The sequence below is a fragment of the Kitasatospora sp. NPDC093806 genome (assembly GCF_040683335.1).
Taxonomy (GTDB): domain Bacteria; phylum Actinomycetota; class Actinomycetes; order Streptomycetales; family Streptomycetaceae; genus Kitasatospora.
In genome coordinates this window covers 1-54,896 of record NZ_JBFBDO010000056.1, presented here as the reverse complement: position 1 = coordinate 54,896, position 54,896 = coordinate 1, and the positions used below count along the sequence as shown (strand labels likewise).

Genomic DNA, 54,896 nt, shown 5'->3' with positions numbered 1-54,896 from the left:
CGCCCCGCCCGTTCGGGGCGCCGCCACGGTGGCGGCGCCCCGAACGGGGATCGGGGTGGTCCTGGGGTCGGGGGACGGACCGTCAGAACGACCAATGGACGATCGCGTAGCCCGGTGCTCCCGCCATGCCGGGTCTCGCGGCCGTGAAGCTGCAGTCACCGCCCGGTCCGCCGGTCGCGTAGCCCGGGGCGACAGCGTCGGGGTTCGCGGGCCCACTGCCCGTGCCGGAGCCGGTGGAGTCCGAGGCCCCGCCGACCCTGCCGGGGCGTACGTAGCCGCCGCCACCCTGGACGGTTTCGGCGGGGGCGGTGCCGAGTCCCCCCGCGCCGCCGCTGCCGTGTGTGCCGCCGATGCCCCCGAACGGCGCGTAGCCCCCGCCGCCACCGTCGGCGGTGGCGAGCGTCGTCGACCCGATCGCGATGGCCGTGCCGGTGCCGACGGAGCCGTCGCCGTCGATCGCGCCTCCGGCACCGCCCGTGCCGATGGTGATGGCCACCTCCTGCTGGGGGGACACGGTGATCGCGCCGTGCACGTATCCGCCCCCGCCCCCGCCTCCTCCGCCGCCGCAGGGCACGCGCGATCCGCCGCCGCCTCCGCCGCCGCCTCCCCAGAGGTCGATCAGCAGGCCGGTCACGCCGGCCGGGACGGTGAAGGTGCCGGTCTGCGTGAAGGTGCGGACGCCGGTGGTGGCGTGGGCGGTGGTGGTGCCGGTGACGAGCGTGCTCGTGGCGGCGACCAGTACGGTGGCACAGGCCGCCACCGTGGCCACGGGCCGCCGACGGCGCGTCGGGGTCGGGACGGACGACATCGAGGTTTCCTCCGTAGCTCGGACATTCATGGGATGTGCACGCACCATCCTCGATGTCCATGGTGGACCGCGCACCAGGCGTTGCGCCGGATGGCCCGCCGCCCGAACCTCGGGGCGCCGCGCGGATATCGTCTCCCCCCATGGACATGAACGGCATACATTTCGGCATCACCGACTGGTCGTCAGTTCCGCCCACCGAGCACACGGGTGAGACGGGGACCGCGACCTGGCGCACCCGCGAGTTCGGCAAGGTGCGGGTGCGCATGGTCGAGTACAGCCCCGGCTACCTCGCCGACCACTGGTGCAGCCGGGGGCACGTCCTGCTGGTCCTGGAGGGCACGCTGACCACCGAGCTCTCGACCGGCGAGGTGGTCACCATCGAGGCCGGCAGCAGCTACCAGGTCGGCGACGACATGGAGGCCCACCGCTCCAGCACCACGGGCGGCGCCCGCCTCTTCGTCGTCGACTGAGGCGGCCCGGGACACCGGCCCCACCCGCCCACTCGGCCCACCCGGCCCGCAGCAACTCCCTCTCGCCATCCGGGACGCGCTGGGCGTGCCGGCCCACCGCATCCCCGCATGCGCCCCGGAGTCGCCCCGTCGAGGAGTGCCGCGGCGCCGGCTCCGGCCGGACACAGCGGATCCCGGCGGCGCGGGTGTGACGGGCAGCGGGCGTACCCGGGTGCCGGTGCCGGCGGACGGGCCGGGCCCCGGCGGTACGGGGACGGTGGACGCCCCGTACCGCCTTCGGCCCGGTCCGTGGTCAGGTCGAGCGCAGGGCGTCGGTGGGGGAGGCCCGGGCCGCGCGCAGGGCCGGGTAGATTCCGGCGGCGGCGGCCACCAGGACCGACACCAGCGGTCCGGCGACGAGGACGGGCAGCGGGATGGAGGCGGGCCAGCCCTGGGCGAGGGCGTAGCCGTAGACGGTGAGGCCGCCCAGGAACAGGCCGGCGAGGCCGCCGATGAGGCCCATCAGCACGGCTTCGAGCAGGAACTGGACGGCGATCTGCCCGCCCCGGGCGCCCAGTGCGCGGCGGAGTCCGACCTCGCCGCGGCGTTCCATCACGCTGACCACCATGGTGTTGGCGATGCCGACACCGCCGACCAGCAGGGCGACCGCGGCGAGCGCGAGGACCAGCCCGGTGAGGGCGCTCTTCGCCTCGGCCCGGGCCGCGAGCAGGTCGGAGGGGCGGCTGACGGCCACGGTGTTCGGGCCGGCCGGGTTGGCGGTGGCCGCGGCAACGGCCTGCACGTCGGGGACGCGCTCGGGATGGGAGCGGAGGTACACGGTGGCGGCGGTGCCGTCCGCGCCCAGGTGGGCCGTGGCCTCGGGCCAGCCGACCAGGGCGGCGGTGCCGATCTCGGGCGCGAGTTCGTTCGGGGCCAGGATCCCGGCGACGAGGAACGACTGTCCGCCCAGCCAGACCCGCTCGCCGGCGGCGGTGACGCCGAGCCGCTGGGCGGCCTGGTCGCCGAGCACGGTCACCGGCAGGTTCTCGCTCGCCGCGTCGAGCCACCGTCCGCTGCGCACGGTGGCGCGCAGGACGTCGAGCAGGTTGGGCCGGGCGGCCAGCACGGTGAGGCTGCCGGTCTGCTGCTGCGGGACGAGGTCGTTGCGGTAGACCTGCGCCTGGGTGCCCCCGGTCGCGGTCACCTGCTGGACCGGCGCGATGTCGGCGAGCATCTTCTCCGCCGTGGGCGGCAGCGGGACCAACCGCTGGTCGGCGCCCTTGCCGGGGGAGACGGTGATCAGGTTGGAGCCGAGCTGGTCCAGGCGGGCCAGCAGGTGGGCCTGGTTGGAGAAGGAGATGCCGGTGACCGCGATGACGGCGGCGATGCCCAGGCAGATGCCGAACGCGGACAGGGCGGAGCGCATCTTGCGGGTGCGCGGCCCGATCATGCCCAGGCGCAGCAGGTCGGTCGGGCGCAGCCGGCTGCGGCGCGGGCGGTGTTCGTGGAGGGTCACAGGCCGGCTCCCACGGGGTCGGGGTGGCGTTCGTCGAAGTCGATGCGGCCGTCGTGGATGCCGATGCGCCGGGGGAACGAGGCGGCCAGTTCGCGGTCGTGGGTGATCACGACGACCGTGGTGCCGTTGGCGTTCAGGGTGCGCAGCAGGTCGACGACGGCCGCGCCGGAGACGCTGTCCAGCGCGCCGGTGGGCTCGTCCGCGAGCAGCAGCGCGGGGCGGCCGACGAGCGCGCGGGCGATGGCGACGCGCTGCTTCTCGCCGCCGGACAGCTGGTCGGGGCGGTGGTCGAGCCGGTGGCCGAGCCCGACCTCGCGCAGGGCCCGGGCGGCGTCGGCGCGGCGGAGGGAGGCGGGGGCGCCGCTGTAGAGGAGGCCGGTGGCGACGTTCTCGACCGTGCTGAGTCCGGGCAGCAGGAAGAACTGCTGGAAGACGAAGCCGATCCGGTGGGCGCGCAGCGCGGCCAGTTCGGGGTCGGAGAGGTCGGCCAGGTCGCGGCCCTCGAAGCGCAGCCGTCCGGTGCTGGGGCGGTCGAGTGAGCCGAGCAGGGCCAGGAGGGTGGACTTGCCGGAGCCGGAGGGGCCGACGACGGCGAGGAGTTCGCCGGGGGTGACGGTGAGGTCGATGCCGTGCAGGATGCGCAGCGGCGGCGACCCGGGGTACTCCTTGGTGACGCCCGTGAGTTCCAGGACGGGATGCCCCGCACCGGTCGCCGCCGAGGACCTCGCCGAAGGCCTCGCCGCGGGTTCGGCGGGCGGGTGGTGGGGTGTCACTTCGGGATCACCACCCGGTCTCCGCCGCGGACGTCGCCGGTGATCTGCGCCTTGGCGTCGGCGACCAGGCCGAGCCGGACCTTCACCAGCCGGGTGGGAGCATCCTCGCCGGCACCGTCGACGACCCGGACGCCGTAGCCTCCGCCGTCCAGGGCGACCAGCGCGGTGACGGGGACGATGAGCGCGTCGTCGGCCGTCTCGCCGACGACGTTGACGGTCACCGAGGAGGGCCCGGCCTGCTGGGCCGCTGCCTGGTCGTCCAGCGTGACGGTGACCGTGGTCCTCTCCGGACCGGCGCCACCGCCGGAACCTCCCGGACCGGCGTCCCCGCCGCCCGCGCTCTCCCGCTGCAGGGAGCGGATGCGCCCGGTGACGGTGGTGCCGTCGGCCAGCTTCACCACCGCCCGGCCGTCGGGCTTGAACCGGGACAGCTGGTTGTCGGCGGGCTTCACGGTGGCGACGAGGTCGGTACCGCTCACCGTCATGATCGCGGTGGTGCCGATGGCCGAGCCGAGCTGGGCGCCGAGCTGCTGCACCCGGACGGCCCGCTGCGGCAGCATGACGACGCTGCCGAGCGCGACGGTCCCGGTCTGCTCCACGCCGAGGGCCTTCTGCCAGCGCTTGACGGCGATGACGGTGCCCTCGGTGAACTTCCGGTCGGCGGCCAGGCCGATTCCGTCGGCGTAACCGAGGTCGATCAGGTTCCGCTTGAGCTGGCCGACGTCGGGGCCGTCGCCGACCCCGGGGCCGAGATCGCGCCACATCGGCCGCTCCCCGCGCAGCAACACGACGGCCCGGCCGTCGACTTCGTACAGCTTCGCGCCCGCCGCGACCACGGAGCCCACGGCCGGAAGGGCCGTGAGGGTGCCGCGGCCGGCGGCGACGACGGGGGTGGGCGCGTCGTGGACGAGTACGCCGCCGACCTGGATGCCGCTGGACAGCGAACCCTGCTGCACCACGACGGTGCCGTGGCCGAGGGACGGCTGCCCGGCGGAGGAGGCACGGTGCTCCCAGGGGCGGGTGGCGGACAGCGCGCCGGCGCCGGCGATCGCGGCGACCAGGGCGAGCGAGACGACGGCCTTGCGGCGCCGGCCGCGGGTGCGGGCGGGCGGCGCCTCGGCGGCGGCGGGGGCGTCGTCGGCGGCGGGGGTTTCGGTGGCGGTGTGGTTCATGGTCACTGGCCGATGTGGTAGCCGGGCATCGGGAGGTTGCCGCAGGCCGGCTGCATGGCGTCCCACTTGTCCCGGTCGAACGAGGCTCCGGGGATGTTGAGGATGCCGGTCCTGGCGTCGGGGTCCGGCAGGTCCGGATAGCCGTTCTTCCTCGCACAGGCGACGAACACGCGGGCCATCTCGACGAACCGCTCGTTGTTCTTCTGCTTGGTCTGGTGGATCCCCGGGACCTTGGCGTCGCAGATCTTGGCCGCGGGCTCGTAGTCGTCGGCCGAGCCGGAGCCGGTCCCGGCCGCCGGGACGGTGATGCTGCCGTCCTTGTCCTGCTGGACGCCGGTCTGTCCCTGCTGGTGCATGCAGTCCACCCACGCCCTGCGGACCGCGTCGTCGTCCTGCGGCGCGCTGCTGCCCCCGCTGCCGGCGCCCGCCACCCGAGGGGCCTCGTCCTGTGAGGAGCACCCGCTCACCACCAGTGCCGCCGCCACGGCGGTCGCCGCCAGTACGGTCCGAACGGTCGTCCTGGTACGCATGTGCTGCTCTCCCTGCTGAGGTCCGGCGTTGACCCCAGCAGTTCTACGGACCGGCCGGTGAGCCACCGGTGAGCGTGCGCCTAACCGCCGGCTAACGCCCGCCGGGGCATCCTTGATCCTCCGGGCCGGCCCCGGAGCGCCAGGGCCGCGGCGCCCAGCGAATCCGAACGGAGTGGGACACGATGCGCGTGCTGATCGTCGAGGACGAGACGGAGCTGGCGGCGATGCTCGCCGAGGGCCTCCGCGCGGAGGGCATGACCTGCGACATCGCCCACGACGGCGCCCGCGCGCTCGAAATGACCGCCGCCGCCGACTACGACGTCCTGGTCCTGGACCGGAACCTGCCCAAACTGAGCGGGGACGCCGTCTGCCGGGCCCTGGACACCGCCGGCTACCCCGCCCGGATCCTCATGCTCACCGCCGCCGGCACCCTGTCCGACCTCGTCGACGGCCTCGGCAAAGGCGCCGACGACTACCTCGCCAAACCGTTCTCCTACCTCGAACTGGTCGCCCGCCTGCGCGCGCTGGCCCGCCGCACCCCCGCCGGCGCCACCGTGCTCACCAGGAACGGCATCAGCCTCGACACCGTGCGCAGGGTCGCCGAACGTGACGGCCGGCCGCTGAAACTCACGCCCAGGGAACTCGGCGTCCTGGAACTGCTGCTGCTCGCGGACGGCGCGCCGGTCGCCACCGAACAGCTGCGCGACAGCCTCTGGGACCCGGCGCTGGACCCCGCCACCACCGCCGTCCGGGTCACCGTGCACTCCCTGCGCCGCAAGATCGGCCCGCCGCCGCTGATCACCCACGACCCCGGCTACGGATACCGGCTGTGAACCGCACCCGCACCGGCCCTCGTCCTGCCCGCCCCACGCTTCCCCTGCGGACCAGGCTCACCCTGACCACGACCGCGCTCTTCGCCACCCTCGGCTGCGCCCTGCTCCTGCTGAACTGGCTGAGCGCCCGCCAGCTCCTGGAAGCCAACCGCGGTCTCGTCATCCCCGCCGTCCCACTGCAGCCCAACTCCACCGGCGCGGCGACCGGCACTCTCCCCGGCGTCCCGTCCGACGCCGCCAGCGTGCCCGCCGCACTCACCACCCCCGCCCAGGGCTTCGACGACTTCCTGCACACCGTCCTCACCGACCTGCTGACCCGCTCCCTGCTGCTGCTCGCCGTCTTCACCGCCCTCGCCGCGCTGCTCGCCTGGTGGGCCGCACGCCGCTCGCTGCGCCGCCTCCACCAGGTCACCGCCGCGGCCCGCCGCATCGGCACCGGCAGCGCCCTGGACGAACGGCTCGCCCTCACCGGCCCCCACGACGAGGTCCGCGAACTCGGCGACACCTTCGACGCCATGCTCGACCGCCTGCAGCACAGCTTCACCGCCCAGCGCCGCTTCACCGCCCACGCCTCCCACGAACTGCGCACCCCGCTCACCCTCCAGCGCACCGCGCTGGAGATCCCGCTCGCCCAGGGGCGCGTCCCCGCCGACCTGGTCCCCGCCCTCCGACGGGCGCTCGACGCCAACGCCCGCACCGAACGCCTCATCGACGCCCTCCTGACCCTGGCCCGCGGCGAGAGCCACACCCTCGCACCCCACCCCGTCGACCTCGCCGACACCGCCGCACACGCCCTGGCCGACCTGGCCGACGAGGCCGCCACCGCGGCCGTCACCGTCACCACCGACCTCGGTCCCGCACCGGTCACCGGCGACCCCGCGCTGCTGCGCCAGGTCGCACTGAACCTGCTGGCCAACGCCGTGCGGCACAACCACCGCGACGGAACGGCCGCCATGACCACCGGAACGCGCGGCACGCTCGCCTTCATCGAGGTCTCCAACACCGGCCCGGTGCTGGACCCGGACGAGGTCCCGGCGCTCTTCGAACCCTTCCAGCGCGGCCCGGAACACCGCACCGGCGGCTCCGGCCTGGGACTCGCCGTGGTCCACACGATCACCCTCACCCACCACGGCACCGTCACCGCCACCCCCCACCCGGACGGCGGCCTCACCGTCCGCGTCGAACTGCCGCGGCGCGACGGCCGGGAGACCGGGGACGACCCGCTCTGACGGCGAGCCGGCTGCGCGGCACGGGGGACGGCTCAGATCGCCGTCACCCGGGCCCTCAGGCGCGCCCCGCCGCCAGGGCCTCCAGGACCCGGCGGGTCTTGTTCTCGGGGTTCGCGGAGACCGCCACCCCGTGGGCCGTCACCGCCGCTTCGAGCTTCTGCTGCTTGCGGGTGACGCGGGCCTCGAACTCCTCGGGCTTCTCGTTGTCCTTCGGCTTGACCCGGATCGACACCTCCAGGAAGTCGAGGCCGACCACCTGCCAGCGCTCCAGGTCGACCTCCAGGTCGTCGAGCGCGACGTCCTTGAACTTGGTCGACGCGATCGGGCCGAGCGCCACGAGCCGGTCGAACCGCACCCCGGGGGCGCACTCGGAGAGGAACTTCCGCTGCTGCTTGACCAGCGCCGTGGAGAGGTCGGGGCTGGAGTCCACCACGTCCAGGAGCGCGCTCTGCGGGTGGTTCTGCGTCGCGGAGGCGGCCGGGGTGCGGCGGTCGCCCGCCCGGTCCTCCTCGATCTTGTACTCGAACTCCTCGTCCCCCTCGCCGTCCTTGAACGCCTGGTCGAACGGGTTGTGGAGCTTCGCCGGGTCGACCGGGCGCAGCTTGACGGTGAGGTCGTCGGGGGTGTCGCCGGTGCGGACCCGCAGGATCACCCCGGCTTCCAGCAGCGGCAGTTGTCCGGCCTTGACGCCCTCGCGGCGCTCGGCGAACCAGATGAGGCGCTTCTGGGAGCCGGCGCCGCCCTGGGTGATGCCCAGGGCGGTCAGGGCGTCCGAGACCTTCCCGTCCACGTTGACCTTGATCTCGACCGGAAGGATCATCCCACCGCTCCCGTCATGCTCGTCGTTCGTCGTCCACTGTCCGTCGACTGTGACATTCGGTGACGGATCATCTGTGCTGGGACACGCGCTTCAGGCGTCAGCCCTTCACGGATCCTGCGGTCAGGCCCTGGGCGAGGTAGCGCTGGAGGAACTGGTAGACGACGATCACCGGCAGCGCGGTCACCAGCGCCCCGGCCGCGAACAGGCCGTAGTTCTGGTCCTGCTGGCCGGAGATGATCCCGTACAGGCCGACCGCCACCGTCTTCGACTCGTTGGAGGTCAGGAAGATGTTGGCCAGGATGACGTCGTTGAGCGCGGCGGTCAGCGACAGGATCGAGATCACCACCAGCATCGGCGCGGCCAGCGGCAGGATCAGCCGGAAGAAGATCTGGGCGTGTCCGGCGCCGTCCACCTTGGCGGCCTCGTCGATCTCGCGCGGGATGGTGTCCAGGTAGCCCTTCATCAGCCAGGTGTTCACACCCATCGCGCCGCCGAGGTAGACCAGCACCAGGCCCCACGGGGTGTCCAGGCCGATCGCCGGCAGCACGTCGCCGACCTCGGCGAACAGTAGGTAGAGCGCGACCACGGCGAGGAACTGCGGGAACATCTGCGCCAGCAGGACGGTCACCAGCCCGGCCCGCCGGCCCCGGAAGCGGAACCGGGAGAAGCCGTACGCGGCGCAGATCCCGAGCAGGACGTTGAGCACCGCGAAGCTGCCGCAGACCAGGGCCGTGTTGCCGAGCCAGCGGGCGAAGGGGTACTGGCCGTTGGTGAACAGCGCGGTGAAGTTGGCGAGCGAGGCGTGTTCCGGCACCAGGGTGGAGGACTGCAGGGTGCCGAGCGGGTTGAGCGCCGCCGAGAGTACGAACAGCAGCGGGAAGAGCGCGAAGCAGACGGCGAGGACGGCGACCAGGTGCCGCCAGCCGAACCGGCGCAGCCAGCGGGCCGCAGTACCGGGGGCGCCGAGGGCACCAGGGGTACGGGTGTTCATCGGATGCCTCCAAGGAAGCCCCGGCCTTCAGGTCGGGGGAGGGTCAGGGGGAGGCGGGCGGCCGTCAAGGCGGTCTGCCGTCCCGGTAGGTGATTGACCGTCATGGGGTCACAAGGATCACTGTTACTGTGTGATCCATGGCGACCATCCACGTGAAGCGGGCGTTCAAGTACCGCTTCTACCCGACCGATGCGCAGGCGGCTGAGCTGTCGCGCACGTTCGGGTGCGTGAGGAAGGTCTACAACATGGCGTTGCAGGCCCGCACCGAGGCGTGGACGCTGCGCCAGGAGCGGGTCAACTACAACGCCACGTCGGCCATGCTGACGGCGTGGAAGAAGACCGAGGAACTGGCCTACCTCAACGAGGTGTCGTCGGTCCCGTTGCAGCAGACGCTCCGGCACTTGCAGGGGGCGTTCTCGAACTTCTGGCAGAGGCGGGCGAAGTACCCGACGTTCAAGTCCCGGAAGAAGTCCCGCAGGAGTGCCGAGTACACCAGCTCGGCGTTCCGGTTTCGGGACGGCAGGCTGACGCTGGCGAAGATGGCGGAGCCGCTGGCTATCGTGTGGTCCAGGCCGCTGCCGGAGGGTGTGTCGCCGTCCACGGTGACGGTGTCGCAGGACAGCGCGGGGCGCTGGTTCGTCTCGATGCTGTGCGACGACCGGCCCGTGATGCCCGCGCCCGTGAACGCGGCCGTGGGCATCGACGCCGGGATCACTAGCCTGGTGACGCTCTCCACCGGGGAGAAGATCACCAATCCCCGGCATGAGCGCAAGGATCGCGAACGCCTCGCCAAGGCTCAGCGGGATCTTTCCCGCAAGGCCAAGGGCTCCAACAACCGTGAGAAGGCCCGGCTCAGGGTCGGCAAGGTTTACGCCCGGATCGCCGACCGGCGCAGGGACTTCCTGCACAAGCTCACCACCCGACTCGTCCGCGAAAACCAAGTGGTCGTGATCGAAGACCTGACTGTCCGCAACATGCTCAAGAACCGCACGCTGGCCAGAGCCATCGCGGACGCGAGCTGGACCGAGCTGCGGTCCATGCTGGAGTACAAGGCCGCCTGGTACGGACGCGAGGTGATCACCGTGGACCGGTGGTTCCCCTCCTCCAAGCTGTGCTCGGCCTGCGGCACCCTGCAAGGCAGGATGCCGCTCAACGTCCGAACATGGACGTGCGACTGCGGGACGACCCACGACCGGGACGTGAACGCGGCGAAGAACATCCTGGCCGCCGGACTGGCGGTTGCAGCCTGTGGAGACGGTGTCAGACCTCAACGGAGCACTCCGGGCGGGCAGTCGTCGGTGAAGCAGGAAGTCGTCCCGGCACCCCGCCAACGCGGGGCGTCTCAGCCGCGAGGCTGAGGGGAATCCCCGTCCTTCAGGGCGGGGAGGATGTCAAGCGTTCAGCTCCTCCAGCGCGCGGGTGCGGCGGAAGCCGACCAGGGTGATCAGTCCGACCAGCAGGAAGATGAAGACCGACAGCGCCGCGGCGAAGCCGTACTGGGCGCCGGGGCCGCCGAAGGCCAGCCGGTAGGTGTAGCTGATCAGGATGTCGGTGGCGCCGGCGCTGCCGCCCGCGCCGTCGAACGGTCCGCCGCCGGTGAGCAGTTGGACCGCGTTGAAGTTGTTGAAGTTGAAGGCGAACGAGGAGATCAGCACCGGCGCGGCGGCGACCAGCAGCAGCGGGAAGGTGACCGCCCGGAACGCCCGCCACGGGCCGGCGCCGTCGATCCGGGCGGACTCGACGAGTTCGGCGGGCATCGCCTGGAGCACGCCGGTGCAGATCAGCAGCATGTTGGGGAAGCCCAGCCAGAGGCTGGTGAGGACGACGGCGAAGCGGGCGTTCCAGGCGTCGCCGAGCCAGTCGATCCGGGTGTGCAGCAGCTGGTTGAGCAGCCCGAAGTCCCGGTTGTACAGGCTCTGCCAGATCAGGATGCCGATGAACGCGGGCATCGCGTACGGCAGCAGGAGCAGCGAGCGGTAGAGCCGTTGCCCGCTCAGCCGGGGGTGGTGCAGGGTGAGCGCCAGGCCGAGGCCGAGGGCGAAGGAGGCGCCGGTGGAGAGCGCGGCGAAGCCGAAGGTCCAGGCGAGGACGCCGAGGAACGGGCCGCGGACGGCGGGGCTGGTGAGCACGGCGGTGAAGTTGGCGAAGCCGACGGTGCGGTGCCAGCCGGTGGGGAGGGCGGCCCCGGCGGCGTCGGTGAACTTGCCGTCCACCGGCCGGTAGACGGTGCCGGTGCGGCTGTCGGTGAGGGTGTCGGCCTGCCGGTCGTACGTGAGGACGGGCCGGGCGACGGTGGCCGAGGAGAGGCCCTGGCCGACCACGAACCCGCCGTCCACCGGGACCCGCAGGTCCTTGAGTTCGGCGGCCCGGGCGTTGGCCTGGGCGAAGGTGAGCAGCCGCAGGCCGGGGGCGGCGGTGACCCGGCCGTCGGGGCCGGTGGTGGTGCCGGCCGGGGCGGGGGCGAGGCCCCGGGCGGTGCCGGCCGAGACCTGCCCGGTGGCGGGGTCGGTGAGCAGCAGCACCAGCGGTCCGCCGTCCGCGCCGGTGGCGATGGTGAGGGTGTACCCGGGGGCGCCGGGGACGGGCTGGGCGGAGTTGTCGACCAGGCTGCGGATCGCCTCCTCCTTGCTCAGCATCCGCCCGTCGCCGTAGTCGGTGAAGGAGACGGCGACGATGTAGAGGACGGGGTAGACGACGAAGGCGAGGAACAGCGCGGTCGCCGGGAGCAGGTACTTGGCGGGCAGCCGGCGCGGCGAGAGGTAGATCCAGAAGGTCGCGCCGGCGGCGGCGGTCAGGACACCGAGGGCGGTCCAGTGGCCCTGCTGGTAGAGGCGGGGCGCGGCGTAGAGGGCGACGGCGGCGACGCCGGCCAGCAGGGTCGTCTTGACCAGCAGGGCGGTGACGGCGCCGGCCCGGCGCGGGGGCCGGCCGGGGCGGCGGGCCGGGGGCCCGGTGGCGGGTTCCGCCGGGGGGAGGCGGTCCTGGAGGGTGGGGGAGGTCATGGGGTGGTCCCTGGGTCCGTCCGGAGGGGGTGGGTTCAGCAGGAGGGGAGGGGGAGCGGGCGTCAGTGCCCGGCGGCGGTGCCGGCGAGCGCGGTGCGGATCGCCTCGCCGGCCTGGCGCATGGTCTCGGCCGGGTCGGCGCCGGCCACGATGTTGGCCTCGGCCTGGCCGAGCGGGCCCCAGATCGCGGTCATCGCGGGAATCGTCGGCACCGGCTGTCCGGTGGCGCCGGCGGCGGCGAAGGCGCCGATGTCCGGGTCCCCGGCGGTCGCCTTGGTGAGCGCGGCGGTCAGCGCGGGCGGCTCGGGGGAGGCCTGGTAGAGCGCCAGCTGGCCCTCCTCCGTGCCGACCGCGCGGAGCAGGAACTCCTGCGCCAGCGGCTGGTTCCGGGCCTTGGCGGACAGGTAGAAGCCCTGGACGCCGATGAACGGGCGGGCCGGGCCCTTGCCCGCCCAGCCGGGCACCGGCGAGATCGCGTACGGCAGGCCGGCCTGCCGGACCTGGCCGAGCGCCCACGGGCCCGCCACCAGGTACGGGGTCTTGCGGCCGGTGAACAGCGAGATGGCGTTGGTGTCCACCGAGCGGTTGAACAGCCCGGTGCCCTTCTCGCCGTGCTGCTTGAGCAGCTCCCCGGCCGCGACCGAGCCGGGGCCGCCCACTCCGAGGTCGGCGGTGTCGTAGCCGCCGTCCGGCCGGGTGCCGAACAGGTAGCCGCCGGCCGAGGTGAACAGCGGCTGGAGGGCGTACGCGTTGCCCTGCTGGCCGATCGGCAGGGCCAGCGGGACCTCGGCGCGCCCGGCCTTGACGGCCTCCCGGCCGGTGTCGGCCAGCTCCTCGAAGGTGGCGGGGGCGGCCGGGGCCAGTTCGGTGTTGCGGAACAGCACCAGGTTCTCGGTGGCGTACGGCAGGCCGTACTGCTGGCCGTTGTAGGCGACAGCGTCCAGTGCGGCGGGCTGGAACTGCGCCTTCTGCTGAGCGGTCAGCGGGACGGGGGCGACGGCGCCGTTCTGCACCAGGTTGCCGAGCCAGTCGGAGGCGCCGACCACCAGGTCCGGGCCCTTGCCGGCGTTGGTGGCGGCGATGTACGCCTGCTGGGTGTTGACGGACTGCGGGGCGACGGTCACCTTCACCCCGTGCTCCTTGCCGAAGCGTTCGGCGAGCGGCTGGAGGGCGGTGGCCTGCTGGGTCTGCGCCCAGATCACCAGGTCGCCCGCCGGGGCGGTCAGCGGGTCACCGGCCATGGCGTCGGCGGAGGCGGCGGCCGACGGGGCGGCCGTTGGCGTAGCGGTGGCTCCGCAGGCGGTGGCCAGCAGGGCGAGCAGACCGAGGGCGGCGGCCCGGCGGGGGCGGCCGGTGGTGGGGGAGGGGCGCATGGTCCGAGACTCCTTCGTCTTCATGCTGGAGAGGGCCGGTCAGATGCCGTCGGCCGGCCGGTGCCAGCGGTCGACGGTGAGGTCGAGGCGGGTGTCGCGGTCCACCCGCAGCGGGTGCAGCACCCGTCGCCCGTCGGCGTCGACGGCGTCCAGGCCCCAGCCGCGCGAGACGCCGCCGTCGAAGCCGGTGCCGCGCGGGACGGTGATCCGGCCGCGGAACCGGCGCGTCGCGTCGGGCGCGTCGGGCAGCGGGGCGCAGGGCACCGGCCCGAACATCACCGGGGCGTCCGCCGGGGTGCCGGGCGGGACGGTGACGGTGACCTCCAGCACCGGCCGGGCCGGCAGCCCCGGGTCGACCATGACCTCGGTGGCCGCGTCCAGCCCGTGGGCCTGCACGGTGACCGCCGTCCGCCCGGCGGCCAGCGGGTGCAGCCGGCCGTGCGGCGAGACCGCCGCGACCTCGGGGTCCGCGACCCGGTAGCGGGCCTCCAGCGCGGTGTAGCGGACGCCGTCGGCGCGCACGGCGACCGGGTTGACGGCGCTCCAGGTCTCGCCGGGGGCGAGCGCGATCCGCGGCTCCACGGTGAGTGAACGCACCGGCGAGGGCGCGCCGAACAGGTGCAGCAGCGCATGCCGGGCGCGCGGGCGCCAGGCGTTCTCGTGGTGCGGCGCTGCCGGGTCCTCGTAGTAGAGCAGGTCGTCGCCGGAGGTGTAGCCGGCCTCGTCGAGCAGCTGGACGGCCAGCTCGCGGGCGGGCCGCGCCATGATCAGGCCCTCCCGGCCGCCGATGTCCAGCCAGAGCCGCCGCGGGCCGCGCCGCCAGTAGCGCTCGTACACCACCCGCTCGCCGGACCCGGCCGGGTCGACGTGGGTGAGGAACGGGGAGAGGACGGCGGCCAGGCCGAAGACCTCGGGGCGGCGGAAGGCGATGTGGTATGTGACCAGGCCGCCCATCGAGGAGCCCATCAGCGCGGTGTGCTCCGGCCCGGTCCGGGTCCGGTAGCGGGCGTCGACGAAGGGCTTGACCTCGTCGGTGAGGAAGGCCTCGTAGCGGTGGCCCTTGAGCGGGGTGCCGGGGGTGCGCCAGTACTCGGCGACGTGCGAGTACTCGGTGCCGCGCTCGGCCCCGGCGTTGGGCACGGCGACGGCGATCAGCTCGGGCAGCAGGCCCTCCGCGTACAGCGCCTCCAGGGTCCGGTCGACCGCCCAGGTGGGCTGCTGCCCCTGGTCGAACACCTGCTGCCCGTCGTGCAGGTAGAGCACGGGGTAGCCGGCGTCCGGGTGCTCGTCGTAGCCGGGCGGGAGGTGGACCAGCAGGTCGCGTTCGTTGCCGAGCAGCTCGGACCGGAAGCCGGGGATCCGCTCGATCCGGCCACGCGGTGGGCTCGCCGGAGCCGTGCTCGGCGGGGGCGTACTCGCCGGAGCCGTGCTCACTTCGTCACCGACCAGACGTGCACGGCCGGCCCCTCGGCGGGCAGGTCGCGGCCGGGCACCAGTTGCGGCCCGCCGAGCAGGTGGGTGGCGTGCCACTCGCCCGCGACCGGCGGGTGGTCGGCCCGGCTGATCTGCACCAGGATCCGCTCCCGGTCGTCCTCCCGCTCGAACAGCAGGACGTCGCGCTCGGCGAGCAGCCAGCGCAGCCCGCCGCCGCGCAGCGCGCTGTGGGTGCGGCGCAGCCGGATCAGCTCGCGGTAGCTGCGGTAGGTGTGCTGGTCCCAGGCGGACTCGTCCCAGGGGAACGGCTTGCGGCCCTCCTCCAGCCCCTCGCCGACCACCCCGACCTCGTCGCCGGAGAACACCATCGGGATCCCGGGCAGGGTGAACAGCAGGGCTGCGCCGAGCAGTTGGCGCTCCGGTCCGGCGAAGCTGCGGAACCGCGCGGTGTCGTGCGAGTCCAGCAGGGTGAGGTTGTGGGCGCGGCTGCGCCAGGGCAGCGCGGCGCCGAACGCCGTCATGGTGGCGCGCAGCTGGGCGCCGCCGTAGTCCGGGATCGGCCCGGGGACGGCCCAGAAGTCCTTCTGGTCGTGCTGCTCGGCCAACCAGCTCCAGACCGGGCGGGTGAACCCGGCGTAGCTCATCGTGCCCTGCCAGCCGTCGCCGGAGAGCGCGAGCGAGGCGTCGTGCTGGTGCTCGGCGAGCAGGACGGCGTCGGGGGCGGCGGCCCGGACGGTGGCGGCGGTGGTGGTGGCGACCAGGTGGTTGAGCTCGACGTCGCCGCGCCGGCCGGCCATCTGCGCCACGTCGACCCGCCAGCCGTCCAGGTGGAACGGCGCCCGGAGGTACTTGGCGACGACCGAGTCCGGTCCCTCGTAGAGGCGGCGGCGCAGCTCGGCGGAGCGGTGGTCGAAGGTCGGCAGGGTGCGGACGCCGAGGAAGGTGGCGTAGTCCTCCGGTCCGCCCTCGCCGAAGAAGTAGAAGCCGGCCTCGGGGCCCGTCGGGTCGGCCTGCGCGGCGCGGAACCACTCGTGGTCGCTGCCGGAGTGGTTGAGGGTGATGTCGCCGATCACCTTGATGCCGCGCCGGTGCGCCTCGGTGGTGAGCGCGATCAGCGCCTCGTCGCCGCCGAGCGCCGGGTCGACCCGGTCGAAGGAGACGGCGTCGTAGCGGTGGTTGGAGCGGCCCTCGAAGAACGGGGTCAGGTAGATCACGGTGGCGCCGAGCCGCTGGATGTGGTCGATCTTGCGGACCAGGCCCCAGAGGTCGCCGCCGTACATCTGCTGCAGGGCCTCGGCGTCGCCGGTGCGCAGCGGGGTGTCCCAGTCGGCGGGCCGGGCCCAGGCGGCGAGCGGGGCCTCGCCGGAGCGGTGGTAGCGGTCGGGGAAGACCTGGTAGACGACCGCGTCGGCGGCCCAGGCGGGCGGGGCGGGGTGGGTGGTGAGGCGGAAGTCGGTGGCGTCCGGCAGGTCGTGGTCGTGCAGGCCGGCGGCGGTGAGCCAGCGCCCGCCGGCCGGGGTGTGCAGCCAGAACCGGTAGTTCATCTCCGGGTTGACCATCTCCAGCCCGACCCGCCACCAGGTGGCGCCGTCCTCCTGGCGGTCGATCTGGCGGTCGATCGCGGCCGGGGTGAAGTGCGGCTCGCCGTCCGGGACGGAGCGCAGGAAGACCCGCTCGACCTCCTCGTCCGCCGGGATCCGGACCAGCAGGTCGACGGTCTGCCCGAGGCGCGGGGCGAGCTCGCCGACGTACCGCGCGGACCCGTCGTGGTGCGGCTGGTGGCGGGCGGCGAGGCGGGGGCTGGTGGCCTGGTCCATGGGGCTCCTCGGGGCGGGTGGACAGGTTAACGGATGCCGGCGTTCCGCTTTCCGGGGCCGACGAGGGAACCGTAACGGGGCTGAAACTGTTGCGCAATACGTTGCTAAGATCGTTTCATCGTGTTCCACGGCCCGTCGTACCCCTCGCCGGGCTTTGTAAGATGCAGGCCGGACCAGACCGGAGGACCAATTGAGCGGCCCGTCACTGCGCGACATCGCCGCCCGGGCGGGCGTCAGCGCCGCCTCGGTGAGCAGGGTGATCAACGACCGGCCGGGCGTCTCCGACGACACCAAGCTGAAGGTCGCCGAGGCCATGCGCGAACTCGGCTGGCAGCCCGACCAGGGCTACGACCCGCACCAGGGCGCGCTGATCGGCATCGTCGTCCCCGAACTCGACAACCCGGTCTTCCCGCTGCTCGCCTCCGCCATCGAGGTGCAGCTCGCCAAGCACGGCCTCACCGCCGTCGTCGGCACCTCCACCCGCCAGGGCACCGCCGAACTCGGCTACATCGACGTCCTGCTCCGCAAGGGCGTCTCCGGCCTCGTCCTGGTCTCCGGCCGGCACGCCAACCCGCACGCCGACCACGGCTTCTACCGGCTGCTGCACGAACGCGGCATCCCGATGGTCCTGGTCAGCGGCCGGGTCGAGGGCCTCGCCGTGCCCACCGTCGCCACCGACGAGGCGCTCGGCGCCAAGATCGCCGTCGCCCACCTGCGCGAACTCGGCCACCGCCGGATCGGCCTGGCCGGCGGCCAGGGCTACCTGCGCCCCTCGCTCAACCGGCTCGACGGCTACCGGCGCGCGATGCGCGAACTCCTCGGCGACGAGCCCCCCGCCGACTGGTACGCCGAGTCCGCCTACTCCATCGCGGGCGGCGCGGCCGCCGCCCGCCAACTGCTCGACGCGGGCGTCACCGCGGTCATCGCCGGCAGTGACCTGATGGCGCTCGGCGTCGTCCAGGCCGCGCGGGAGGCGGGGTTGTCCGTCCCCGGCGACCTCTCGGTGATCGGGTACGACGACTGCTACCTCGCCGCCCACAGCAACCCGCCACTGACCACCGTCCGCCAGCCGATCGAGGAGATGGGCGCCGCCGTCGCCGACGCCCTCTGGCGCCAGCTGGAGGGACACGGCGGCCGCGCCCGGGACTACCTCTTCACCCCGGTCCTGGTCGCCCGCGACTCCACGGCCCGCCTGCGCGACTGACGGCCCGTCGGGCGGGTGGCATCATGCGGAGATGACTCAAGATCGGAATTCCGCGCCGCCGACCGTCACGCCCCTGGAGGCCTACAGCCCCGCCGAGATCTTCGCCGACACCCCGGACCCGTTCGGCGTCGCCGAGTGGGGCATGGTCTGGCGGCCCAAGGAGCACCACTTCGGCATCCGGGAGGCGCAGCCGGACGGCCGGCTCCTCGCGCACGCCGGACTGGTCGTCCTGCCGCTGTCCGCCGGCGGGCGCCGGATGGACGTGGTGGGCGTCGGCGGCGTCGCCGTCGCGTCGGACCAGCGTGGCCGGGGCCTCGCCCGCGAGGTCGTGAACGGCGCGCTCGACCACGCCCGCGTCCTCGGGCCGGAGTTCGCGATCCTGTTCTGCCGCCCCGACGTCTCCGGCCTCTACGCCCGCCTCGGCTGGCAGTTCGTCGAAGCGGCCGTCGAGGTGGAGCAGCCCGCCGGCCCCGCCGTGATGCCGCTGCGCACCATGTGGTTCCCGCTGGTCGACGGCGCACGCTGGCCCGAAGGAGCGGTCCGCCTGCACTCGATACCGATGTGACCGCCGTGCCCTCAGGGCGCGTTCAAGTACGCCAGGACGGCGAGGACGCGACGGTTGCCGTTCTCGTCGTCCGTCAGGCCGAGCTTGCCGAACAGCGAGGTCGTGTACTTGCTGATCGCACCCTCGCTGAGGAACAGCCGGCGGGCGATCGCCTGGTTGGACAGGCCCTCCGCCATCAGCGCCAGCACCGAGCGCTCGCGTTCGGTGAGCGGCTCCAGCCGCCGGTTGGACGTCCCGTTGGCGAACAGTCCGGCGATCACCGCCGGGTCCATCGCCGTCCCGCCGGCGGCGACCCGCTCCAGGGCGTCGACGAACTGGTCCGCGTCGAAGACGTTGTCCTTCAGGAAGTAGCCGATGCCGCCCGCGCCGTCGGCCAACAGCTCGCGGGCGTAGAGCTGTTCGACGTACTGGGACAGGATCAGCACCGGCAGCCCGGGTATCTCGCGGCGGGCGGCGAGGGCGGCCCGCAGGCCCTCGTCGGTCTGCGTCGGCGGCATCCGGACGTCGAGCACGGCGACGTCCGGCCGCCAGGTCAGCAGCGCGTCGAGCGTCTCCGGCCCGGTGCCGGCCGTCGCCACCACCTGGTGCCCGAAGGCCTCCAGCAGACGGACCATCCCGTCGCGCAGCAGATACAGGTCCTCGGCTACCACGATTCGCATGGCACCATCATCCTCGCCGTCGTCGGGCCGCCGACCGGACTGCTGACCTCCAGGGAACCGTCGAACACGGCGAGCCGTCGGCGCAGCCCCGCGAGTCCGCCGTCGGCCCGCTCCACCGCCCCGCCCCGGCCGTCGTCCGCCAACTCGACCACGACGCCGCCGCCGTCCCGCACGATCGAGATCCGCACCCGGGACGCCCGGGCGTGCCTGGCCGCGTTGGTGAGCAGTTCCGCCGTGCCGAAGTAGAGCGCGGACTCGATCGGCGGCTCCAGCCGGAACCGGACCTCCTCGGCGCTGACGGCCACCTCCAGCGGGGAGTTGAGCGCCAGCGCGCGCACCGCGTCGACCAGGCCCCGGTCGCTCAGCACCGGCGGGTTGATCCCCCGGACCAGTTCGCGCAGCTCGGCCAGCGAACCGGCGGCGCCCGCCCGCGCCTCCCGCATCAGCGCCCGGGCCTGCTCGGGGTGGCTGTCCATCAGCCGCTCCGCGGTCGCCAGCGACATCCCGAGCGCGACCAGCCGGGCCTGCGCGCCGTCGTGCAGGTCCCGCTCGATCCGGCGGATCTCGGCGGCCTGCGCGATCGTGGTGTCCGCGCGCTGCGCCGTCAGCTCCGCCACCCGGTCCGTCAGCGCCATCGCCCGCGACGGGCGCAGGAAGCGGACGGCCACCGGCTCGACACAGCGCCAGGCGTACGGGGCGGCGGCGACGGCCACCAGCAGGCCGAACGCGCCGACCAGGCGCCCGGGAAGGGCCGACCGCGCGAACCCGAAGGCCACCGGCTGCGCCAACCCGACGGCCGCCACCGCCACCCCGGTCGGCGGCACCGCCGCGACCAGGCCCGCCGTGACCGGAAGGACGGCCGTGAACCGCAGGTCACGCCAGGTGGCGGGGTCGCCCCAGCGCAGCCGCCAGGCCTGGTCCAGCCGGGCGTCGCGGGCGGTGCGCTCGTAGCCGTGGCCGTTCCACCAGTACCCGGTGGACAGCTGCGTCACCGGCCCCGGCTGCCGGTACCCGGCCGGGACGACGGTGCCCGTCCACCGCGCGACCAGGAACCGGACCGCCCGGCAGACCGGCCGGGACAGCGCGAACGTCCCCCCGCAGACCAGCAGCACCGGCAGCAGCCAGGACCACGGATTGCCCGCCCCCCACCGGATCCCCCACGCCACCGCGCCCGCCCACACCGCCGGCACCGCCAGGCCGACCGCCAGCACGGCGCACGCCCGCAGGAACCCCGTGCACGCGCCTTCCAGCCACGACACCACCCGCCGCATCCGGCCCTCCCTCTCGCTTCGTCCCTTCCCACTCTGCACCCCACGGAGCGTCACGACGCCCTGCTCGGCGAGGGAGTGGGTCCAGACCCACCCACCCCGGCGGCCAGACCCATACCGGGCCCACCGCCCTGCTCCGTAGCGTCGACGACGTCACCACGACCCGGTCCGAACCCAGGGAGCACCCGATGAACGCCACCACCGCCACCCCCGCCGTCGCCACCGGCCTCCGCACGGTGAAGACCCTGGTCACGGCCTACGGCGCGCTCACCGCCGCCACCCTCCTCACCGTCGCCGCCCTCGCGGCCACCGGGCACGAGGCGACCGGCTTCATGTGGGGCCGCTCGGCCGGCCTGCTCGCCAGCGCCGCGGCCGCCCACTGGCTCACCGGCCTCGCCGCCCGGGGCAACCGCACCGGCTACCAGCGGATGCGGCTGATCTCGGTGGTCATGCCGATCGCCATCATCGCCCTCGACCTCACCGCCGGCCACCTCCCCGCCTGGTTCCTCGCCGCCCATGTCGCCTGCGCCTGCACCATCGGCTCCACCGCCTTCGTCCTCCACACCACCCCCCTCCGCACCGCCTTCCCCAAGACCCGCTGACCAGCTGGCTCCCGAGGCTCGTCTGGCATTCGAGCCGCCGCCAGGGAGGGTAGTCGGTGTGGTGGGCGGGAGCCGCAAGGGATCGCGTGACACGACCCGGTTGGGTAGGTTGTCGGACCAGCAACCGCACGGAGGTTCGCTTCGGTGGGCCCTCGCCACATCAGTTCGGAGTGCAATTCGTGTCGTCGTCAACTGCTTCGACGCAGGCCCCAGCCCGGTGCGATTCGGACCATGAGCCGTACTGCGCTGGCATGCCGCTTCCCGGCGGCACCTGTTGCCTCCGCCACGCCAGTCATGTGGAGCGTGCGGCCTACATGGCAGGGCTTGGCCCAGGATCCTCCGTCGACCACCGCGGCACCATCATCTCGGATGGCGACGCGCGGGCGATCGTCGAGCGGTTGATCGACCCCGAGACCGATCGTCCTACGGCCGCCGATTTGCGGTTCGACGAGGCTACGTTCACGGGCGCGGTGCCTTTCCGTGCACTGCGCGTCACCGGGGTCGCATCGTTCGACCGAACGGTCTTCGAGCATGAGGTCGACCTGGCGTCGGCTACGTTCGATGGAGGCGCCAGCTTCTGGGGGGCTCGGTTCAAATCGCTTCTGCACTTGGACAACGCAGAGTTCGTGCAGCAAGCGATGTTCCTTGAGGCCGTCTTCGGTTCCAGTGTCACGGCCTACCGTGCCACGTTCCGCCAAGCACAGTTTCATCGGGCCGAGTTCGCAGGCTTGGCGGGCTTCGCGTTGGCGAGGTTCGAGGGTGAGGCGCACTTCAGCCAAGCGCAGTTCGGCGGCGAGGCCAGGTTCTCCCAGGCCACCGGCGAGGGCCTCATGGACTTCACTGCCGCCTCGTTCGCCGGTGATCTGGACGTGGCCGGAATGACCTGCACAAATCTCGGCCTCAGCCGAACGGTCTTTGAGAAGCGTGTACACCTCGGCGTGCCTATGTGCACCGGGACGCTGAATCTCACCGACGCGCGCTTCAAGGAAGGCGTCGTCGTGCGGGCGGTGGCCGCGGTGGTCGATGCACAACGGGCTCGGTTCGACTCAACCACTACGTTTCAGTTGCGCTATGCACAGGTGCGGCTGGCGAATGCGATCCTGGAGAAACCGACTTCCATTGCCTTCCAGAGGGTGACGTGGGGGCACGACGAGTCGGCGCTGGCAAGTCTGGACCCCGCCGCCTCTGAGCGGCCGAAGATCGACTCTCTCGGTGGCGTCGACACTGCGCACCTCCAGCTGACCGACATCGACTTGACTTCGTGCCGGTTCTTCGGCGCGGTCCACCTCGACAAGCTGAGCCTGGCCGGTGACTGCCTCTTCGACCTGGAGGTCGGCTGGGGGTGGCGGTTGTTGGGTACCCGCCGCATCCTGCCGTACCGGACTGGACGCCGGAGGATTCTCCAGGAGGAACGCGACTGTCGGGCGCGCAACGGGAGGTGGTCCTCTTGGTCGGACTCGGTACTCTCCCCGTCGGCCGGTGCCGCCGGCGTCCAAGGCGGGATTGCTTTGGTGGCCGGTGCCCGCCCGAGCGACCTCGTCGCCCTCTACCGGCAACTACGCAAGGGGTACGAGGACGCCAAGGACGAGCCGGGCGCCGGCGACTTCTACTACGGTGAGATGGAGATGCGTCGGCACAGTGACAGGTTTGGATGGTGGGAGCGCCGACTGCTCGGCCTTTACTGGGCAGTCTCCGGCTATGGTCTCCGGGCCCTGCGAGCGCTCATGTGGCTGATGGTGGCGATGAGTACAACGGTTGTGGCTCTCATGCTCTGGGGACTGCCCAATGGGCCGGCGAAAGCCGAGACGGTGGGCGCCGTCCCGCTGCCTGGTCAATCCCTCTCACTGACCACCACGACGCCGTTGCCGAAGCTGACGCTTCCGTATCGTGAGCGCATCACAGCGGCTCGCTTTTGGAAAACTGTTCCAATGACACTCAACTCGGTTGTCTTCCGTTCCTCGGGGCAGAACCTCACTCCCCGGGGGAATGCGATCGAGATGACCAGCAGGCTGGTCGAGCCGGCACTGCTTGCCCTGTTCGTCCTGGCTCTCCGATCTCGGGTCAAGCGGTAGTGACCGGACCTGGGTAGCCAGGACGCGCCTCGCGCCCGGCCGATGAGACAGTTGGCCCGCTGACCGGGCAGTGAACATGGGGGGTGTCCGGAACTCGGCCCCTACAGCTCTCGCTGGTACTGGTGGCTCTCGTGGGTGGGGAGGTAGCCGAGGGCGGCGTTGACGGCCAGCATCGGGGCGTTCTCCTCGGCGGTGTCGGTGACCAGCCCGCCGAGGCGGGGGTGGCGCTCGCGGGTGTGCGTGATGGACGCGACCTTCATCCAGCGGGCGAGGCCGTGGCCGCGGTGCTCCGGGAGGACGGCGGTGCCGTAGTGCAGGCCGTCGCCGAGCCCGTCGGCGGGGACGACCAGCTCGGTGAACCCGGCGATCGCGCCGTCCGCCTCCGCGACGACGGCCACGGTGTGCAGGTGCTCGCCGCGCTCCGCGACGGTGCGGGCGACGGCGCGCACCCGGTCGGCGTCCCAGGTCACGGTGCCGTAGTCGACGGTGCCCAGCGGCATGTCGTCCATGGCGGGCCGGGCGGCCGCGAAGGACTCGGCGAGGTCGTCGGGAACGGTCCCCGACCAGGAGACCAGCCGGTAGCCGGGGCGCGAGAGCGCGACCGACGCCACCGGAGCGGCCCCGACGAGATCGAGCCGCGCGTGCCGCAGGGTCAGCGCCCGGCGGAAGCCATGGGCCGTCAGGAAGCCCTCGCCCTCCGTCCCGGGCTCACCCGGGGCGAGCACGACCCGCCTGCCGTCCTCCCGGGCGGCCGCGAACACGGCCTCGACCAGCGCGGACCCGACCCCCCGCCGCCGCTCCGCCGGGTGGACGTTCACGGTCAGCTCGGCCAGGTGCGCCTGCCCCGGGTCGGTCGGCAGCCGCAGGAACGCACTCCCGACCGGATGGCCCCCGTCATCGGCCGCCAGCCAGGCGAGCCGCCGCCGGTACGGGTCATGGCCGGGATCGGTCAGTGCGGTGATGCGAAGGGACAAGGTGTCTCCGTGACGACGAAGCGAAGGGAGGAGGCCCCGCTACCTCTGAGGAACCATCCGCCGGACCAGCCGCCGAACGCTACCCGCCCCCCACCGGCCCCGCAAAGGAATTTCCGTCGCCGCCGACTGGGCGTCAACGGTCGCCCGGGCCCCGGTCGCGGGCCGGGCTCGCCGGCTGGGCGTCAGGGAGCGGGCTGCGGGCCTTCGGGGGCGGGCGGCGAGCCGGTGGAGGATCGGGTGAGGAGGGCCACGAGCTTCCTCAGCAGCTCCAGAGCGGGACCGTCCGTGTGGTGGAGTCGGCCGGCGGCTTGGGCGGTGGCGAGGACGACGAGCGCACGCTGGAGTTCGAATCGGGCGCTCTCCCTCCCGGTCCCCGCGCGCAACCGGACGACGGCGTAGTCCCTGACGACGGCGGCCAGGGCGTCGACCGCGTCGAACCTCTCGATGAGCAGCTGGTGCTGGAGGTCCAGGGCCTCCTCGGTCACGGCCAGGGCACGGTCGTGCAGGCCGGCCTCCGACAGGGCCCTGCCGTGGACGGCGAGGCCGGTGGCGAGCGGGCCCCGGTACGGGGCTCCGTGGTCGCGGTGGAGGGTCCGGTGGAGCGTGACGGCCTCCTCCGTGGCGTGCAGCGCCTCCTGGTGGCGGCCGAGTTTGCGCAGGTCGACGCTCAGGTTGAGGAGGGAGAGGGCGAGTACCCCGCCCTCGGCCTCGAGGTCGGCCTCGGCAAGGCGGCGTCGGACGGAGATCGCCTCCGTGTTGGCGGCGGCCGCCTCCTCGTCCCGGCCGGCCAGGTGCAGCAGATGGGCCAGTCGGCCGAAGGAGGCGGCCAGGTTGCCCTGGAAGGCCTGCGGGTTCTCCCCGGCGAGCCGGCGGTCGACGGCCAGGGCGTCGTAGGTCGCGGCCAAGGCCTCGGGGTGCCGTCCCAGCCGGATCAGGGCGTCGCAGAGGCTGCTCAGCGTCGCCGACAGATCGGATCCGTGGGCGCCGGGGTTGGCGGCCGCGAGTCGGCGGTGGATCCGTTCGGCGGCCCGGCCGGCGGTGACGGCCTCCTCGAAGCGGCCCGCCCGTTGCAGCCGACCGTTCAGATTGTGCAGTGCGTCGGCGAGCGAGGCCTCGTAAGCGGCGGGGTTGGCTTCGGCGAGCCGGGTGAGCAGGGCGACCGCCTCCTCACTCGCGGCCAGGCTCGCCGCCGCCGGTGCGGTGTGGGAGAGCCGCGCGCCGAGCAGGTTCAGGGCGTGGGCGAGGCGTGGTTCGAACTCCGCGGGGTTCACCCGGGCGAGGCCCCGGAACAGTCGGACGGCTTCCGCCGCCGCCGCGGCGGCCTCCTCGGCCCGACCCCACCTCCGCAGCAGGCCGCTGTGGTTGGCGACGGCTGCGGCGAGGTGGTGCGTGTAGGTGTCCGGATGCGCCGCCGCGAGTTCCCCGTACACCCGGACGACCTCGCCGGAGTCGGCCAGTGCGTCCCGGTGGCGGCCCGCGGTCGACAGCACGGCGCACCGGTGGCCCAGGGCTCCGATGAGCAGCGCGAGGTGGTGGTCGTCGGGTGTGTCGCCCGGCCCGGTGGCGGCGGCGGTGGCCTGGGCGCGCCGGCTGCGGACGGCTCGCTCGGCGGCCTCGATCGCCTCCGGCAGTCGGCCGAGCCGGGTGAGCAGGACGGACAGGTTCTGGAGGGCCCCGGCCGACTCGCCGACGTACTCACCGGCACCGGCACCGGCGGGGGCGGCGTCACCGGCCCCGCCGGCGGCCAGGCGCGCCCACAGCTCGACCGCTTCGCCGACGGCGGCCAGACCGTCCTCGGTGCGGCCGAGCCGGTCGAGTTGCATGCCCATGTTGCCCAGCACGAGGGCCAGTTGCCGGTGCGGATCGGTGTCGTCGGGCACCCGCTCTTCGGCCCCGGCGGTCCCGGCGGCGACCAGCGGGCGGAGCAGCCGTTCCGCATGGACCTGCTCGGCGACGGCCTCCTCGTGGCGTCCGGCCCGGGCCAGCCGGACAGCGAGATCGTGGTGCAGGCAGGCGCGGTCCAGCGGGTCGGTGGCCGACGACAGCCGGTGGGCCGTCAGACGTTCGGCGAGGACGGCGATCCCGGCGTCCAGCGCGAGGTGCCGTTGGGTTGGCAGCGTCGCCTCCACGGCGGAGAGGGTGTCGATGCCGACGGCGTCGATCTGCGCCAGGTTCGCCAGCGCGTTCCCGGTGAGCGTCAGGGCCAGGGCGGGCCGCTGTGCCAGCAGCGGATCGAGTTCGAGTGCGGCGACATGGCTCCAGCGCCGGGCGGTCTCGATGAGGGTCGTGAGCACGGCCCCGGCGTACGGCTGCGGCCGCGGCGCGGATGGTGGGTCGGGCTCGGGGCCCGGTCCGTCCTCCGACAGCAGGCGGATCGGCACCTGGTGGGACCAGTCGTCCGGTGCGTGGTCAGGGTGGTCGTGGCCCGGCGTCCGGAGGGCGATGAGGTCCTCGCCGAGCCGGTCGGGATAGAGCGGGGCGAGGACGAGCCCGGCGTCGGCGGCGAGGGGCGGGTAGGCGAACGCGTGGTCCGAGACGATCACGTCGGTCGCCGGGGTGGCGCCCGCCCCCGCGACACCCGCGCGTGCCAGGGCCTGTTCGGCGCCCGCGACCGGCAGGGCCCGGACCAGGGTGGCGGTGTGCACCGTTCGGGCCATCGTGCGGGGACCGGTCGTCACGGCACCGTGCTCGGCGAGCGAGACCCAGAAGTCGTGCTCGCGGTCGAGCAGGTAGGCGGAGAGGGCGACGGGGTCACCCGGCTGGTGCCTGCCGCCGGAGTGGACCGAGACGAGCGCTGCCATGTGCAGGTTGAGCACCAGGCGATAGGCGTCGTCGGTGAGGTCGACCGGGTCGTCCGACACGGCCGCGGGGGTGCCGAGGCCGCGGGCGAAGGCCCGGCAGGCGGCCCGGTAGACCTCCTGCCGTCCGGCCTCGGTGGTGGCGATGGGACCCAGGCGCACCGGTGGTGCCGTGCGCAGGCCGTCCGCCGCCAGCCGGCCGCCGAGCAGCGGCCACCAGGTGGCGGCGGGCCGTGACACGAGCAGGATCCGGGTGCGTTCGGGGCGGTGGAGCAGCCGGTTGCCGAGCAGGAGCAGCAGGTCGTCGAGCGGCCACCGCTCGGCGTAGTCGACGGTGAGGAGCAGCCGGCGGCCGGGGTCGCCGAGTGCCAGCACGTCCGGGAGACCGGGGTCGCTCAGGTGGCGGGCCTCCCAGCAGGTCCATCCCCGGGCGGCGGCCCGGGCCGCGAACTCGCCGGCGAGCCGCGTCTTGCCCTGGCCGCCGGGCGCGTGCAGGAGCAGGACGGAGACTCCCGGATCGTCCTCGTCCCGCCAGGCCTCCAGTGCCCGGAGTTCGTCGACGCGGCCGGTGAAGTCGACGGTCTGCTGTTCGGCGAGCAGCAGCCGGCTGGGGCGCCGGCCGGCGTCCTCGGGTGACAGCGGAGGGGCGGGTGTGGCGGCGGGGCCCACCCGGTACACCGGGACACCGTCCCGGACGTGGATGTCGCCGTGGGTGAGTACGTAGGCGGAGCCGCCGCGTTCGGCCGTGACGGTGGCGCCGCCGGTGAGGTGGGGTTCGGGGAACTCGCTGGTGTCCATGTGCCGCCTCCTGCGCCGCCACCCGGACCCGGGGCCTCCGGCCCGGCGGGTGCGGCCATCGTGGCAGCGACCGGCCGGGCGGGAAGCGAGAGTTACCGAAGTGGGACACACCCGTGCGCGATGCCGGACGTCGGCACCGGTGGGCCGGCGAATACCCGCCGGTCGGGCTGGGAAGGCTGCCCGGAGGGTTGCTCCGGCCGGGGGCGGCCGGGGGAGGGCGCCGCGGGCGGACGAGCCCTCGGGCCAGGCGAAGGAGCGTCATGTCGGATGCCGAGGACGTGTCCACCGGACGATTGCTCACCCTGGAGTACGAGCGGATCAAGGACGAGCAGCGCGCCCGGATCGGGTTTCGCGACAACCTGCTCTACGCGACGCTGGCCTCGATGGCCGGGGTCATCGCCGTGGCGGTGCAGGCGGGGCCGGGTCTCCTGCTGCTCCTGCCGCCGACGTCCCTGCTGCTCGGCTGGACGTACCTGGTGAACGACGAGAAGATCTCCGCCATCGGTCGCTATGTGCGCGGTGAACTGGCCCCTGCCCTGGGTGTGTTGGTCGGGGCCGGGGAGACGGCGGTGTTCGGATGGGAGACGGCCCACCGCAGCGACCCGCACCGGGTCTCGCGCAAGTGGTTGCAGCTGGGGGTCGACCTGCTCACCTTCTGCGGGGCGCCGCTCGCGGCGGTGGTCGTGTACTGGTCGGTGGCCGAGGTGCAGGTGGCGCTCGGGGTGCTGTCCGCGGTGGAACTGCTGGCGGTGGCCGTGCTCGCCTGGCAGATCGCGCTGTACGCGGACCTGCGCCGGGGCGGCGAGGTGCGGGGCGTGGGGACGCTGGAAGGAGCGGCCCCGCGGCGTCGGCGGCGGTCTGATCCGCTCAGTGCGGCCGGTGGCGGAAGAGGTGCAGCAGGCGGGCGGTGAGCTCGCTCGCGAGTCCGACGGGGTCCTCGGCCAGCACCTCGAAGCCGACGGACTCCGTCCCGGGGGTGAAGAGCGGTGTGTCGCGCATGGCCACCCGTGCGCTCCGGCGGGGAAGGTCGCCGACCTGGCCCTCCGAGACCATCAGCGTGCGCTCGACTCCGACGACGGGCACCACGCGCTGCGGGCGAGGCAGGTCGACCGTGGCGAGTGCTGTCAGCATCCGCTCGAACGTCACCCGCAGGTGGTCGGGGTCCACCACGGCGCCGAGCTGGTCGTGCGGTAGCGGGGCCCAGGCGCTGCGTCGGCCGGCCCGGTCGACGGCGATGCCGTACGGGCGCCGGTCCAGGGTCTCGACCAGGGCGGTCTCGGCGATGACCGAGGTGCGGACGGGCTGGTCGGGGAAGAGCCGGTCGGTGAGGGCGTGAACGAGGAGCTCGCCCGGCAGGTCCTCCAGCCTTCTGAATTCGACGGGTTCCGGAGCGGGGACCGGGAGGAGGTGGAGCTCGACGAGCTCCACCGAGGGTCCGGTGCGGCCCAGGATCTGCGCGAGACCGGGAGCCGTCAGCGCCACCGGTGCCGTGCGCCACCGGGGCTCCGGAGCGGGGCGGGAATCGTTGACGGTCATGGTGCCCTGCTGGACCGCGAACGCCGAGCCGCCGGACGCCGCGTGGACGTTCATGATCGGGCCCGCGGCCGGCGCGGCCGTCGGCTCGGCGGCCATCGGGCCCGAGGACGTCGGGCGGGGGCGGTCGGGGAAGACCAGCTCCGCGACGAGTGCCATCGCGAACGCCGCGGCGTGCGCCGCCGCGCGCTGCTGGGAGCCGTCGGCGTCGGCGAGTTGCTTGTCGCCGTCCGCGTGGTCGCTGATCCCCCGGATGGTGAGGGTCGGCAGCCCGCTGACGTGGCCTGCGTGCGCGGCGCCGGCGCTCTCCATCTCGATGGCGGCCGCGTCGTTGTAGTGGTGCCGCAGCTGCTGGGCCAGCGGCGAGGTCGTGGAGTTGAGCACCACGTCCCCGGCCGCCACCGGTTTGAAGAACACCTCGGGCACCCGGTTCGGGGCGGCCGGCAGGGCTTTCGCCCAGTTGTCCGACACGGCCACGTGGTTCGCCCGTTGGGCGAGCAGGTGTGAGGCGGTGAAGGTGTTGGGGCGGGCCGAGAACGTTCCGTCGGCCTCGATCTTGCCGCCCTGATAGGCGTGCACCTTGGTGGCGACGACGACGTCCCCGAGCCGTAGTTCGGGCTTGAGCGCGCCGGCGACGCCCACGAACAGCAGGGCCGCCGGGTCGAAGAGTTCCTGGGCATGTCCGGTGACCACGGCCGCCGCGAGGTTGCCCTCGCCGGCGAGGCCCAGCGCGACCTTGCACCGGCCACCCGGGACGGTGCCGACCTGGAAGATCGTGCCGGAGCGGTGGATGAACTCCTTGGTGTCCGTCAGGAGCCTGCCGACCGCCCGGAGTTCGAGGTTGAGTGCCGTCAGTACGACGACGGTCGGCACGTCCGAACTCTGCCCGCTCACCTGGTGCCCCGAATCTCCCGGCCGGATGTGACCGCACTGCCGGCGTGAAGTGGTGGCCGCCCGCTCCGGGGCGGCTGTGGTCTGGTGGTACTACGGTAGGCCATCCGGACCGGAATCCGGGGCACCGTCCGTGCGGCTCGATCCAAGCCGAACTCCTGTGTGAGGTGGTGCTGATGGGACCGGAGGAGCAGGGTGGGGCGAGGCCTCCCGGCGATACGGACCCGGCGGGTGGAAGCCGGATGGAGGTCACGGTGGAGCGCGGCGGTCGGGTCGTCGCCGTGGTGCACGGTTCGATGACGATCGAGGGCAGGACGCCGCCGTACCGGCTTCGTCCCTTCCCGCTCTCCGCGCCTCCGTGGCCGGCCGTGGCCGCCGCCTCCGGGGACGCGGTAACGGCAGTCCTCGCCGCATGGCGCGATGGTGTTGTGCGCCACGAACCGGCCGTCATGCTGCTGCATGGCGGCGCCCGGGAGACCCGGCGGTCGCTGGTGGACCGGTTCGCCCGGGACTCGGCGGCGGTGGGTTGGACCGTGGCCGTCGCGGAGCTCGGCCGGGACGGCGCGGCACCGTCGGTCCCACCCGGCCGGACCGGCTCCTTCCTGGTGACCGTGCCCGAGGACGAGGCCTGGTCGACCGACCTCAGGTGCCGTCTCCTGACGGACCCGGTCCTGCGGGCCCCGGAACGGCTGTGCGTTCTGCTCACGGCCGAGGACACCACCTGGTGGCCGGCCCTCCGGGGGCGTCTGCGGAAGGCCCGTCTGCCCGAGGCGGCCACGTACCGGATTCGGTGAGCCCGTCGGGCCCGGGCGGCGTCGGTCGGCCTCGCCCGGGGCACCGGGGGCCCCGGGGGTGCAGGTAGGTGCACCCCGGTCGGGTAGCTGGACGCAGTGGCCGGGGGGCCGGGAGTCGGGAGAGTCATTGCTGACAGGAGTACCTGAGCGAGTGATTCGGAGGCGGGCGGCATGTCGGGACGACAGGTGGGGTGGAAGGCGGAGGCGGGGGTGTTCCTGGCCGTGGCGTTCCTGGCGGCGGGTGGGCTGGGGGTGGTGCAGCCGGGGACGGGGATTCCGGCTGAGGTCGTCCAGCTGACGCAGTTCGGTCCGGCCCTCGGCGTGCTGGCGGTGGCGCTGCTGTGGCCGGGGCGGATCGGCGAGCGGCTGGCCGGTGCCTGGCAGGCCCGGGCGGACACCGCCTGGGCGGGCCCCGGCCGGCGGCTGCTGCTCACCGCGCCGCTGATCGTCGGGTCGGCCGTCGGCGGGTACGCGCTGCTGAGCGGCGACGCGCGGCTGACCGACCCGCGCTCCCTGGCGCACCCGTTCGGGCTGATCGCGGTGGCGCAACTGGTCGGCGCGTGCGGCGAGGAGATCGGCTGGCGGTGCTACCTGCAGCCGCTGCTGCGGACCCGGTTCGGGCCGCTCACCGCCTCGGTCGCGGTGGGCCTGCTCTGGGGGGCGTGGCACGTGCAGGTGTTCGCGCAGCGGCCGGCGTACGCGGCCGGGTTCCTGCTCGCGACGGTGGCGATGTCGGTGATCCTCGGGCTCGGGCTGGACGGCATGCGCTCCGGTCGGCTGCTGCTCGCGGGCGGCTTCCACACCCTGGTCAACCTGGGGCTGCTGCTGGCGATGGACGAGGAGGACGGCGCGGTGCCGCCGATGCTGCTGTTCGGCGGCGCGTGCCTGCTGGCGGCGGTGCCGTGGGTGTGGGGTGCCACCCGGTCGCGGGCCCGCCGGGACGCCCGGCCGGCGGTGTCGGTCGCGCCGGATAGGATCCCGGCGGTGCGGCACGGGGCGCGCTGAGGTGACGGAACGACGGGCGGGCATGGCGGCGGGGGCGGCGGCGGAGATGAAGACGACCAGGGTGGCGGCGGCCGCGCTGGCGCTCGGCCGCTGCCACCTGCTGTCGCTGGCCGCCGTCGCGGTGACGCTGGTCGGCTGGCTGGTGGTGGGTGTGCTGCTGCTGATCCCGCTCGGGGCCGGCCGGCGGCTGCTGCCCGGCGCGGCGGCGAGGCTGCGCCACTGGTCCGACCGGTACCGCGGCTGGGCCACCCGCTGGACGGGCACCCCGATCAGCCCGCCCGAGCCACTGCCGGCGGAAGGGGAAACGGCGGCGGCCGGCCGGATCGTCGGCGACGAGGGCTTCTGGCGCGACCTCAGGTGGGCGTGGCTGGAGCCGTGGGTGGGCAGCCTGCTGGTCACGGCGCCGCTCGTGTTCGCCGACTTCGGGCTGTTCGGTGTGCTGGTCCAGCCGTTCGTCTGGCGGCTGCTGGGCCCCGACAACTGGTACGCCTTCGTCCCGGTCGAGTCCACCGGCACGATGCTCGCCGCCGCCGCGCTCGGCCTGGCCTTCATCGCCGTCGGCCTGCGGCTGGCTGATCCGGTGCTGCGGCTGCACGCCAGGTGGAGCGACCGGACGCTCGCCGCGCCGCACAGCACCGAACTGGTGCGCCGGATCGAGCACCTGACGGACACCCGCGCCGAGGTGCTGGACACGCAGGCGGCCGAACTGCGCCGGATCGAACGGGACCTGCACGACGGGGCGCAGGCCCGGCTGGTCGCCCTGGGCATGACCCTGGACGAGGCGACCCGGCTGCTGGACACCGATCCGCCCACCGCCCGCGCCCTGCTGTTGGAGGTGCGGGCCACCTCGGCGCGGGCGCTCCAGGACCTGCGCGACCTGGTCCACGGCGTCCACCCGCCGATCCTCACCGACCGGGGCCTCGGCGACGCCGTCCGCTCGCTCGCCCTGGACTGCTTCCTCGACGTGCGGGTGACGGCCGAGCTGCCGGGGCGGTTCCCGGCGCCGGTGGAGGCCGCCGGCTACTTCGCGGTCGCCGAACTGCTCGCCAACGCGGCCAAGCACGCAGACGCCCGCGAGGTGACGATCCGGCTCACCCACGCCGACGGGATCCTGCGGGTGGCCGTCGAGGACGACGGCCGCGGCGGAGCGAGCCCGGACGGGGGCAGCGGGCTGCGCGGTGTGGTGCGCCGGCTGAGTACCGTCGACGGAACCCTCGTCCTGCACAGCCCGCCGGGCGGCCCGACCACAGCGACCCTGGAGATACCGTGCGCGTCGTCCTCGCCGAAGACCTCTTCCTGCTCCGGGACGGCCTGATCCGCACCCTGCGGGAGCACGGCTGCGAGGTGCTCGCCGCCGTGGACAACGGCCCGGAGCTGCTGCGCGCGCTCCGCGAGCGGGAGCCGGACGTCGCGGTGGTCGACATCCGGCTGCCGCCGACCTTCACCGACGAGGGACTCCAGGCCGCGCTGACGGCCCGCCGGGAGCGGCCCGGCCTGCCGGTGCTGATCCTCTCCCAGTACGTCGACCAGCTCTACGCGCAGGAGCTGCTGGCCGACGGGCAGGGCGCGGTCGGCTACCTGCTGAAGGACCGCGTCACCCACACCGCCCAGTTCGTGGACGCGGTGCGGACGGTGGCGGGCGGCGGCACGGTGATGGACCCGCAGGTCATCACCCGGCTGCTGGCCCGCAGCGACGCCCGGGGGAACACGGCCGCCCTGACGCCGCGCGAGCACGAGGTGCTGCGGCTGATGGCCGAGGGCCGCTCCAACGCGGCGATCATGACCGCCCTGCACGTCAGCGAGAGCGCCGTCGCCAAGCACACCGCGAGCATCTTCGGCAAGCTGCGGATCGAGGCGTCGGCCGACGACAACCGCCGGGTCCTGGCGGTGCTGGCCTACCTCAAGCGCTGATCCCGCCGCCCTCCCCGCCGTCCCCGCCCTCCCCGCCGTCCCGGCCGTCCGCCGCCGGGACCGGGCGGTACATGGTGGTGACGGCGCCGAAGCCGAGGAGGGTGCGCAGGTACGGGGTCGGCTCGGTGCGGGCGGCGCGGAAGCCGTGGCGTTCGTAGAGGGCCCGGGCGCGCGGGTTGACGTCGATGACGTCGAGCCGGACCCGGTGGCAGCCGTGTTCCGCCGCCACCGCCGCGACCTCGGTGAGCAGCAGGCCCCCGATGCCCAGGCCGCGCCGCCGGGCGTCCACGGCGATGCCGTCCATGACCAGCTCGCCCGGTTCCGGGGTGCGCTTGAAGAGCGCGAGGACGGCGAGCCGGGGCAGGCTGCGGAAGAGGCCGTACGCGGCGAGGACGTCGCCGAGGTCGCCGCCGGTCAGGCCGTGGCCGCCGAGCTGGTAGCCGGCCACGCCGACGATGTGGCCGCCGTGCACGGCGACGATGCCGCGGTCGTGGTTGAGGTGCTCGGCGATGAAGGACCGGCCGGCCTCGGGCGGGTTGAGGGCCGGGCCGAGCTTGCGGCCGAAGGCCTCCCAGTAGAGCGCCGCCACCTGCGGTTCGGCGCCGGCCGGGACGGCGCGGAGCAGCGTCGGCGCACAGTCGATTCCCATGACGGATCCCCTCTCGTCGAATCTCGTCGGGTTTGCGCTATCGAGCATATAACGTTCATGCTCGGTACGAGCGTTTCCATGGCGATAGTTCTGGAGGGGATTCCATGGGGCAGACCAGAGTCACGTCCACCGCCGGTCCGCAGCGACTGGCCGACGTCGACGCGCTGCGCGGCTTCGCGCTGTTCGGCATCCTGACCGTCAACATCACCTACCTGGCCTCGGCCTACCACGGCACCGGCGTCGAGGAGCCGGGCTTCGGCTCGCCGCTCGACACCGGCGTCCGGTTGCTGGTGGCGCTGCTCTTCGAGGCCAAGTTCTTCCTGCTGTTCTCGTTCCTCTTCGGCTACAGCTTCACCCTGCAGCTCGACTCCGCCGAACGGCGCGGCGCCCGCTTCACCCCGCGCTTCCTGCGGCGGCTGGCCGGCCTGTTCACGCTCGGGGTGTGCCACGCCGTGCTGCTGTTCCCCGGCGACATCCTCACCACCTACGCCGTCCTCGGCCTGATCCTGCTCGCCGTGCACCGGATCCGGCCGAGGACCGCGGTGCGGACGGCGGTGGTCCTGTTCGTCGTCACCTCCACCGCCTACCTGCTGCTCGCGCTCGCCCTGCGCGGCGCGGACGGCGGCGACCCGGCGGCCACCGCGGCCGACGCCCAGCGGGCCACCGAGGCGCTGCGCGGCGGGTTCGGCTCGGTGATCGGGGCACACCTCGACCAGCTGCCGAACGTGGTGTTCCTGCTGGTCTTCTTCCAGGCCCCGGCGGCACTGGCGGCGTTCCTGCTCGGGCTGGCGGCCGGCCGGCACCGGGCGATGACCGACCTGGGCCGGCACGACCGCACGCTGCGCCGGCTCCAGGCCTGGGGCTTCCCGCTCGGGCTGCTCGGTGCGGGCGTCTACACCTACTCGGCGGCCGAACACCCGGGCCTCGCCTACCAGGTGTTCGCGCTCGGGGTGGACGTGATCACCGCGCCGCTGCTGGCGGCCGCCTACGCGGCGACGGTGCTGCGGATCGCGCGGGGGCGGCACGGGCGGCGGCTGGTCGCGGTGCTGGCGCCGCCCGGGCGGATGACGCTGACCAACTACCTGACCCAGTCGCTGGTCTGCGTGCTGGTCTTCACCGGGGTCGGCGCCGGGCTGGTCGGGCGGGTCGCGCCGCCCGGGGTGGCGCTGATCGCGATCGCGTTGTTCGCGGTGCAGGCGGTGTGCTGCCGCTGGTGGCTGGCCCGCCACCCGTACGGGCCGGTGGAGTGGCTGCTGCGCGCGGTGACCACGCTGTCCCGGCCGCGCTGGCGCGCACCGGCCGCCGGGACGACGGGGCCGGCCGCCGCGGTGGACGCGGCGACCGGCGGGGCGTCCGAGGCCAAATCCCGGACGAAGACCCTCAGCTGAAGTCGAGCGATCCCGTGCGGGTGCGCTTGAGCTCGAAGAAGGCCGGGTTCCCGGCCAGCAGCCGGACGCCGTCGAAGACCCGGACGGCCTCCTCCCCGCGCGGGATCGCGTTGAGCACCGGCCCGAAGAACGCGGCGCCGTCGACATGGATCGTCGGGGTGCCGACCTCCTCGCCGACCGGGTCCATGCCCGCGTGGTGACTGCGCCGCAGCGCCTCGTCCCAGTCGGTGGTGTGCGCGGCTTCCGCGAGCTCCTCCGGCAGGCCGGCCTCGGCCAGCGCCTCCCGGAGGAGCTTGTCGTCGACCTCCCGGTCCTCGACGTGCAGCCGGGTGCCGAGCGCGGTGTAGAGGTCGCGCAGCACCTGGACGCCGTGCTGTTCGGCGGCGGCGACGCAGACCCGGACCGGGCCCCAGCCGGTGCTGAGGAGCCGCTGGTAGCGCTCGGGCAGGCCCTCGCGGCCCTCGTTGAGGACGAACAGGCTCATCACCCGGAAGGTCAGGTCGAGCTCGCGGTGCCGCTCGACCTCCAGGATCCAGCGGGAGGTGATCCAGGCGAACGGGCAGACGGGGTCGAAGTAGAAGTCCACGGTGTTGGTCACCCGGATGACGCTACGGACCGGGCGGACCGCCGGACAGGTCCGGTTCTCAGCCGTTTCCCTGGGCCACTTCCACCCCGCCCGCCCGCGACGCGCCCGGGCCGCGCCTGATGAGCGGATTCCTCCGAACGGGTGACGGCACGTCACGGCCGGTCGCCCGGCGGCCCGCTCGGGGCGGGCGGCCGGATACCGCCGTCCGGGTGAACGGGGAGGGCCCGCGCGCGGTGATCATGGGCGACTAAGCTGCCGCCCCGTCAGGCCCGCGCGAAGCCCTCGCGACGGGCGGTACGGGACGAGGGCGGGAGCCAAGGACATGATGGGACCGGCGCACGCGCTGTCGGGCGCGGCGGCGTGGTTGGGAGCGGGAGCGATCGCGGCGGGCATGGGGCAGCCGATGCCCTGGCCGGTGCTGGTGGCGGGCACGCTGATCTGCGCGGGTGCCGCGCTCGCACCCGACCTCGACCACAAGGCCGCGACGATATCCCGGGCGTTCGGCCCGGTCTCGCGGGTCCTCTGCGAGGTGATCGACAAGCTCTCGTACGCGGTGTACAAGGCGACCCGCAGCAAGCACGACCCGCGCCGCTCGGGCGGGCACCGCACGCTGACCCACACCTGGGTCTGGGCGGTGCTGTGCGGCGCCGGCGCCTCGGCCGTCACCGTGTACGGCGGACGCTGGGGCGTGCTGGGCGTGCTCTTCGTCCACATGGTGCTGGCGATCGAGGGGCTGCTGTGGCGGTACGCCCGGGTCTCCAGCGACGTCCTGGTCTGGCTGCTCGGCGCGGCCGGCGCCTGGCTGCTGGCCGCGGTGCTCGACAAGCCGGGCAACGGCTCGCTCTGGCTGTTCGACCAGCCGGGGCAGGAGTACCTGTGGATCGGCCTGCCGATCGCGCTCGGCGCGCTGGTGCACTGCCTGGGCGACGCGCTGACCGTCTCGGGCTGCCCGGTGCTGTGGCCGATCCCGATCGGCCGCAAGCGCTGGTACCCGCTGGGCCCGCCGAAGGGTATGCGGTTCCGGGCCGGCAGCTGGGTGGAGCTGAAGGTGCTGATGCCGGTGTTCATGGGCGCCGGCGGTCTGTGCGCGGTGGGCGCGCTCGGCTACTTCGGCTGAGCCCGGACGCACCCGAGCCCCGTCCGACGGAGGAGGTCCTCCGGTGGACGGGGCTCGCGCATGCCCGGGCTCAGTGCTGGTGCCCCGCGCCGCCGTGGTCGGCGGGGGTCGTCGGGGCGACGGCTCCCGAGACGGCCGCCGGGAGGGTGAACGCGGCGGTGTGCACGACGTCCTCGTGCTTGAAGTCCAGGAAGAGCCGGTACTCGCCGCTGCTGGGCGCGGTGGTGGTGAAGGTGATGCCCGGCCCGCCGGCCGTGGCGGCCCCCGCGGGCGGCACGTCGTCGGGGTGGACGTGCAGGTAGGCGAGGTCGCCGGCGCGCAGCGCGACCAGGTGCCCGGCCGCGCCGAGGTACGGCTGGAGGTCGGTGACGGGCCGGCCGTCGCGGTTGACGGTCAGCCTGAGCTGCCCGGCCCGGCCCGGGGTGAGCTCGCCGTCCAGGGTGACGGTGTAGCCGTCGACGGTGACGGTGCGGCCGGTCTGCGGGAGCGGGGCCGGACGCAGTTCGCCGGCGGCGTGCAGGTCGGCGCCCAGGGTGAGGCCCTCGGCGGCGCCGGCCGGGGTGAAGTCGGCGAACACCCGGTACTCCCCGGCGGCGGGCAGGTCGACGGTCGTGCTCCAGGTGCCGTCGGCGGCGCGGACGGGGTGCAGGTGCCGGAAGGTCGTGAGGTCGCGCGGGGCGACGATCAGGTGCAGCTCCTTCTCGTGCGCCGTCGCGTACGCGGTGACCGGCCGGCCGTCGGCGCCGAGGATCCGGAACCGCAACTCGGTGGAGGTGCCGGCGGTGGCGAAGGGGTTCTCCAGGCTGAGCGTGTAGCCGCGGTCGGCGATCTGGAGGCCGCCGGGCGGATGCTCGGCGCCGCCGGGTGCCGTCGTGGACGGCGCTGCCCCCGGGGTGTGCGCGCCGTGCGCCGCCGTGGCGGGGCGCGTCGCGGGCGCGCCGTCGCCGGTGAGCTGTCCGACGCCGTACGCGGCGCCGAAGACGGTGGTCACGCCGGTGACGAAGGCGGCGATCTTCAGGGCGGTGTTCACGGTGGGCTCCTCGCGGGTTCGGCGCGGGTTCGGCGCGGTTCGTGGTCGGGGACGGGATCAGGCGCGCAGCAGGCGGGCGATCGCCTGGGTGGCCTCGGTGACCTTGGCGTCGGCGTCCTCGCCGCCCCGGGCGATGGCGTCCTGGACGCAGTGGCCGAGGTGGTCGTCGAGCAGTCGCAGCGCGACCGACTGGAGCGCCTTGGTGGTGGCCGAGATCTGGGTGAGCACCTCGGTGCAGTAGCTGTCCGCGTCGACCATCCGCTGGATGCCGCGGACCTGGCCCTCGACCCGGCGCAGCCGGCGCAGGAGCTGGTCCTTCTCGTGGTGGTAGCCGGTCATGCCGGTCATGGGGGCCTCCGGAAGTGTCGTGCCGGGTTTCGACCCTCTGCATTAGATACCCCCTGGGGGTATGAAAGCAAGAGTCGCCGCATGGTGTTCGAAGGCTTGCCAGTCATACCCCCCAGGGGTATAAAGGACCCATCGCCGAGGGATACCCCCACCAGGTATCGAACAAGCGACCGCCGAACGACCACGAGGAGCAGCAGATGACCACCCAGGCCCCCGCCTCCACCGAGGTGGAACTCCGGATCGGCGGCATGACCTGCGCCTCGTGCGCCGCCCGGATCGAGAAGAAGCTCAACCGGATGGACGGCGTCACCGCCACCGTCAACTACGCCACCGAGAAGGCCAGGGTGAGCGCGGCGGACGGGGTCGGGGTCGCCGACCTGATCGCCACCGTCGAGGCCACCGGCTACACCGCAGCCGTGCCCCGGCCCCCTGCCGCCGAGACCGTCGCCGGGCCCGCCGGCGCGGAGCAGGCCGACCCCGCCGACGAACTCGCCCCGCTGCGGCAGCGCCTGACCACCGCCGTCGTGCTGGCCGTCCCGGTGATCGCCATGGCGATGGTCCCCGCCCTCCAGTTCGACAACTGGCAGTGGCTCTCGCTGACCCTCGCCGCCCCCGTCGTCACCTACGCCGCCTGGCCCTTCCACAGGGCCGCCTGGACCAACGCCAAGCACGGCGCCGCGACCATGGACACCCTGGTCTCGCTCGGCACCGGCGCCGCGTTCCTCTGGTCGCTCTGGGCGCTGTTCCTCGGCAACGCCGGGATGCCCGGCATGCGGCACGGCTTCGAGTTCACCATCGCCCGCACCGACGGCTCCGCCAACATCTACCTGGAGGCCGCCGCCGGGGTCACCGCCTTCATCCTGGCCGGCCGCTACTTCGAGGCCCGCTCCAAGCGCACCGCGGGTGCCGCGCTCAAGGCGCTGCTGGAACTCGGCGCCAAGGACGTCACCGTGCTGCGCGACGGCGTCGAGGTCCGCGTCCCGACCGCCGAACTGACCGTCGGCGAGCTGTTCGTGGTCCGCCCGGGCGAGAAGATCGCCACCGACGGGGTGGTCACCGAGGGCGCCTCCGCCGTCGACGCCTCGATGCTCACCGGCGAGTCGGTGCCCGTCGAGGTCGCCGTGGGGGACACCGTCACCGGCGCCACCGTCAACGCCGGCGGCCGACTGGTGGTCCGCGCCACCCGGGTCGGCGCCGACACCCAGCTCGCCCGGATGGCCCGGCTGGTCGAGGACGCCCAGAACGGCAAGGCCGCCGCCCAGCGGCTCGCCGACCGGATCTCCGCCGTCTTCGTGCCGATCGTGATCACCCTCGCCCTGGCGACCCTCGGCTACTGGCTCGGCACCGGCGAGGGCTGGGCCGCCGCCTTCACCGCCGCCGTCGCCGTGCTGATCATCGCCTGCCCGTGTGCCCTCGGCCTGGCCACCCCGACCGCGCTGATGGTCGGCACCGGCCGCGGCGCCCAGTTGGGTGTCCTGATCAAGGGCGCCGAGGTGCTGGAGAACACCCGCCGGGTCGACACCGTCGTCCTCGACAAGACCGGCACCGTCACCACCGGCAGGATGACCCTGCTCGCCGTCCACACCGCCGAGGGCACCCGGGAGGACGAGGCGCTGCGCCTGGCCGGCGCCCTGGAGCACGCCTCCGAGCACCCGATCGCCGCCGCCGTCGCCACCGCCGCCGCCGAGCGGTTCGGCACCCTGCCCGGTGTCGAGGGCTTCGAGAACGTCCCCGGCCTGGGCGTGCAGGGCGTCGTCGACGGCCACGCGGTGGTCGCCGGCCGGGAGGCGCTGCTCGCCGACTGGTCGCAGCACCTGCCGGCCGCGCTCGCCGAGGCCAAGCGGGCCGCCGAGGCCGCCGGCCGGACCGCCGTCGCGGTCGGCTGGGACGGCGCCGCCCGGGCCGTCCTGGAGGTCGCCGACGCGGTCAAGCCCACCAGCGCCGCCGCCATCGCCGAACTGCGCGCCCTCGGCCTGCGGCCGGTGCTGCTCACCGGGGACAACCGGCTGGTCGCCGAGGCGGTCGCCGCCGAGGTCGGCATCCCGGCCGCGGATGTGATCGCCGAGGTGCTGCCGCAGGACAAGGTCGACGTGGTCAAGCGGCTCCAGGGCGAGGGCCGGGTCGTCGCGATGGTCGGCGACGGGGTCAACGACGCCGCCGCGCTCGCCCAGGCCGACCTCGGCCTGGCGATGGGCACCGGCACCGACGCCGCCATCGAGGCCGCCGACCTGACCCTCGTCCGGGGCGACCTGCGCTCGGCCGCCGACGCGATCCGGCTCTCCCGCCGGACCCTGTCCACCATCAAGGGCAACCTGTTCTGGGCCTTCGGCTACAACGTCGCCGCCCTGCCGCTGGCCGCCGCCGGACTGCTCAACCCGATGATCGCCGGTGCGGCGATGGCCTTCTCGTCGGTCTTCGTGGTCGGCAACAGCCTGCGGCTGCGCACCTTCCGCTGACCCGCCGTCCGCCCGTCGTGGCCCCGGAGCCCTCGTGGTTCCGGGGCCACGACGCTTCCCGGACTGGCCCGATGAGGGGACACCGCCGAGGCGTTCCCGGAGGTCAGCGGCCCGGTCGCATAGCCTGCGGCGGACGGGCCCGGTGACCCGGGCGGTACGCGGACACGCGCGGCGCGGCGACACGGACAGGGGTGCAGGGTGGCTTCGTCGGGTGCGGGCGACGGCGTCGGTGGCGGTCCGCCGGAGGTGGTGCCGGTCCGCCCGGGCGCCGCCCCGTCACGCGGGCAGCGGTTCCGCTCCTGGCTGCTGGAGGGCCTGGCCGACATGGCCAAGCAGCACCCCGGCCCGCACGCCCAGGCCCCGGCCGAACAGAGCCGCCCCTGGTGGCGGGTGATGTGCCTGACCGGCCTCGACTACTTCTCCACCCTCGGCTACCAGCCCGGCATCGCCGCCCTCGCGGCCGGCCTGCTCTCCCCGGTGGCCACCATCGTCCTGGTCGTCGTCACCCTGTTGGGCGCGCTGCCGGTCTACCGGCGGGTCGCCGCGGAGAGCCCGCACGGCGAGGGCTCGATCGCGATGCTGGAACGGCTGCTGTCGTTCTGGCAGGGCAAGCTCTTCGTCCTCGCCCTGCTCGGCTTCGCGGCCACCGACTTCATGATCACCATCACCCTGTCCGCCGCCGACGCCACCGCCCACCTGGTCGAGAACCCGCACCTGCACGACGCCCTGACCGGAAAGCAGGTGCTGATCACGCTGGTCCTGGTCGCCGGGCTCGGCGCCGTCTTCCTCAAGGGCTTTAGCGAGGCGATCGGCCTCGCCGTCGTCCTGGTCGCGGTCTACCTCGCGCTCAACGTGGTCGTCGTCGCCACCGGCTTCTACCACGTCCTGGAGTCCCCGCAGGTGGTCGGCGACTGGTCCGACGCGCTGACCGCCGAGCACGGCAACGTGGTCGCCATGATCGGTGTCGCCCTGATCACCTTCCCCAAACTCGCCCTCGGCCTCTCCGGCTTCGAGACCGGCGTCGCCGTCATGCCGCACATCGAGGGCGACCCCGACGACACCGAGGAACGCCCCACCGGCCGGATCCGCGGAGCACGCAAACTGCTCACCACCGCCGCCCTGATCATGAGCGCCTTCCTGATCACCACCAGCTTCATCACCACCCTGCTGATCCCCAAGGAGGCCTTCGAGAAGGGCGGCGAAGCCAACGGGCGCGCACTCGCGTACCTGGCCCACGAGTACCTCGGCAACACCTTCGGCAGCGTCTACGACCTCTCCACCATCGCCATCCTCTGGTTCGCCGGCGCCTCGGCGATGGCCGGCATGCTCAACCTGCTGCCCCGCTACCTGCCCCGCTACGGCATGGCCCCGCACTGGGCGCGCGCCGTGCGCCCGATGGTCATCGTGCTCACCCTGATCGCCTTCCTGGTCACCTGGATCTTCGACGCCAGCGTGGACGCCCAGGGCGGCGCCTACGCCACCGGTGTCCTGGTGCTGATCAGCTCCGCCGCCATCGCCGTCACCATCGCGGCGCGCAAGGCCCGGCAGCGCGGCTGGACCATCGGCTTCGCGTTCATCGCCGCCGTCTTCCTCTACACCACCGGCCTCAACATCGCCGAACGCCCGGACGGCGTGAAGATCGGCGCCTGCTTCATCGCGGCCATCGTGCTCGTCTCCCTCCTCTCCCGGCTCAAGCGCGCCTTCGAGCTCCGGGTCACCGGCATCGTCTTCGACGACGCCGCCGAACGCTTCGTCCGCGACTACACCCACCGGCCGCTGCGGCTCATCGCCAACGAGCCGAACAGCCGCGACCTCGCCGAGTACCAGGAGAAGAAGCGGCAGATCCGCGCCGACAACGACATCCCCGCCGAGGACGACCTGGTCTTCGTCGAGGTGACGGTCCGTGACCCGTCCGAGTTCGAGGCCGTGCTGACCGTGCACGGCGAGGTGCTGCACGACCGCTACCGGGTGCTCAGCCTGGAGAGCTCCAGCGTGCCGAACGCGCTGGCCGCGCTGCTGCTCACGGTCCGGGACCGGACCGGGCAGCAGCCGCACATCTACTTCGAGTGGACGGAGGGCAATCCGTTCGCGCAGTTCCTGCGGTTCTTCCTGTTCGGGCAGGGCGAGGTCGCGCCGGTCACCCGCGAGGTGCTGCGCGAGGCCGAACCGGACCGCACGCGGCGTCCGCGCGTCCACGTGGGCTGAGCCGGGGTACCGGACTCCGCTGTTAGGTCTTCGGTCTTCGGTCAGACGAGGGCCGCGAGGAGCACGGCGGCGCAGAGCAGGGCCGCGCCCAGTCCGAGGAACGCGTACTCCAGCGGCCGGCGTTCACGGTCCGCCAGTACCACCCGGCGCGGGTCCGTCGGGTCGTACCGGACGGCGACCTGGCTGCCGTCGACCAGCGGACGGCGGGGGGTCGACGGCACGGGGGAGAACACCTCCACCACCCGGCCGTCCTCGGTGGCGAACTGGAGCAGCGGCCGGACCACTGCCGACCGGTCCTCCGGCCCGCGCGCCCGTTCCCGCACCAGGGCCGGGACCACCACCCCGGCCCGCCGGACCCGGGTCAGCTCCCACAGCCCCACCAGCCCGGCCAGCGCGGCCACCACGCCGCCCACCCCGACGACCACCGCCACCAGCCCTACCGGCTCCACCGGCCCTCCTCCACTTCCGCCCGCGGTCCGGCCTCGCACCGCCCAGCCCAGTATCACCGCCCCCACCCACCAGCGCCGTTACCCCGCCGTCAGGATTCCCCCGCGCGCCCCGGCGGCCCCGCACAGGAAGTCGGCGGGTCCGACTTCCTGTGCGAGGAGGGTGGCGTTCAGCCGAGCGTCGCTCAGCCGAGGCCCGGGACGAACTGGATCAGCAGGTCGATCGCCTTGATCCCGAGGAAGGGGAGGACCAGGCCGCCCAGCCCGTACACCCGCAGGTTGCGGCGGAGCAGGTCGGTCGCGGAGGACGGCTGGTAGCGGACGCCGCGCAGCGCGAGCGGGATCAGCGCGACGATGATCAGCGCGTTGAAGATGATCGCCGAGGCGATCGCCGAGGTGGGGCTGTGCAGGCCCATGATGTTGAGGTGCGCCAGCCCCGGGTAGGAGCCGGTGAACATCGCGGGGATGATCGCGAAGAACTTGGCGACGTCGTTGGTGATCGAGAAGGTGGTCAACGCGCCCCGGGTGATGAGCAGTTGCTTGCCGACCCGGATGATGTCGAGCAGCTTGGTGGGATTGGAGTCGAGGTCGACCATGTTCCCGGCCTCCTTGGCCGCCGGGGTGCCGCTGTTCATCGCCACGCCGACGTCCGCCTGGGCCAGCGCGGGCGCGTCGTTGGTGCCGTCCCCGGTCATCGCGACCATGTTGCCCGCCGCCTGCTCCCGCTTCAGGAAGGCGAGCTTGTCCTCCGGCGTGGCCTCGGCCAGGACGTCGTCCACCCCGGCCTCGGCGGCGATCGCCCGCGCGGTGAGCGGGTTGTCGCCGGTGACCATGACGGTGCGGATGCCCATCCGCCGCAGCTCGGCGAACCGTTCGGCGATGCCCTCCTTGACCACGTCGCGCAGCTCGACCACGCCGAGCGCCCGTGCGCCGTGCCGGTCGTGCACGGCGACCAGCAGCGGCGTCCCGCCCGCCCCGGCGATCCGGTCGACCAGCGGCTTGGCCTCCATCGGCAGCCGTCCGCCCGACCGCACCACCCAGTGGGCGACCGCGTTCGCCGCGCCCTTGCGGACCAGGCAGGCGGTGCCGTCCGGCCAGCCGAGGTCCACCCCGCTCATCCGGCTCCGCGCGGTGAACGGGACCGGCGTCCGCTCGCCCAACTCGCCCTCGGCGCGCGACGGGACCCAGTACTGGCGGGTGGTCAGCTCGACGATCGAGCGGCCCTCGGGGGTCTCGTCGGCGAGCGAGGCGAGCTGGGCGGCCTCGGCGAGCTGGTCGACGGTGGCGCCGGGCAGCGGGTGCAGGGCGGCGGCGCGGCGGTTGCCGTGGGTGATGGTGCCGGTCTTGTCGAGCAGCAGCACGTCCACGTCCCCGGCCGCCTCCACCGCGCGGCCGGAGAGCGCGATCACGTTGCGCTGCACCAGCCGGTCCATGCCGGCGATGCCGATCGCCGAGAGCAGGGCGCCGATGGTGGTCGGGATCAGCGCGACCAGCAGCGCCACCAGCACGATCGTGGTCTGCGGGGAGCCCGCGTAGATGGCCATCGGCTGGAGCGAGACGACGGACAGCACGAACACCACGGTCAGCGAGGCGAGCAGGATGTTGAGCGCGATCTCGTTCGGCGTCTTCTGCCGGTTCGCCCCCTCGACCAGGGTGATCATCCGGTCGATGAAGCTCTGCCCGGGCCGGGCGGTGATCCGCACGACCAGGTGGTCGGAGAGCACCCGGGTGCCGCCGGTGGCGGCGGTCCGGTCGCCGCCGGACTCCCGGATCACGGGCGCCGACTCGCCGGTGATCGCCGATTCGTCCACCGCCGCCACGCCCTCGACCACCTCGCCGTCGCGCGGGATCACCTCCCCGGCCGGCACCAGCACGATGTCGTGCAGCAGCAACTCCTCGGCCGGCACCGGCTCGTGGCGGTGGTCGCGGGTGCCGACCCGCCAGTGCAGCAGGCGCCGCGCGGTCACCGAGGCCTGCGCCTGACGATGGGGGCACCTCCCGGCCGGAGGCTGGGGGAGATTCGGCCTGCGCCTTGCCCCGGCTCTCGGCCACCGCCTCGGCGAGGTTGGCGAAGAGCACGGTCAGCCAGAGCCAGAAGCTGATCACCCAGGCGAAGACGCCCGGGTGGACGACCGCGCTGAGCGTGGTCAGCGCGGAGCCGGTCTCGACCACCAGCATCACGGGGTTGCGCAGCATGGTGCGCGGGTGCAGCTTGCGCAGCGCGGCGGGCAGCGCCTCGGCCAGCTGGCGGAGGTCGATCAGGCGGCGTCGGCCGTCGCGGCCGTGGGTCCGTTTCGGTGGGACGGGCATCTCCGGCGTCGGCGGCACGGGCGGACCCGGGCGGCGGAACCAGTCCGTACGGGGGGCCGGGGAGCCGGCGGTGTCCGGTGGGGTGAGGGCCGAACGGCGCATCGGTGCTGGCGACCTTCCGGCCGCCCCGGGGCGGGGCGGCGGCGCGAGGAGGGGAACGGGGACGCCGCACAGCGAAGCACCGGTTCGCCGCTCGACCCGCCGTCCTTGACGCGCGCTTGGCGCTCGGCGCCGGTTCCTTGACGGCACCCTGACACCCTGTCGGCCCGGGGGCGGAGGCGGGCGACACGCGAAGTCCGGGGCGTGCGGGCCTTGTGCCGATGGATTGTCAGGTGCATAGCATGGCGGGTCAGGGCTCCACCTCACAGCCCCACCCCACAGCCTCACCCTGCAGAGGAGCAACTCCCGTGCGCAATCGAAGGTTCGGCTCGATCCTCCTGACCGGCGCGCTCGCCCTCGCCGCCCTCGGCACCGCCCCGGTCGCGGCCTCCGCCGCCTTGGGGGACGCCTCCGCCATCGGAACCCGGCACCACGTCGAGGTCTTCGCCGAGGACGGCTCGATCGGCCGCGCCACCGTGCCCGCGGCCTCCCCCTACCTCACCGGCGAACGCCCCGGCCTCGCGCCCGTCGCCGGGGACGGCGAGGTCACCCCGATCCTGCGCAGCGGCGACACCGCCGCCAAACTCGACATCGTCGTCATCGCCGACGGCTACAGCGCCACCGAGCAGGACAAGTTCCGCGCCGACGCCGCCGCCAAGTGGCAGGAGCTGAGCGCCGTCGAGCCGTACGCCACCTACCGCGGCCTGTTCAACGTCTGGGCCGTCTCCACCGTCTCCGCCGAGTCCGGCATCACCGGCGACCCGGACCGCGCCACCGTCCGCAAGACCGCCCTCGGCTCCTACTTCTGGTGCGAGGACATCGAACGGCTGCTCTGCGTCGACACCGCGGCCGTCGACAAGTACGCCGCCAAGGCCCCGCAGGCCGACCTCGTCCTCGTCGTCGCCAACACCGCCAAGTACGGCGGCGCCGGCTACAACGTCGCCTCCCCGCTCGGCTACGACGGCATCGCCACCGTGGCCGGCGGCAACAAGAAGTCCGGCCAGATCGCCGTCCACGAGACCGGCCACTCGCTCGGCAAGCTCGCCGACGAGTACTTCTACGACGGCTCCGGCAGCTACCCGGCCGAACAGGGGGAGCCGGGCGAGCCCAACATCAGCACCCTCACCGCCGACCGGCTGCGCCGCGAGCACGCGAAGTGGTACCGCTGGCTCGGCCGGACCTCGCCCGACGGGGGAGTGGTCGGCAGCTACGAGGGTGGCGGCTACTACACCAAGGGGCTGTACCGGCCCACCGAGAACTCGATCATGCGGTCGCTCGGCCGGGAGTTCAACCTGCCCGGCCGGGAGGCGATGATCGCCGGCTTCTACCGGCACGCCGTCCCGCTGACCAGCCCCACCCCCGCCGGCACCCCGCTCACCCGGAGCAGCCGCCTCACCGTCGACCTCCCGGTCGCCGGCACCACCCTCAGCTGGTCGCTGGACGGCCGCGAACTCCCGCAGCTGCGCGGCCGCACGGACGTCAACCTCGCCACGGTCCCGCTCCCCGGCCCGCCCGGCCGCGCCCACACCCTCACCGCCACGGCCACCGACCCCACCCCCGCCGTCATCGACCCGGCCCTGCGCGCACCGCTCACCGCCACCCTCAGCTGGCCCGTCACCCGCTGACCCGGCCGCCGCACAGGAAGTCGGCGGGTCCGACTTCCTGTGCGGGCGGTGGCGGGCGGTGGCGTGCGTCAGGAGGCCGTGAGCACGGCCTCCTCGAACGGCGTCGTCGTGGTGAAGCCGAGGCGGCGGTAGAGGGCGACGGCGGTGGGGTGGTCGGCGCGGACGTTCAGGCCGATGTGGTCCGCGGTGCGCGCCAGCACCTCGCACAGACGGGCGGTGCAGGCGGTGGCGAGGCCCCGGCCGCGGGCCTCGGGGTGGGTGGTGACGTTCCCGATCACCGCCACCCGCTGCGCCGCGGAGTGGACGTGCACCCCGGCCGCCGCGACCAGCCGGCCCGCCGCGTCCCGGACCCCGACGTAGGGGCCGGTCGTCAGCATCCGTTCGTCGAACCAGTTCCCCGGGTAGCCGGCGGCGAACAGCGCGCGCAGATCCGCCAGGTCCGCCGCGCCGAGCGGAACGACCGGGAACGCGCCCGCCGCCCGGTGCGGCGCGAGGGCCGCGAGGGTCGCCCGGTCCGTCAGCGACATCCGCAGCATCGCCGTCCGCCGCTCGGCCCGGTAGTCCGGCGCGAGGGCGGCCACCCCGCCCTCGGTGAGGTGGGCGAGGAAGCGGCGCGGCAGCACCGGCCGCATCGCGTCCAGCAACTCGGCCAGCCGGTCCGCGCGTTCGGGCCGGGCGAGGCCGAGCAGCGTGGGCACCTCGCCGACCCCGTACAGCAGCGCCACCGGGCCGTCCGCCGCCGGGCCGTTCGCTGCCGGGCCGTTCGCTGCCGGGCCGTTCGCCACTGGCTCGTCCGCCGCCGAGGTGGTGTACCAGGCGGTGTGCGACCAGAACGGCTCGTCCAGGTCGCCGAGTTCGAAGAGGTGCAGCTCCGGGTCACGGCCGAAGCGGGCGGCGAGCGCCGGGCGGTCGTGCAGGCTGATCAGCGGTGGGGAGGTCGACGGCACCCGCCGAGCCTACGCTCCGCCCCGTCACTCGAACGAAGGCCACCGATCGGCGGCCCACTCCCGCCAGTCCGAGAAGTCCAACCACGCGGGCGGAGCCTCGTCGACCTCGACGCCCGCGAGTTCCGCCGCGTCCGGCTCCTCGAACAGCACCCGCCCGGTCCGGACCGCGGCCTCGATCAGGTCGAGGGGACGGTCCGGCGTGGGCGCCCGACGGCCGATGATCCGGGCGAGCCGGGTCTCCTCGTCCACCGGCAGATGGACGAGTCGGCAGGACGCGCCCACGGACGCCGCCAGCCACCGGATCGCGGACCGCTCGTCGCGGGACCAGCCGCCGAAGTCCACCACCACGTCGACCCCGAGCTCCAGCGCGTCCAGGCCGAGCCGCAGCAGCCGCCCCTCCAGGACGTCGCGCATCCCGTCGGGCTCCGCCATCCCGAACAGCGGGGTCATCCACTCGTCGGGCGTCAGCCGGAGCGCGCGGTGCTCGGCGGCGAGCTGCCGGGCCCGCGTGGTCTTGCCCGCGGCCGGCAGGCCGGTCATCAGGAACAGCGTGGTCATCCCCCGATGGTGCCGTGCGGCGCGCCGGTGGGCGACGGGATTTCCGGCCCCCGGCGTCGAGGCCCGCCCGTCAGCCGGTGGGCCGGAGCAGGGTGCGCAGCGCGCCGGGCGGGAGGCCGGCCGTGCGACTGACCACACGGGTGAGGTGGGCCTGGTCGGTGAACCCCAACTCCTGCGCCAGTGCGGCCAGTCGGGTCTCGCCCTCGGTCAGCCGCTCCAGGGCGAGGGTGACCCGCAGCCGGTTGCGGTAGCGGGCGATGCCCTCGCCGGTCGCGGCCCGGAAGATCCGGCTGAGGTGGTACGGCGAGCAGCCGACGGCCCGCCCGAGCTGGTCCAGGCTCAGCCCGAGGTCGTCCGCCAGGGCGGCCCGCGCGGCGTTCACCAGCCGGTGGCGGGCGGCCTTGCGCCCCGGGCGGCCGCTGGCCACCCGGGCCGGGGCCAGCGCCGACAGCACCTCGCCCGCCAACTCCAGGGCACGCTCGGACAGTTCGAAGGAGTCCGCGTCGCCGCGCGCCCGGGCGGTCAGCAACCGGTGCGCCAGGGCCATCCGGGGCGTGGTGAACACCAGGCCCTGCGGCACTCCCGGGTCGCCGCCCAGCAGCGCGGCCACCTGCGGTTCGGAGAGCACCAGCTCGGTGTAGCGGTCGCCGCCGCACGGGTGCGCGAACTGCTGCTCGGAGCCCATCCGTTCGACGTAGACGCTGGCCGGGTCGAGGAGCTGTTCGACGCCGTCGGCCCGGCCCCGGAAGAGACCGCGGCGCACCAGCACCAGCCCGAACACGGGCGCGGGCCGCACCTCCGTCCAGCCGTGCGGAGGGTCCTGGCAGGACACGTCGGCGACGAACAGGTCGTCGCCGTTCAACAGGCAGGTGCGCTCGACCGGCATGCGCCGCACCCTACTCGCGCCCGCCCCGACTGTCGTCGGCCCGCACCTACTTGCGCGGGCCCGGGCGGATCGCGCAAGAAACGACAAGCCGGGGCGGCGGCCGCGGCGGGAACCTGGAACCGGTCGGCGCCCCGGACGGGGGTCAGGGCGCCGACCTGCCCTTCCCTGCCTTGCCGCTTCCATGGAGGAGTACCCGGTGAACGATGTGAACCCCGGACCGGCCCGCCCCACCCGCCGCCGCGTGTTGTACGGCGCCCTCGGCGCCGCCGGGGCGGTCGCCCTCCAGCCCTTCGGCACGCCCGACGCCGCCGGGCTGGTGGCCACCCGGCGCTTCGGCCGGTACGAGGTACTGGCGCTGCTCGACGCGCACGGCCCGTTCCCCGGGACCATGCAGGCCGCCTTCCCGGACGCCACGGCCGCCGACTGGGAGCGCGCCCGGTGCCTCGACCCCGCCGCCTTCGGGACCGGCGACACCTGGGAGTTGGACTTCCGCTGCTACGCCGTCCGCCGTCCGGGCGGCCGGGTCACCCTGGTGGACACCGGCATCGGACCGGTCGGCAGCCCGGCCGGCGGCTGGGCACCCGTCCCCGGCCGGCTGCCCCGGGCGCTGGCGGAGGCCGGGATCGGGCCGGCCGACGTCGAGACGGTGGTGCTGACCCACCTGCACGAGGACCACTACGGCTGGTCGGTCACCCCCGAGGGCGTCCCGGTGTTCCCGAACGCCCGCTACGTGGTGCAGCACGCCGAGGTGGCGGCGCTCGGCCCGACCCGGACGGCGCGCACGTACGTCGTCGAACCGCTGCTCCGGGCCGGGCAGCTGGACGAGGTGGACGGCCGGACGGTGCTCGCGGGCGCGAGTGCGGGCGCGGGGCGGCCGGGCGGAGGTGTGACGCTGCTCCCGACGCCCGGGCACACGCCGGGGCACCAGTCGGTCCTGGTCGAGGGAGGCGGCGACCGGCTGCTCGTCACCGGGGACGTCCTGGTCCACGCCGTCCAGCTGGGCGCGCCCGCCGTGCGCTACGCCTACGAGGCGGACCCGGCCACGGCCCGCCACAGCCGCGAACACCTCCTCGCCGAGGCCCGCCGCACCGGCACCCTCCTGGCCACGGCCCACCTCAACCGCCCCTTCATCCGGGCGCGGGCCTGACGGCGGCGGCGGTCCACTGCCCGGCCCGGTCGCGAACAGCGCCTCGACGGCGCCCGCCGCTCACCTCAACCGGCCCACCGCCCGGGCGCGGCCCTGGCGGTGGATCCGGCCTCCCGCCCGGCTCGCCCGCGAGCAGCGCCCCGACGACGGCCGCCGCCCACCGCGCCCGGCCTTTCGCCCGGGCGCGGACCTGACGGGGGCGGGCCGTGCGCTGCCCGGCCCGCCACCCGGGAACAGCTCCTCTACAGCGGCTGCCGCAGCCCAGTGCCCGCTCATGGGGAGTTCGTCCCTTGCCCCGCCCCGTCGAGCCCGGCCCGTCGCCCGACCGGGCGGGCGCTCTGGTGGTGCGGGCGGACCTGTGTTCCCATCGGCGAGGGGTGGGAGGGAGCCCGCCACAAGCGAGAGGGGTCGCGTTTCCCATGGACGAGCAGCCGTTCCGCACCGTCGAGCCGGCCGACGCCGAGGCCCTCCCGGTCGTGATCGCACCGGACGGCGCCATCGTGCGCCCGCTGCTGGCGCTGGACGGGCTGGGCAGCCTCGCCGTCTTCGAGCTCGCGCCGGGCGCCGTGACCCGGGCGGTGTCGCACGCCACCGTGCAGGAGCTCTGGCACGTCACCGACGGCCGTGGGCGGCTCTGGCGTCGGCAGTCCGGCCGGGAGGAGGTCGTCGAGCTGAGTGCGGGGACGTCGGTCTCGGTGCCGCTGGGGACGGCCTTCCAGTTCCGCGCTGACGAGGACGGCCCCGGCCCGCTGCGGATCGTCGCCATCACCATGCCGCCGTGGCCGGACGGCTCCTCCACCGAGGCCCGCCCCGAGCAGGGAGCCTGGCACCCGACGGTCGAGTGAAACAGGGGAGCACGAGTGAACGGCCGGCGCCCCGCATCGTGGCGGGGCACCGGCCGTCGTCGGGGCGGGCGTCAGAGCGGGAGGGCCAGCTCCTGGCCGGGCTGGATGAGGTCCGGGTCGCCACCGAGCGCGGCGCGGTTCCGCTCGTACAGCGCGGGCCAGCCGCCGGGGAGGCGGAGCAGCTCGGCGATGGTGTCCAGGGTGTCGCCCTCGCGCACCGTCCAGCTGGTGGCCGACCCGGCCGGCGGCGGTGCGGGGTGGGTCGCGGCAGCGGCCGTCGCGCCCGTCGCGGCCTCCGCGACGACGGGTTCCCGTTCGCCGTCGCGGTCGGCCCGGGCGCCGCAGACCGGCCACGGGGTGAGCCCGCGCTGGTCGGCCAGGGCACGGGCGACGGCGATCTGCTCGTCGCGGTCGGCCAGGTCGGCGCGGGGCGCGTAGACGAGGCCGCCGCTCTCCTCCCAGGTCGGCTGGTCGAACTGGAGGCCGCCGAAGTAGCCGTTGCCGGTGTTGATGTGCCAGTCCCCGCTGCTCTCGCAGGCGGCCACCCGCTCCCAGTCGATCACGGCCCCCCGGCCGGTGCCCGTCCCGCCTCCCGGACCCGGTGGCGCGGCGTGCGCCGCGGGTGCGGCGAGGACGGCGGCCAGGGTGCACACGGCGGCGGGGAGCAGGCGGCGCAGTTGCGCGGTGGGGGGCATCGGCGGCTCTCAGGTGCGGGGACGGGGGCGTGCGCCGCTCGGGAGGGGCGCGTTCCCACCGACGCACGCCGGGGCGGCCGGACCGCCGCCGACACGTCGGACGGGTCACCCGCCCGGCTCCGCGCCACCACCCGGCCGGCCCTCGCCCGTCGCTCGACGGTGCCCCGTAGGTCGGGTCATCGGGGCCGGGACCCCGACAACGCCGCGCAGCGGGTCGAACGTGTGCGAACCCAGGCGCGCTCCCAGTCCTGGCGGACACGGCCTCGGAAACGCCCCCGGCACGCCCCCGAGGCCCGTCGCGGGGCCCGCTTCCGGGCATGCGTCGGCCCTCCGGCGCGAACGCCGGAGGGCCGGGGGAACAACGGAGCGACAGCGGGCGCGGTCAGGCCTGGCCGAGCTCGGTCAGGCCGGAGAACCGCAGGTCAGCGACCGGACCGCGACTCGCGCTCGGCGGCCGCGGCGGCCTGCTGGCGCCGCTTGTCCTCCTTCTCGTGCTTCTCCTTGACGCGCGTGGCCTCGTTGCGGACCTCCACCTGGATGGTGCGCTCACGCTTGAGCCAGTCCGGGTTCTCCTCGCGCAGGGCGTCGATCTGCTCGGTGGTGAGCGCCTCGGTGATGCCGTTGCGCGCCAGGCCCGAGGCCGACACGCCGAGGCGGGCGGCGACCACGGAACGCGGGTGCGGGCCGTTGCGGCGCAGGTCCTGGAGCCACTGCGGCGGCTCGGTCTGCAGGGCGGTGAGCTCCTCGCGGGAGATCACGCCCGACTGGAAGTCGGCAGGGGTGGCGCCGAGGTAGACCCCGAGCTTCTTCGCCGCCGTCGCCGGCTTCATGGTCTGCGTGGTCTTCTGCTTGAGCGATGTCATGGTCACCAGGGTAAGCGAGCGGCCGACGCCCGCTGTCACGGTCGGTAGCCTAGGGCGGGTGACAGAGATGCAGGTGACACCCTCGTTCCGGCTGGCGTACGTCCCGGGCGTGACTCCCGGGAAGTGGGCGCGCGTCTGGGCGGAGCGGCTCCCGGACGTTCCGCTCGCCCTGATCGCGGTCGCCGCCGCCGAGGGGGAACCGACGCTGCGGGCGGGCGACGCGGACGCCGGACTGGTGCGACTCCCGGTCGACCGCACCGGGTTGAGCGCGATCCCGCTGTACACCGAGACGACGGTGGTGCTGTTCCCGAAGGACCACTGGCTGGCGGCGGCCGAGGAGGTCGTCCTCGACGACCTCGCCGACGACGTGGTCTTCCACCCGCTGGACGACACCCTCGGCTGGGAGCGGCTGCCCGGGCGGCCGGCCATCGAGCGGCCGGCGACGACGGAGGACGCGATCGAACTGGTGGCCGCCGGGGTGGGGGTGCTGCTCGTCCCGCAGTCGCTGGCGCGCCTGCACCACCGGCGCGACCTCACCTTCCGGCCGATGACGGACGCCCCGCAGTCGCAGGTCGCGCTGGCCTGGCCGGAGGAGCAGACCACCGACCTGGTGGAGGAGTTCATCGGGATCGTCCGGGGCCGGACGGTCAACAGCTCGCGCGGGCGGGGACAGACCCCGCCGGCTCCGGCCGCCGCGAAGGGCGCTGCCAAGGGTGCCGCGAAGGGCACCGGCAAGCCGGGTGCCGGTGGAGGCAAGGCGGGGGCCGGCCGGACGGGCGCCGGCGTTGCCGGCCGCGTCGGTGTGGGCGTCCGGGCGGTTGCGGGAGGCCAGCGCGTCCTCCGGCAGGGGCAGCTCGGGGCAGTCCTTCCAGAGC

At 74.0% G+C, this 54,896-nt stretch carries 48 protein-coding genes; 21 read left to right on the top strand and 27 right to left on the bottom strand.

Annotated elements, in window-relative coordinates; translation table 11 throughout:
* Window positions 1-82 precede the first annotated feature (82 nt).
* On the bottom strand, window positions 83-808 hold the full coding sequence (locus AB0N76_RS24460) for a hypothetical protein (RefSeq protein WP_363560282.1): 726 nt from the start codon (window positions 806-808) through the stop codon (window positions 83-85).
* Between the two features lie 140 nt (window positions 809-948).
* Between AB0N76_RS24460 and AB0N76_RS24455 the strand changes: the two genes are divergently transcribed.
* Window positions 949-1,278 carry a DHCW motif cupin fold protein gene (locus AB0N76_RS24455; RefSeq protein WP_363560280.1) on the top strand — a complete coding sequence of 110 codons (330 nt, stop codon included), beginning with the start codon at window positions 949-951 and terminating at the stop codon, window positions 1,276-1,278.
* Between the two features lie 292 nt (window positions 1,279-1,570).
* On the opposite strand, the gene AB0N76_RS24450 is transcribed toward AB0N76_RS24455, so the two are convergent.
* The 4 genes from AB0N76_RS24450 to AB0N76_RS24435 form a co-directional block, all read right to left on the bottom strand.
* On the bottom strand, window positions 1,571-2,773 hold the full coding sequence (locus AB0N76_RS24450; RefSeq protein WP_363560278.1) for an ABC transporter permease: 1,203 nt from the start codon (window positions 2,771-2,773) through the stop codon (window positions 1,571-1,573).
* Window positions 2,770-3,462 (bottom strand): ABC transporter ATP-binding protein, encoded by a 693-nt coding sequence (locus tag AB0N76_RS24445; RefSeq protein WP_363560290.1) that lies wholly within the window; start codon window positions 3,460-3,462, stop codon window positions 2,770-2,772. The genes AB0N76_RS24450 and AB0N76_RS24445 overlap by 4 nt, the downstream gene beginning before the upstream one ends.
* A gap of 80 nt (window positions 3,463-3,542) precedes the next feature.
* Window positions 3,543-4,718 (bottom strand): peptidoglycan-binding protein, encoded by a 1,176-nt coding sequence (locus tag AB0N76_RS24440; protein ID WP_363560288.1) that lies wholly within the window; start codon window positions 4,716-4,718, stop codon window positions 3,543-3,545.
* A 2-nt stretch (window positions 4,719-4,720) separates the two neighbouring features.
* The gene (locus AB0N76_RS24435; protein ID WP_363560276.1) at window positions 4,721-5,248 is read right to left on the bottom strand and encodes a hypothetical protein; all 528 of its coding nucleotides are present in this window, start codon (window positions 5,246-5,248) and stop codon (window positions 4,721-4,723) included.
* Window positions 5,249-5,430: 182 nt separating this feature from the next.
* Here AB0N76_RS24435 and AB0N76_RS24430 point away from each other — a divergent pair, with 182 nt between their 5' ends.
* Together AB0N76_RS24430 and AB0N76_RS24425 are read left to right on the top strand one after the other, a co-directional pair.
* Window positions 5,431-6,081 (top strand): response regulator transcription factor, encoded by a 651-nt coding sequence (locus AB0N76_RS24430; RefSeq protein WP_363560274.1) that lies wholly within the window; start codon window positions 5,431-5,433, stop codon window positions 6,079-6,081.
* Window positions 6,078-7,310, top strand: a complete 1,233-nt coding sequence (locus AB0N76_RS24425) for a HAMP domain-containing sensor histidine kinase (RefSeq protein ID WP_363560272.1) — start codon at window positions 6,078-6,080, stop codon at window positions 7,308-7,310. Before AB0N76_RS24430 ends, AB0N76_RS24425 begins: the two co-directional genes overlap by 4 nt.
* 55 nt (window positions 7,311-7,365) lie before the next feature.
* Here the strand turns inward: AB0N76_RS24425 and AB0N76_RS24420 are convergent, their stop codons facing one another.
* Window positions 7,366-8,130 (bottom strand): hypothetical protein, encoded by a 765-nt coding sequence (locus AB0N76_RS24420; protein ID WP_363560270.1) that lies wholly within the window; start codon window positions 8,128-8,130, stop codon window positions 7,366-7,368.
* A 97-nt stretch (window positions 8,131-8,227) separates the two neighbouring features.
* Window positions 8,228-9,121: a sugar ABC transporter permease gene (locus AB0N76_RS24415; RefSeq protein WP_363560268.1), complete on the bottom strand. Its 894-nt coding sequence runs from the start codon at window positions 9,119-9,121 to the stop codon at window positions 8,228-8,230.
* 137 nt (window positions 9,122-9,258) lie between these two features.
* Between AB0N76_RS24415 and AB0N76_RS24410 the strand changes: the two genes are divergently transcribed.
* The gene (locus AB0N76_RS24410) at window positions 9,259-10,479 is read left to right on the top strand and encodes an RNA-guided endonuclease TnpB family protein (RefSeq protein ID WP_363560266.1); all 1,221 of its coding nucleotides are present in this window, start codon (window positions 9,259-9,261) and stop codon (window positions 10,477-10,479) included.
* Between the two features lie 33 nt (window positions 10,480-10,512).
* Here AB0N76_RS24410 and AB0N76_RS24405 read toward each other — a convergent pair whose 3' ends face one another.
* The 4 genes from AB0N76_RS24405 to AB0N76_RS24390 form a co-directional block, all read right to left on the bottom strand.
* Window positions 10,513-12,123: an ABC transporter permease subunit gene (locus AB0N76_RS24405; protein ID WP_363560264.1), complete on the bottom strand. Its 1,611-nt coding sequence runs from the start codon at window positions 12,121-12,123 to the stop codon at window positions 10,513-10,515.
* A gap of 62 nt (window positions 12,124-12,185) precedes the next feature.
* A complete protein-coding gene (locus AB0N76_RS24400; RefSeq protein ID WP_363560262.1) occupies window positions 12,186-13,496 on the bottom strand; it encodes an extracellular solute-binding protein in 1,311 nt (436 codons plus the stop codon).
* Between the two features lie 39 nt (window positions 13,497-13,535).
* Complete coding sequence (locus AB0N76_RS24395) at window positions 13,536-14,930, bottom strand: alpha/beta hydrolase-fold protein (protein ID WP_363560260.1); 1,395 nt, start codon at window positions 14,928-14,930, stop codon at window positions 13,536-13,538.
* Window positions 14,927-16,747, bottom strand: a complete 1,821-nt coding sequence (locus AB0N76_RS24390) for a glycoside hydrolase family 13 protein (RefSeq protein ID WP_363560258.1) — start codon at window positions 16,745-16,747, stop codon at window positions 14,927-14,929. Before AB0N76_RS24390 ends, AB0N76_RS24395 begins: the two co-directional genes overlap by 4 nt.
* 190 nt (window positions 16,748-16,937) lie before the next feature.
* On the opposite strand from AB0N76_RS24390, the gene AB0N76_RS24385 reads away from it, so the two are divergent.
* Window positions 16,938-17,951 (top strand): LacI family DNA-binding transcriptional regulator, encoded by a 1,014-nt coding sequence (locus AB0N76_RS24385; protein ID WP_363560256.1) that lies wholly within the window; start codon window positions 16,938-16,940, stop codon window positions 17,949-17,951.
* 31 nt (window positions 17,952-17,982) lie between these two features.
* Window positions 17,983-18,516 carry a GNAT family N-acetyltransferase gene (locus AB0N76_RS24380; protein WP_363560254.1) on the top strand — a complete coding sequence of 178 codons (534 nt, stop codon included), beginning with the start codon at window positions 17,983-17,985 and terminating at the stop codon, window positions 18,514-18,516.
* Window positions 18,517-18,527: 11 nt separating this feature from the next.
* On the opposite strand, the gene AB0N76_RS24375 is transcribed toward AB0N76_RS24380, so the two are convergent.
* Together AB0N76_RS24375 and AB0N76_RS24370 are read right to left on the bottom strand one after the other, a co-directional pair.
* The gene (locus AB0N76_RS24375; RefSeq protein WP_363560252.1) at window positions 18,528-19,175 is read right to left on the bottom strand and encodes a response regulator transcription factor; all 648 of its coding nucleotides are present in this window, start codon (window positions 19,173-19,175) and stop codon (window positions 18,528-18,530) included.
* On the bottom strand, window positions 19,160-20,446 hold the full coding sequence (locus tag AB0N76_RS24370) for a sensor histidine kinase (protein WP_363560250.1): 1,287 nt from the start codon (window positions 20,444-20,446) through the stop codon (window positions 19,160-19,162). The genes AB0N76_RS24375 and AB0N76_RS24370 overlap by 16 nt, the downstream gene beginning before the upstream one ends.
* A 185-nt stretch (window positions 20,447-20,631) precedes the next feature.
* On the opposite strand from AB0N76_RS24370, the gene AB0N76_RS24365 reads away from it, so the two are divergent.
* Together AB0N76_RS24365 and AB0N76_RS24360 are read left to right on the top strand one after the other, a co-directional pair.
* A complete protein-coding gene (locus tag AB0N76_RS24365) occupies window positions 20,632-21,045 on the top strand; it encodes a hypothetical protein (protein WP_363560248.1) in 414 nt (137 codons plus the stop codon).
* Window positions 21,046-21,359: 314 nt separating this feature from the next.
* Entirely contained in the window at window positions 21,360-23,117 is a 1,758-nt protein-coding gene (locus tag AB0N76_RS24360; protein ID WP_363560246.1) for a pentapeptide repeat-containing protein, read from the top strand.
* A gap of 101 nt (window positions 23,118-23,218) precedes the next feature.
* Here AB0N76_RS24360 and AB0N76_RS24355 read toward each other — a convergent pair whose 3' ends face one another.
* Window positions 23,219-24,091, bottom strand: a complete 873-nt coding sequence (locus AB0N76_RS24355; RefSeq protein WP_363560244.1) for a GNAT family N-acetyltransferase — start codon at window positions 24,089-24,091, stop codon at window positions 23,219-23,221.
* Window positions 24,092-24,273: 182 nt separating this feature from the next.
* Window positions 24,274-27,687 (bottom strand): tetratricopeptide repeat protein, encoded by a 3,414-nt coding sequence (locus tag AB0N76_RS24350; RefSeq protein ID WP_363560242.1) that lies wholly within the window; start codon window positions 27,685-27,687, stop codon window positions 24,274-24,276.
* Window positions 27,688-27,947: 260 nt separating this feature from the next.
* On the opposite strand from AB0N76_RS24350, the gene AB0N76_RS24345 reads away from it, so the two are divergent.
* On the top strand, window positions 27,948-28,598 hold the full coding sequence (locus tag AB0N76_RS24345; protein ID WP_363560240.1) for a hypothetical protein: 651 nt from the start codon (window positions 27,948-27,950) through the stop codon (window positions 28,596-28,598).
* On the opposite strand, the gene AB0N76_RS24340 is transcribed toward AB0N76_RS24345, so the two are convergent.
* Complete coding sequence (locus AB0N76_RS24340; RefSeq protein WP_363560238.1) at window positions 28,555-30,093, bottom strand: 5'-methylthioadenosine/S-adenosylhomocysteine nucleosidase; 1,539 nt, start codon at window positions 30,091-30,093, stop codon at window positions 28,555-28,557. The genes AB0N76_RS24345 and AB0N76_RS24340 overlap by 44 nt on opposite strands.
* A 260-nt stretch (window positions 30,094-30,353) precedes the next feature.
* Here AB0N76_RS24340 and AB0N76_RS24335 point away from each other — a divergent pair, with 260 nt between their 5' ends.
* The 4 genes from AB0N76_RS24335 (at window position 30,354) to AB0N76_RS24320 (ending at window position 33,821) form a co-directional block, all read left to right on the top strand.
* Window positions 30,354-30,905, top strand: coding sequence for a hypothetical protein (locus AB0N76_RS24335; protein ID WP_363560236.1), 552 nt, complete (start codon window positions 30,354-30,356; stop codon window positions 30,903-30,905).
* Window positions 30,906-31,076: 171 nt separating this feature from the next.
* Window positions 31,077-31,910, top strand: a complete 834-nt coding sequence (locus AB0N76_RS24330; protein ID WP_363560234.1) for a type II CAAX endopeptidase family protein — start codon at window positions 31,077-31,079, stop codon at window positions 31,908-31,910.
* 1 nt (window position 31,911) lies between these two features.
* Window positions 31,912-33,225, top strand: coding sequence for a histidine kinase (locus tag AB0N76_RS24325; protein ID WP_363560232.1), 1,314 nt, complete (start codon window positions 31,912-31,914; stop codon window positions 33,223-33,225).
* Window positions 33,177-33,821 carry a response regulator transcription factor gene (locus AB0N76_RS24320; protein WP_363560230.1) on the top strand — a complete coding sequence of 215 codons (645 nt, stop codon included), beginning with the start codon at window positions 33,177-33,179 and terminating at the stop codon, window positions 33,819-33,821. The genes AB0N76_RS24325 and AB0N76_RS24320 overlap by 49 nt, the downstream gene beginning before the upstream one ends.
* On the opposite strand, the gene AB0N76_RS24315 is transcribed toward AB0N76_RS24320, so the two are convergent.
* On the bottom strand, window positions 33,811-34,470 hold the full coding sequence (locus AB0N76_RS24315; RefSeq protein ID WP_363560228.1) for a GNAT family N-acetyltransferase: 660 nt from the start codon (window positions 34,468-34,470) through the stop codon (window positions 33,811-33,813). The two genes, AB0N76_RS24320 and AB0N76_RS24315, sit on opposite strands and share 11 nt — an antisense overlap.
* A 104-nt stretch (window positions 34,471-34,574) precedes the next feature.
* On the opposite strand from AB0N76_RS24315, the gene AB0N76_RS24310 reads away from it, so the two are divergent.
* On the top strand, window positions 34,575-35,858 hold the full coding sequence (locus AB0N76_RS24310) for a DUF418 domain-containing protein (protein ID WP_363560226.1): 1,284 nt from the start codon (window positions 34,575-34,577) through the stop codon (window positions 35,856-35,858).
* On the opposite strand, the gene AB0N76_RS24305 is transcribed toward AB0N76_RS24310, so the two are convergent.
* Window positions 35,851-36,456: a DsbA family protein gene (locus tag AB0N76_RS24305; RefSeq protein ID WP_363560224.1), complete on the bottom strand. Its 606-nt coding sequence runs from the start codon at window positions 36,454-36,456 to the stop codon at window positions 35,851-35,853. The genes AB0N76_RS24310 and AB0N76_RS24305 overlap by 8 nt on opposite strands.
* Before the next feature lie 310 nt (window positions 36,457-36,766).
* Between AB0N76_RS24305 and AB0N76_RS24300 the strand changes: the two genes are divergently transcribed.
* Window positions 36,767-37,561 carry a metal-dependent hydrolase gene (locus AB0N76_RS24300; RefSeq protein ID WP_363560222.1) on the top strand — a complete coding sequence of 265 codons (795 nt, stop codon included), beginning with the start codon at window positions 36,767-36,769 and terminating at the stop codon, window positions 37,559-37,561.
* A gap of 70 nt (window positions 37,562-37,631) precedes the next feature.
* On the opposite strand, the gene AB0N76_RS24295 is transcribed toward AB0N76_RS24300, so the two are convergent.
* The gene (locus AB0N76_RS24295) at window positions 37,632-38,591 is read right to left on the bottom strand and encodes a hypothetical protein (protein ID WP_363560220.1); all 960 of its coding nucleotides are present in this window, start codon (window positions 38,589-38,591) and stop codon (window positions 37,632-37,634) included.
* 57 nt (window positions 38,592-38,648) lie between these two features.
* Window positions 38,649-38,939, bottom strand: a complete 291-nt coding sequence (locus AB0N76_RS24290; RefSeq protein ID WP_363560218.1) for a metal-sensitive transcriptional regulator — start codon at window positions 38,937-38,939, stop codon at window positions 38,649-38,651.
* A gap of 197 nt (window positions 38,940-39,136) precedes the next feature.
* On the opposite strand from AB0N76_RS24290, the gene AB0N76_RS24285 reads away from it, so the two are divergent.
* Both AB0N76_RS24285 and AB0N76_RS24280 read left to right on the top strand, forming a co-directional pair.
* Entirely contained in the window at window positions 39,137-41,395 is a 2,259-nt protein-coding gene (locus AB0N76_RS24285) for a heavy metal translocating P-type ATPase (protein ID WP_363560216.1), read from the top strand.
* Between the two features lie 324 nt (window positions 41,396-41,719).
* Window positions 41,720-43,600: an amino acid transporter gene (locus AB0N76_RS24280; RefSeq protein WP_363560286.1), complete on the top strand. Its 1,881-nt coding sequence runs from the start codon at window positions 41,720-41,722 to the stop codon at window positions 43,598-43,600.
* A gap of 41 nt (window positions 43,601-43,641) precedes the next feature.
* Here AB0N76_RS24280 and AB0N76_RS24275 read toward each other — a convergent pair whose 3' ends face one another.
* Together AB0N76_RS24275 and kdpB are read right to left on the bottom strand one after the other, a co-directional pair.
* Complete coding sequence (locus AB0N76_RS24275) at window positions 43,642-44,049, bottom strand: DUF3592 domain-containing protein (RefSeq protein WP_363560214.1); 408 nt, start codon at window positions 44,047-44,049, stop codon at window positions 43,642-43,644.
* 182 nt (window positions 44,050-44,231) lie between these two features.
* Window positions 44,232-46,013, bottom strand: coding sequence for a potassium-transporting ATPase subunit KdpB (gene kdpB, locus AB0N76_RS24270; RefSeq protein ID WP_363560212.1), 1,782 nt, complete (start codon window positions 46,011-46,013; stop codon window positions 44,232-44,234).
* Between the two features lie 750 nt (window positions 46,014-46,763).
* Between kdpB and AB0N76_RS24265 the strand changes: the two genes are divergently transcribed.
* Window positions 46,764-48,080, top strand: a complete 1,317-nt coding sequence (locus tag AB0N76_RS24265) for a M64 family metallopeptidase (protein ID WP_363560210.1) — start codon at window positions 46,764-46,766, stop codon at window positions 48,078-48,080.
* Between the two features lie 68 nt (window positions 48,081-48,148).
* On the opposite strand, the gene AB0N76_RS24260 is transcribed toward AB0N76_RS24265, so the two are convergent.
* From AB0N76_RS24260 to AB0N76_RS24250, 3 genes are all read right to left on the bottom strand, one after another.
* Complete coding sequence (locus AB0N76_RS24260) at window positions 48,149-49,027, bottom strand: GNAT family N-acetyltransferase (RefSeq protein ID WP_363560208.1); 879 nt, start codon at window positions 49,025-49,027, stop codon at window positions 48,149-48,151.
* 24 nt (window positions 49,028-49,051) lie between these two features.
* On the bottom strand, window positions 49,052-49,585 hold the full coding sequence (locus AB0N76_RS24255) for an ATP-binding protein (RefSeq protein WP_363560206.1): 534 nt from the start codon (window positions 49,583-49,585) through the stop codon (window positions 49,052-49,054).
* A 70-nt stretch (window positions 49,586-49,655) separates the two neighbouring features.
* Window positions 49,656-50,471 (bottom strand): helix-turn-helix transcriptional regulator, encoded by an 816-nt coding sequence (locus tag AB0N76_RS24250; protein ID WP_363560204.1) that lies wholly within the window; start codon window positions 50,469-50,471, stop codon window positions 49,656-49,658.
* 196 nt (window positions 50,472-50,667) lie between these two features.
* Between AB0N76_RS24250 and AB0N76_RS24245 the strand changes: the two genes are divergently transcribed.
* Both AB0N76_RS24245 and AB0N76_RS24240 read left to right on the top strand, forming a co-directional pair.
* Window positions 50,668-51,618, top strand: coding sequence for an MBL fold metallo-hydrolase (locus AB0N76_RS24245; protein WP_363560202.1), 951 nt, complete (start codon window positions 50,668-50,670; stop codon window positions 51,616-51,618).
* 419 nt (window positions 51,619-52,037) lie between these two features.
* Window positions 52,038-52,463 (top strand): cupin domain-containing protein, encoded by a 426-nt coding sequence (locus AB0N76_RS24240; protein WP_363560200.1) that lies wholly within the window; start codon window positions 52,038-52,040, stop codon window positions 52,461-52,463.
* Between the two features lie 71 nt (window positions 52,464-52,534).
* On the opposite strand, the gene AB0N76_RS24235 is transcribed toward AB0N76_RS24240, so the two are convergent.
* Together AB0N76_RS24235 and AB0N76_RS24230 are read right to left on the bottom strand one after the other, a co-directional pair.
* On the bottom strand, window positions 52,535-53,158 hold the full coding sequence (locus tag AB0N76_RS24235) for a transglycosylase family protein (protein ID WP_363560198.1): 624 nt from the start codon (window positions 53,156-53,158) through the stop codon (window positions 52,535-52,537).
* Window positions 53,159-53,580: 422 nt separating this feature from the next.
* The gene (locus tag AB0N76_RS24230) at window positions 53,581-54,021 is read right to left on the bottom strand and encodes a DUF5997 family protein (protein WP_363560196.1); all 441 of its coding nucleotides are present in this window, start codon (window positions 54,019-54,021) and stop codon (window positions 53,581-53,583) included.
* Window positions 54,022-54,088: 67 nt separating this feature from the next.
* On the opposite strand from AB0N76_RS24230, the gene AB0N76_RS24225 reads away from it, so the two are divergent.
* The coding region (locus AB0N76_RS24225; protein WP_363560284.1) for a LysR family substrate-binding domain-containing protein at window positions 54,089-54,896 on the top strand (808 nt) is incomplete at its 3' end.

Excerpts from the sequence above, each read along its gene's own strand:
- AB0N76_RS24300 (WP_363560222.1), top strand. The coding sequence starts at position 36,767 with ATGATGGGACCGGCGCACGCGCTGTCGGGCGCGGCGGCGTGGTTGGGA.
- AB0N76_RS24250 (WP_363560204.1), bottom strand. The coding sequence starts at position 50,471 with ATGCCGGTCGAGCGCACCTGCCTGTTGAACGGCGACGACCTGTTCGTC.
- AB0N76_RS24435 (WP_363560276.1), bottom strand. The coding sequence starts at position 5,248 with ATGCGTACCAGGACGACCGTTCGGACCGTACTGGCGGCGACCGCCGTG.
- AB0N76_RS24285 (WP_363560216.1), top strand. The coding sequence starts at position 39,137 with ATGACCACCCAGGCCCCCGCCTCCACCGAGGTGGAACTCCGGATCGGC.
- AB0N76_RS24290 (WP_363560218.1), bottom strand. The coding sequence starts at position 38,939 with ATGACCGGCATGACCGGCTACCACCACGAGAAGGACCAGCTCCTGCGC.
- AB0N76_RS24455 (WP_363560280.1), top strand. The coding sequence starts at position 949 with ATGGACATGAACGGCATACATTTCGGCATCACCGACTGGTCGTCAGTT.
- AB0N76_RS24370 (WP_363560250.1), bottom strand. The coding sequence starts at position 20,446 with ATGCGGCGGGTGGTGTCGTGGCTGGAAGGCGCGTGCACGGGGTTCCTG.
- AB0N76_RS24405 (WP_363560264.1), bottom strand. The coding sequence starts at position 12,123 with ATGACCTCCCCCACCCTCCAGGACCGCCTCCCCCCGGCGGAACCCGCC.
- AB0N76_RS24345 (WP_363560240.1), top strand. The coding sequence starts at position 27,948 with ATGTCGGATGCCGAGGACGTGTCCACCGGACGATTGCTCACCCTGGAG.
- AB0N76_RS24375 (WP_363560252.1), bottom strand. The coding sequence starts at position 19,175 with ATGCGAATCGTGGTAGCCGAGGACCTGTATCTGCTGCGCGACGGGATG.
- AB0N76_RS24235 (WP_363560198.1), bottom strand. The coding sequence starts at position 53,158 with ATGCCCCCCACCGCGCAACTGCGCCGCCTGCTCCCCGCCGCCGTGTGC.
- AB0N76_RS24430 (WP_363560274.1), top strand. The coding sequence starts at position 5,431 with ATGCGCGTGCTGATCGTCGAGGACGAGACGGAGCTGGCGGCGATGCTC.
- AB0N76_RS24460 (WP_363560282.1), bottom strand. The coding sequence starts at position 808 with ATGTCGTCCGTCCCGACCCCGACGCGCCGTCGGCGGCCCGTGGCCACG.
- AB0N76_RS24315 (WP_363560228.1), bottom strand. The coding sequence starts at position 34,470 with ATGGGAATCGACTGTGCGCCGACGCTGCTCCGCGCCGTCCCGGCCGGC.
- AB0N76_RS24255 (WP_363560206.1), bottom strand. The coding sequence starts at position 49,585 with ATGACCACGCTGTTCCTGATGACCGGCCTGCCGGCCGCGGGCAAGACC.
- AB0N76_RS24310 (WP_363560226.1), top strand. The coding sequence starts at position 34,575 with ATGGGGCAGACCAGAGTCACGTCCACCGCCGGTCCGCAGCGACTGGCC.
- AB0N76_RS24400 (WP_363560262.1), bottom strand. The coding sequence starts at position 13,496 with ATGCGCCCCTCCCCCACCACCGGCCGCCCCCGCCGGGCCGCCGCCCTC.
- AB0N76_RS24335 (WP_363560236.1), top strand. The coding sequence starts at position 30,354 with ATGGAGGTCACGGTGGAGCGCGGCGGTCGGGTCGTCGCCGTGGTGCAC.
- AB0N76_RS24330 (WP_363560234.1), top strand. The coding sequence starts at position 31,077 with ATGTCGGGACGACAGGTGGGGTGGAAGGCGGAGGCGGGGGTGTTCCTG.
- AB0N76_RS24240 (WP_363560200.1), top strand. The coding sequence starts at position 52,038 with ATGGACGAGCAGCCGTTCCGCACCGTCGAGCCGGCCGACGCCGAGGCC.
- AB0N76_RS24350 (WP_363560242.1), bottom strand. The coding sequence starts at position 27,687 with ATGGACACCAGCGAGTTCCCCGAACCCCACCTCACCGGCGGCGCCACC.
- AB0N76_RS24380 (WP_363560254.1), top strand. The coding sequence starts at position 17,983 with ATGACTCAAGATCGGAATTCCGCGCCGCCGACCGTCACGCCCCTGGAG.
- AB0N76_RS24365 (WP_363560248.1), top strand. The coding sequence starts at position 20,632 with ATGAACGCCACCACCGCCACCCCCGCCGTCGCCACCGGCCTCCGCACG.
- AB0N76_RS24440 (WP_363560288.1), bottom strand. The coding sequence starts at position 4,718 with ATGAACCACACCGCCACCGAAACCCCCGCCGCCGACGACGCCCCCGCC.
- AB0N76_RS24390 (WP_363560258.1), bottom strand. The coding sequence starts at position 16,747 with ATGGACCAGGCCACCAGCCCCCGCCTCGCCGCCCGCCACCAGCCGCAC.
- AB0N76_RS24410 (WP_363560266.1), top strand. The coding sequence starts at position 9,259 with ATGGCGACCATCCACGTGAAGCGGGCGTTCAAGTACCGCTTCTACCCG.
- AB0N76_RS24415 (WP_363560268.1), bottom strand. The coding sequence starts at position 9,121 with ATGAACACCCGTACCCCTGGTGCCCTCGGCGCCCCCGGTACTGCGGCC.
- AB0N76_RS24420 (WP_363560270.1), bottom strand. The coding sequence starts at position 8,130 with ATGATCCTTCCGGTCGAGATCAAGGTCAACGTGGACGGGAAGGTCTCG.
- AB0N76_RS24230 (WP_363560196.1), bottom strand. The coding sequence starts at position 54,021 with ATGACATCGCTCAAGCAGAAGACCACGCAGACCATGAAGCCGGCGACG.
- AB0N76_RS24280 (WP_363560286.1), top strand. The coding sequence starts at position 41,720 with ATGGCCAAGCAGCACCCCGGCCCGCACGCCCAGGCCCCGGCCGAACAG.
- AB0N76_RS24360 (WP_363560246.1), top strand. The coding sequence starts at position 21,360 with ATGGCAGGGCTTGGCCCAGGATCCTCCGTCGACCACCGCGGCACCATC.